We start from the raw sequence: 57,671 nt of genomic DNA, 5'->3' as shown, positions 1-57,671 counted from the left end.
GCACCCAAAATTTTAGTTCCTCAAGACCGTTTTTATATTGGTGGGCGTTACAGTGTTCGAGGCTTTGATGGCGAGCTCATGCTGTCAGGCGATAACGGTCACTATTTACAACAAGAATTGAATTGGAACTCTCCTATCCCTGCAACTCAGTTTTATGCAGCTATCGATCAAGGGTGGGTCAATGGTAGAAATAGCTATTCTGGACAACGTTATTTGATGGGAAGTGTATTTGGGACACGTAGTTATTTTAAAGGTGTGTATTTAGATACCTTTATTGGTCATGGTATCAAGGCACCTAAGCTCATTAAAAAAGATTGGGTTACAGGCTTTAGTTTAAATTTTTCATATTAATCAAAAAACATTTAGGAACTTAAGAAATGAATAAAAACCGTTATCGTATTATTTTTAGTAAAGCAAAAAATATGTTTATTGCTGTGGCTGAAAATATCAAAAGTCAGAGTAAAGCTACAGGTCAAAGTACGTATTCAACTCCAATTGCAGAGTCTGTGAATACACAGGATTCAAAATCATTTCATCAATTGTGGCAAGTGAAAAGTATTGTCGCATCGATGAGCTTATTTATGGCATTTTCACCTGTTTATGCACAGATGCAGGCAGATCCAAATGCTGCAGCTTCACAAAGAGCCAGTATAGGGGTAGGGAAAAACCAACAGGGTCAAAATGTACCTGTGGTGAATATTCAAACACCTAAAAATGGTGTGTCGCATAACGTCTATAACCAATTTGATGTATTGCAACCCGGTGTTGTATTAAACAACAGCCGTAATGGTGCAGGTTCAGTGATTGTGGGGCAAGTAGGGGCTAACCCTTATCTACAAACAGGTGAAGCAAGGGTTATTCTCAATGAGGTCAACTCTTCGGCAGCATCACAATTCCGAGGAAATCTAGAGATTGCAGGGCAGCGTGCAGATGTGATTATTGCCAACCCATCTGGAATTAATATTCAGGGTGGCGGTTTTATCAATGCCAATAAGGCAATTTTTACCACAGGTAAGCCACAGCTGAATGCTGATGGAAGTATTAAGCAGTTTGTGGTAAATCAAGGGAAAGTCAACGTTAATTCAACAGCAAATAACTTAGGATTGGGTGGGAATAACAACAATGCCGACTATGTTGATATCTATGCCAAAGCAGTAGAACTCAACGCTCAAGTACATGCCAATCAAGCCTTACAAGTGATTACGGGTTCAAACACAATAAGTGAAGACTTAACGTCAATCACACCGAATCAAGCGAATAGTACCACACCAACATTTGCACTCGATGTAAAAGCGCTCGGTGGAATGTATGCCAATAATATTTTTATCATCGGTACAGACAAAGGCTTAGGGGTGAGCAATGCTGGAACTATTCAATCTCCACAAAGCTTAGTGATTACCAGCGCAGGTAAAATCGAAAATACAGGTACGATGAAAAACACCAACCCACAGGGAAGTTTACTCAGTATCAGTACAGGTGATGGTGCTGATATTGTGAGTAGTGGAGCAATGCTTTCCAATGGTAATTTATTCTTGGAGTCTGGTCAGAACATCACTTTAGATCGTGCCCGATTAGAAAAACTTGGGACAGAAAATCCCAATATTATTTCTGTTAAAGCCAAGGAGGATGTCAATTTACTGAATAGTACTAATGTTCAGAACTTTAGTGAAAGTGAAAATTTATACATTGATGCTAGTAATATCAATCTTGGCAATGATATCAACCTTGGTGTGAATGGTTCAATCTTTCTTGAAGCAAAACAAAATCTAAAAGCCGATGCAGTGAGAAATATCTCAGCCACCCATGATGTCAATCTGACTGCTGGTGATTTATTAACACTCAAAAATACACCTGTCTGGGCAAATTCAGGAAATATAAATTTAGCGACAAGTAAAGCTGGTTCAAACCTTAGTTTGACTTCGACCCGTTTAAATGCTGAAAAAGATGTAAATATTTATGGAGCTAATTCGGTTTCTATTAACAATCTTGGTCTAGATAAAGTAGGACAAACAACAAAAACTAAAAATTTTAATGTGAATGCTCAAGGCAATTTAACTTGGCAAAATGCAGGGACTACTTTACCTACATTCACGGGCAAATTAGATTTACGCTCAAATGGTAAATTAGATATTTTAGGAAGTCAGTTCATTGCAAATGAAGGAATCAACTTATTAGGAAAAGAGTTGCTACTGAACAGTCAACTCAAAACAAATAAAGATATCAACCTGACAGCATCTGAAAACAATGTAAATTTAAACCTCGGAACAAATTTATCAGCAGGAACAGATATTAATGTCTCGGCTTTGAAAGGCAATATTAATACCAAGAATTTAAAAGCAGTTTCAGAGGCAGGGAAAGCTTCATTTATTGCATATGGGGATACCAATTTACAATCTGATTCAAATAGTGTCTCAACCCAGGTAAATGCAAAAAAAGGAATCACTATTGCATCAATAGGTACAGGGGATGTCAATATAAAGTTAGCCGAACTTAGTTCTACTGAAGGTGGCGTAAAAGTCCAAAGTGATAAAAAAATTGATATAAATAATACAAATATTAATGCAAAAGGAAATGTAGAAATATTTGCAAATCATAATTTGGTATTTAGTGGCGTAAATTCGAACTCTAATTCGCATACTGCAATCAATGGAAGTCGAATATTTTTTAATAGTTCCCCTGATGGTCTTGGTGTGTCCCCTTTATTTTTAGATAATAGTACAAGTCAATTTAAGTCAGATGGACTTTTATCCGTAACCAGTAAAGATGGGTCTATTTTTGCACAAAATTTGAAACTTACAGGTGGTGCAACACTTATTGAATCTGGCTACTTCGTTGATAAAAAATCAGTTGAACTGAATGCGATTGGAAGTCAATTGCTTAGATCAGATGCAAAATTAAATAGCCTAGATGGTGATTTATCCTTACAGATCGATAATGGACTGAGAATAGATCCCAAAAGTATTAAATTAAATGCAACCGGTGATATAGATCTCATCTCTAAAAATGGGGCCACAACATTAGTGGGATATGGTGGGGCAAATGGTCAGGGTTCTGAGGAGGTCGTGAATCTAACTACAGCGAATGGTGGAATTACTTTAGAAGGCGAGTTTGTAATTTTAGAAGGCGCAAAATTAAACGCAAAAAAAGATATAAAAATCGTTGCAAATAGAGACCAAATCACAATAAACGGGATAAAAAACAAAGTCAGTAATTATGTAAGTACTAAACACATCAATGATGCAAATGCTGAAAAAGCTTTATTACAAGAATCCTTAAGAGTTATTCAAGCTGATACTGATTATAAATCTTTAATCAGTAAGAGAGATAATGTAATACCTGGGTCAACAGTTAACAGTTCTCTCAGATCACTCAATGAAATTAAAGAAAGGTTAGAAAAAAAATATCCGATTAAAATTAATATTAATATGCAGGTGGCTTCATCAAGAACAAAAAAAATTAAAATTGAAATTAATAATGAAATAGAACAAAGAGTTTCGGATTTAGATAAATTAGTGACCTTTTTAAATGCAGGCGTCTATGGGGACGAACATGTCGCAGCAGTTCTGACTAGTGAAAGTGGAAATATCAACTTGACTTCAGCCCGAGGGGTGTCAATTAGTGGATCAGAGTTAGCATCAAAAACAGGATTGATCGATATAGAAGCTCAAGGTTTACTATATGATCCTTATAAAATAACGACTCAACAACCTAATGGTAAGCCTCAGCAAATTAACGCAAGTATTGTGATCGATGGTACTGTTGATCTATTTGAAAAAGGCAATCCAAATGATGGAAGATACACTTATGCATCTAAAGTCAATCCTACAATACTAAATGCTTCAAAAGGAGTGAATATAAGAACCACAGGTAAAGCTAATGGGAACAACTTGGTTTTACAAGGGACGGGTATCACATCACAAAATGGAGATGTTAAGATTGAGTCATTTAAGAATATATTATTCGATGCTGCACTTGAGCAAAGTTATGACAAATCAGGTTCACAGCAAATAAAAAGATCTTGGCTAGGACTTAAGAAAAAGTATATCAATACAAAAACTGTAAGTGAAAATATAGGTGCTGCATCCGTTGATATTCAGGCCAAAAATATTTCGATAGAAAGTAAAGAAATTAATAATCCTAATAATAGTATAGATATTTACTCTGGAAAACTTGATGCTACAGGAAATATTTCAATACGCTCAGGTGGAAATATAAATTTTTATACAGTGAATAGATCATCCTCCACTATTAGTGATATTACAAAAGAGTCTTCATTCGCGGGAATCAAATATAACGATTCTAAAACCAACTCTAGTCGTTCACAAATTTCGCAAATACCAGTGACATTAACCGCTGATTATATTGGGGTGAAGTCAGGCTTTGATACACGCTTAGTAGGTACAGAATTTAACTACCTCAGTGGAGCCCAAATAGAATCTGGTGGAAAGACTTTTATAGATCCAGCAATAACAAAGATTGAAGATATTGTTCAAAAACAAAAAAAATCTATAGTTTGGCAATCAATGCAAGATAAAGGATCAGTTACTGAAACTGGAACATTACCCAGCTTTAACGGACCTACTCCACCTGTTTTTAAAGCAGATGGAGGGATAACTGTACAAATACCTGTAGGTGAGCGTGATCAGAATAAGGTACAAATTAGAGATGAAATATTAAGATTAGCAAACCAACCTGGCAATCAATATCTTAAAGACTTTGTGAACCGCAAGGATGTTGATTGGAATAAAATTATTCTTGCTCAAAAGGGATGGGACTATAAGTCTCAAGGTTTAACTGGAGCAGCTGCTGCAATTATTGTGATTATTGTTGCAATTGTTACCTATGGAGCAGGAACAGCAGTCGCAGCAGGAACAGCGGCGGGTGGGACAGCAGCAGGAGGTACAACAGTAGGTTTGGGTGCCAGCATGATAGGTACAGCAGGTATCACAACCACAACAACTGCTGGAGTAACAACAATTGGTGTTTCGACATTAGGAACTATGGCAAATGCTGCTGTAGCTTCGATTGCAACACAAACGAGCATTAGCTTGATTAATAATGGTGGGGATGTCGCTGCAACATTTAAAGAGTTAGGTAGTAAGGAATATATAAAGAGTTTAGCGACTTCTGTTGTTACTGCTGGAGTAATTGATAAGCTTGGTGGTACAAACTTGATGTCTCAGTTAAAAGGTACAGGAATAACAGATCGGGTTGCTACAAATTTAATTAATTCAACAGCATCTGCATTAGTTAATTCGGGAATAAATGGGGGGAGTCTTTCAGATAATCTACAAACAGCCTTATTGACTGGTTTTGCAGATGCAATTCAAGGTTTTACAGCTGAAAATATTTCAGGTCTACAGAAGGGAACAAATTTAGATATAGATTATATTGTTCATAAAGTAGCTCATGCAGCAGCTGGTTGCGTGGCAGGAGCTATACAAAAAGACTGTGAGGCTGGAGCATTAGGAGCTTCACTTGGTGAGATTTTTGCGCAAGCAATTACAGGAGATAAGTTTACTTATACTGATCAAGAGCTGATTAAAATAAAAAATATTAGTAAAGTTTTTGCTGCATCGGTTGCAGCTGCTGGTGGATATGATGTAAATATTGCTGCAAACTCTGCAGAAAATGCATTAACTAATAATTGGCTCGGAACACAGCAAAAATTTCAAAAAGATTTAGAATATGCTAAGGCTAATAGTTTAGGTGATGTGGCTGTATATGTTAAATATGGCAGTTTAGATAGTGTGCAAGATAAATTAACTAAGGCAGGATTTGCTGCAGGGGTAGTCTATTCTGCTGGTTCTGATGCAAAAGGTGTTGTAGAAGCAATACTCAGTCCAGTTGATACATTTAATGGATTAAAATCGATAATCACTGATCCAGAAGTTAGGGCTCAGTTAAGTGACTCAGCCTTTGCTAGCTTAAATACAAAAATGCAAAGGATAGATAATAATTTAAAAACTGGCGGTTTATCACAAGCGAGTCAAGTAGGCTATGATTTAGGGACATTAACTTGGGAGGCTGCGGGATTACTTGTACTCGTCAAAGGGGCTGCAACTGCAACTGCAAAATTAGGTACTGTTGGTGTAAAAATTACACAAACTACAGCAACCGCTGCTAAAAATGCAGCGACTTATAATATGCCTGTCCTGACAGGAATGTCAGCAGTTCAATCAAAAAAAATCATTAAAGCCATTCAAGTTCCTACTCTATTTAGAAAGTTCAATGATGTTGTATTAGACCCTAAACTACCAGATCCTGTGGCTGGGTATGATTATAAACCTCCAGTTTTAACTAACGGAACATCAAAAAATCAATATTCTCAAGTAAATGGTTATAAAACAGAATTATACTTAGCAAATGATGTTGCGAATCTACCAAACCAAGTGGTTTTAAAATATGGTGCAAAAGGGCATGGTTCAGACATTATCTCTGTTGATGTTAGTAATGGTAGCGTATACCTTTGGGATGCGAAATATCGAAGTGGGAAAGTAAACTTGAAGGAGGCATCAACTACTTTTACAAGTCCATCAGCTTTTGCTAACGTTAAGAAAGAAGCATTGGACTATATCCAAAAGTCTAATTTATCATCAGATGTAAAAATATTGGCTTTAAATAACATTAATTCAGGGACTTTCACAACTTACACTGTTGCGGCTGGGAACGTTAAAAACTCAGTAATTTATAGGTGTGTAAAAGGTGTGTGTAATTAATTCGGAGATTTTAAATGTTTGATCCAAAAAGAAATAAAGTGGTCTTTTTTGAGTTTACTTTAGGTTACATGCATCATATGACGACAAGTTCTGAGCCATTTCCTCTAGGAAATTCAGCTATTTATTTACTAGATCAAGTTATATCCGGGTACTTAGTTGATATAAAAAAAGATGTTGATATTTATCTACCTACAATACATAGATGGCTTGATATAGCAATTGAAAAAAAAGAGATTTTTGGTCAAGGTGATAGTCTAACATTTTATCACTCTCAATTAATTAAGAACAAAGCATTAGCACTATGGTTGTCTAATACAGTTAATGCTGAGGAAGAGTGGGAAAAGTCTTTTCAATTTTGGTCAAAATTTGATGATCCAAATATTAATATTTATCCGAAAAGGTCCCTTAAAACAGATTTTTTAGATGATTTTATGCAATTGTGTGTGCAATGTGAGCAATATCAAGCAGGTATAGATCGTTTTGAGCAATATCATGGAAAAAAAGAAATCTCTATTAAGCGTAAATTAACACCTCGAGAGTATGGATATTTATTATGTCTAAATCATTTAGAACCGAAATATACTCCTTTAGAACTTGCTGAGTGTGGTGGCAAAATGCTCAGTCGATATATGGAGGAGCCATGGCTGCGTATGGGACTTTATAGTTATGCTGCTACTTGGCTCAAAATAGTCTATTGGGATCATAAAGTTACGACGAATGCATTTGATACAATTAAAAAAGCCTATGAATGTATGCCAAATACAGAACCACTTTAATTAAATAAGCATTCAAATTATGATTTTTTAACTAAGTAGAGTACAAAAATGAATAAAACGTTATTCGCTATATTTGCAACAACATTTCTTTTTACAGGATGTGCGTCTGTACCTGTTGCTAATCAGGAACTAACAGCATCAGCTAAACAATTTAAGCAACCTGAACAAGGTAAATCTGGATTATATATTTACCGTACTGGTGGGTTTGGTGGTGCACTTAAAAAAGATATCAAAATCAATGGTAACTGCATTGGTGAAACAGCACCAAATGTTTTCTTTCATGAGGAAGTTTCAGGCGATCAGGAGTATACCATTTCAACTGAATCAGAATTTTCACCTAATGACCTTAAACTTCAAGCCAAGAGCGGAGAGAATTATTATATTAAACAGTATATGAGACCTGGTCTGGTGGTCGCTGGAGCAGGGCTAAAATTGGTTGATAATGCAGAAGGTCAGAAAGCTATCCAGAAATTGAAACTGGCAGAAAAGGGTACTTGCAATAAATAAAATACTTCCATTTCATGATATCAAATTAATTGAAATTTTTAGATTTTTTATTTATAGACTTCTGAAAATATGGGCAGTTCATCATGATGATAAGCTGCCCCAATAATTTTTAACGAGTTCCCATCTTATTGATAATGGTAATAGGTACTGTATATCCTTGAGTCGCATTAGGTCTTGGTTCGAGGAACTCCTGAATTGGTTGATACGTAATAGGGTCCGCTCGCCATAACTCTACACCATTAACAAGTTCAGTCACAGGTTTTTTTGCTTCTAAATCATTAACCCAAAACACACAACCTTGTTGTTTATTTGGATTTAATTCATAGCCGACTTGGTAACTTTTATTTGGCTGAATATGTACTTTGACTAAATTTGTATAGTTAAATGCACCTCGACCACACCAAATTTGTAAATCATGTTCACCAGCTTGCAGAATTAAAGGCTCTTTGAGCTGATGGTAGCCATTCTCTACTTTCTTTTTATCTACTGCAAAGACAAAAGCAATCGTGTCTGCTAAATATTTACGATCATAGAGATCACCAATGATGGTTGCTGTTTGTGATGGTGCTTGAGGTGGAGAATAGTATTCAATAGCTGGTTTACTCTTGGGTGTACTAATACAACCAATGAAAATGATCGGTACACTTAGAATTGAGATTTTAAAAAATAGATGCATATTCAATCCCTTTATTTATTAATAATGACAGGCATATAAATTTGTTGAGGTTGATTTGCTACTGTATGAGCAAATTGCTTTTCTGTTATCACCTCACCCGTTGTTAAATCTTCAATCCAAAACTGAATGCCTTGTTTATGGCTGTTTTTATCCGCTTGATTGGTTTTGATTTGATATTTTTGCCCTGTTTGAGCAGTAAAATTGAGCTCACCTGAAGAAAATAATTGCTGAGCATCAGAGGTGAAGCGAACAGTTGTCTGTGTGGGTAGAATGGAATAGGTTTTATTCCAGTCTTTTGATTGGTTTAATGTGGCTTTGCCATTGATTTGATTAATATAAATACGGGCATTTACAAACTTAAATGGCGTACTTGTATTTTGAAAACCTTCAATTGTTGCGAGTTGTGCTGAATCAATATTTTGAGGTACTTGATAAAGTAATTCTTTAGGAATCTCTGCAAAGATTACGTGTGAATATAAAAGAGAAGCAAGCGATATTGTCTTAATTAATTTATTATTCATACAAAATTAAGCCTATAATGTTAGAAGCTATCTTTAGAATTTTACTAAAACTGTTCATTAGTAAGTATATAACAAATGACATTGGCTCAGCAGACTACATTTATATTCTTTTAAAGTAACTCATTCTGAATTGCTAAAACAGTACATAATTCTTTCCTAATGACATTTCTTGGAGTGCCTGAAAAAGTGATTCATTTGACGCGAGTGCATCTAAATCCACAGCCAAAACTTAACAATTGCTTTATCCTAGGCCTGTAATTTTTACTATTACAGACTTAAACCAGCTTTATTGAACAAACTTATTCTTAAAGTCTTCTTTAGCAATATAATTTTCGAATAAAGAAGCCTGCGCCAAAACTCTTTCGTACAACTAATTGGTCCTCATATAATCGTGCTTTAACAAATCGTGGAAATATGTCAATTTGGTTTGATACTAAGACTCCATACTATGCTTATTCGCAAGGAAAGCATGGACGAAATCAAACCTATTCCGATACAGCGATTCAATGCTTTTTGATGATCAAATCTCTATTCCGACTTTCTTTGCATATATTAACAGAGCTTTGCTTAAAGCCTCATTAGCTTATAAGGTTTGACTTGGACAGTCCCAAAGTTTTTCAATGTAAACTTCGCGTAAGGGGGGAATTATTACGAGTTTGAAAATTGATACGATATAGAAATAGTATCGAACTCTAATCAGCTAAGGTAAACAAGTCTTGGTTTTGAAATAGATAGATACAAAGAAATTATAATGAAGTAAAAATAGCAGTAAAAAAATTAAATATAAAATATTTTATATATTAAATATTTATACCTTAAATGTGGCTATAACCGCTTCCGCCAAATATCTTAAAGGGAATCAAATGAATAGTTTGATTCCCTTTTTCTTTGGCACAATTTTGGAACTATTCGAAATTGTAGCTGATGACTATTCAAGTCCATTGACGACGCTACGCAACATTTGGCTGCTATTGTATTGATCGCGATCTCAGCGAATAGCGACATCCAGAGCCATTCCAAAATGGACAAAATATTTTTCTATAGATTTTAGCTGCAGGCTTATTCACCTAAGAATCATATTGCTGAATAAGCCTTAGAGATAGGTTTGTGCAACAAAACCGTTTCTAAGCAAAATGCCGCTTTAAAAAGGGTATTACGCATTCTGAATATTGTTCAGGGAAATCTCGGTAAATATAAGTATGTTCTGCATCCGCGAAGATTTTAATTTCTACTTTTGTTACATGGTCGAGCCCTACTTTAAGCCGGTGGCCAAACTCGGGTGGGGTATAAATATCTTTTTCTCCATACATTAATAAGATGGGTGGTTGATATTTTACCTGTGTAGATTTTGCTAACGGATTGAGTTCCTGATTAAGCTTAGGTAGCAGTGTATTTGATACCTTGAGCATTGCATGAGCGACTGGATAATGTTTCCAAAACTCTGGTAATGTCGGAAATGCGCCTTCAAATACTGCAATTTTATATGGGTGTCCATCTTTTGCTAATGAGCATAGTCCCCAAGCTGCACCAAATGACGCACCAATTAAACCTACATTTAATTCGGGTGTTCGCTTTTGAGCATATATCCCTGCATGATATACATCATTGGGATAGTCAAATGAGAATCCTTCACTTTCTCCAAAACCATTAGCATCATAAATAAGTACGTTATAGCCATTTTTTAAAAATAGATCCGCATGTCCGTAACGGAGCCAAAATGCTTTAGCCGCTTTTCCCATTGGATGAGCAAGTACTAAAGTTGCTTTTGCCGCTGGTGCACTTTTCCAATAACCAGCGAGTGTTTGCTGGTCAGTTAAGGGAATAGTGACAGCCTCCCAGTCTTCTTTAGAAATAGCTTGAGGCCAAATCCAAGGTACTTCGAATCTTCCAAAAAATGGCTTTCGTAGAATTTGGTGAGCAATTTTTTTCATTTTGGTTATCCAATATTTTTCAAAGTTTATAATATCTAATAAAGTTCCTTTTTGGAACTTGTATTTCAAAATGTATTACTTATTGATTTTCTTTATGGAAATTGGGTATAGCTCATATTTTAATCATCTTAATGATACATCGGAAAAACATGACGAATACGTTGAAATCAAGAAATGGAATAGATCAATTATCATTTATTTTTTAATTACATATAGAGCTCAATACCCATAATTCGAGTTAATAAGCCAAATTACTGAAAAAAGATCCTGCAATAAAAAAATTGTCGTGTTTTAAAAGTCCAAGTAGTGTTTCTGGCATATTGTTGTTTTACCTTTATGCAGATTAATAAAGGCAAAATCATCATTTGCGGTGTGAACCAGTAAATTATGTTTTTGTTAGTGCTAATATCCGAGACTACAACCAGAATATACAATACGACAAGGTTGTAAATTTTCACTTAAACAAAACACTAATGCACCTTTTTTAGCCCCATCCTCTGAAAAATCAAGTAAAATTTTTGATTTTTGACCATCATTAATTGGATCAGCTATAGCAACACAGCGATTAGAATATGTTTTAGATACTTCACATTTTTGTCCGCCATCCTGTTGACACGCTTTTAATGCTTTTGTTTGTGCCTCATCTTTAGATTTAAAATTTCTTGTAAAACCAATTGGACGCCCTTTTAAGCCTTTACTTTTATCTTCTGCAATTGCACCCCATAATGTTTCAATCATAGGGTACAAAGTTGGATTTTGATTCGTATATCCACCACTTCCTCCACCTGGAATAGGTGCGCAACCTTGAGCACCTTGCCCACCTATTGGATAATAGCCTGAAGGACAATTCCCTTCAGCATGTGCATTCTCAATAGTTAAATAAATGATAAGAATAAAGAAAATGGATAAATAAAAAAACTGATTATTTGTCAATGTCATTCATTAAACTCCTTTAAAATCATGGCTTAATAATAAGGAAAGCTATGAATTATTTTAAATAAATTCTTTATTCTAAAAACTAGCATTTTTTCAAAAACAAGGGAAATGATTCTTTCGGAATACTATTATATTTTCGCAGTATTCTTTTCGCTTGATTCCAAAAATTTTCGATTCCATTAATATGATTTTTCCCATTTGCAAAGCGATTAGAACAATTAATTCTATGATGGCAGAACCCCGCATCATCTAGAGCATTGTAACTACGCCATTGATCAGTATAGACGATGCTATCAGGTGTTATTTTCTTTGCAATTACAGACATTAAGGTACTTGATTTAGTATCTCGAATAACAACGGTATAGGCCACGCCATTACGCTTTAATAATCCAAAAACTATCATTTTATTCGTGGCACCACGACAAGGCTTACCCTTAGAAGTGCAGCCAAAATAGCTTTCATCTAACTTAATCTCACCATCAAATATTTCGAGAGCTTTTATCTCTAAATAATAAGCAATAATTTTACGAATTTTAGTAATGAACAGCGTAGCCGAATTATGATGAATTTCTAATAAATCAGCAGCTGCTCTTGCAGTCAGATCGAGCACGAAAATACTCGAAATTTTAATTGAGTTTTCTTGTTTAATTTACAATTGGTTCGCTTTATTTTCATAGGTTAGCACCTTGTTAATCTAGTATAGCTTCTAATTTTTTATACCCAACGAAATTTTAATAGGGAACTAAATTGCCTAAAACTAATTGATTGTATATAAAACAAAGTTGTTGCTCTCCTTATTTAAAGAGGAAAGAAAATATAAAAATAAAAGGTGTAAATATATTTAAAAGATAAATAATTTAATATGATAGGAACGCAAAATCACCCACTATGAATCAAGGTGGCTTAGTAAAGAATTTTGAAGCATTATCAGCCCTCCTTTTTTAAAGGAGGGTGTTTTATGAATTTTTATCCAATAATTTAGCTTAATTAACTGGCAATACTCACTAGTAGATGCTTTCTTATCAGTTCAAGTTCACTACTATGGGGAGTTTAATTTCAAATCATTCAATACGCTGTATTTTACGAGGAGCTGTTTCTTTAATAAAGAAACTGATGACTACACCAATACTTGTACCGACTAAGCTCAAATAAAAAATATTTTGAATACCATAACGTTCTGCGACTATTCCCGATAGGACTGGCGCAATACCTCCACCAAATATTTCTCCAGCACCGACGACTAAGCCGATTGAAGATGCAACTAAACCCGCGGGCGCAGATTCTGCCGCAATCGGTCCAGAAAGAAGTGCAATCAATCCTAAACTGAAAAAGGACAAAATAAATAATAAACTGAATAGACCAAGTAACGAAGGTGCTGCATTTGAGAATAAAAGAATAAAGATGGTTGAGCCAATGAAACTTAAGATTGATGCTGCACGACGGCCAATCCAGTCAGAGAATGATGGGATCAAGAATTGTCCTAAAAAGCCACCAAAACCAATTGCAGATACAATGATTCCCATGTCCTGTACATTCAATTTAAGGTGATTCTCTAGGTAAAGTGGTAGCATTGCACTGATGACAAATACACAAGACATTGTGCAAAATAATCCAATCATACTGAGTAAAATATTACGGTTTTTTAATACAGCAATCCAATTCACTTTTTCTTGATTCTGAGTTTGTTTCTCTAAAATAAGTAATTGTCCACCTTGCGTTTGTTCAGGTTCACGTAAAACAAAAAAGAGAAATACTGCAAGAATAAAACCAGGAATAGCCACGACCCAGAAAACTTCACGCCATGAAGGAAGAACAAGCATTAATTGCGTCGCAATAATGGGTCCTAATCCTAAACCAAATAAAGCAAATCCACTCTGTTGTAGTCCTTGTAGCATTCCTCTACGTGATGGTTTTGCTGCTACAGCAGTTGCTGCAAAACTGGTCGGACAAAAGGCACCTTCTGAAACACCCATGAGCGCACGTATAAGAATCAAACTGGTTAGCCCCATGGCAGCACCAGAAAATCCAGATGCGAGTGAGAAAACAACCAAAGAAAGAATGAGGATTTTACGATGACCAATTTTATCTGAAAGCCGACCAGCAAAGATTGCGAAAACACCCCAGGTAACACCTAGAGCACCAAAAATTAAACCGACATCTTGATAGTTTAAAGAAAGATCTTTCATGATGGACGGAAGAAGAGGGGCAATGATCCAGCGATCTAATCCGACTAAACCAAATCCGAGTGTGAGTAAAAGTACGATCTTCCATTCGTAAGACGTGTCCCATTGTTTTTGCATTTTGTATTCCTTGTCATTCGCGAAGTGTTTAACTCGCGATTCCTGCGAGTTGACAAAAAGTATAATTTGCTTTTTTGGACTTTTTTGTTCGATTAGACCGAACAGTCTTGTCGATAAAACGTCCATTGTTATCGACTGTGGTATGACTTAATTTTTAATTGTGTCATGAGGACGATTGAGGAAATAGGATGAATACATATACAACAAAATTCGGAAGTATAGATAATTTCGAAAAAGGTTCAATTGAAATGATTCAAGGCAAACCATCACATTATGTATTTTCTAATGTGTTTGAAGTTGCGAGTCTAGCGGAGCCTTATGAAAAAACGGTTGTAGGGATTAATCAAAAATATGTGATCGAATCAATTCGTGCAGAAGGTATTTCAGAGTGGTTCTGTTGTGCACACGATGAATTTGTCATTTCAATGGATTGTGAGGTTCGTGTTGAATTTTTAAAACTGGAACAAGCAATAGATACTTCAATCGAAGGGACTCAGGCTGCAGGTGATCAACCGAAAGGTAAACCCATGGGTTATGTGGTGCTAAAAAAAGGCCATCAAGCCATTCTGCCTGTCGGCACAGCCTATCGTTTCAATAGTCAAAAGCCAGCAACGCTGATTTTACACACAATTAAAGGACCACTTTCTGTCGAGAAATGGTCAGAAATTTGTTTGAAGTAATAGGAGATTAGGGATGAACTCTGCACAAAATACATTTGCAAGTGAGCAAGTTGAAATCATTGGGAAAAATGAAACTACAGGGTATATCACATTTAAACTTGGCAATTTCCTGCTTAGTCGTGATGAGTATTTTGCCAAGATTACATGGACTGCAAAAGGGAGTGAGCACTCACACTTAATGTCTGTCGATGCATTTTTAAGAGCAGTTATGCGTGATGTTGCTTGGGGGGTCTTCTACGGTTGGGTCAACTTCGATCATGTGATTGGAACTCAAAATCACTACGGTAGCGTCGATATGTATGCCGGTACATTTAATGGTGTACTCAATGCTGCTGGTGTGGACTACGTTGAAAATTTTGAAACACCAAAAATCATGGCAACATTTAAAGCCATTTTACATGATTGGGTAAATGCAGATTTTGATCCATTTGCAGCACCGGAAGAAACTGGTAGCGCGTTCGGTCGAAAAAATGGTGAAAATATTGAAGCGATTGATCGTTATCGTATTGCAACCAAGCGCATGCCAGGTATGACAGGAGATTCGCCATTACGTGATGATTTACCAGTCAATCGCCAGTTTGCAGATGTAGATCAAGACGAGCCTTTAGTGCATTGTGAGCCTGGATTTGAAGGTGAACTCAGCGCATTTAATTTGTTTAAATATATGTCTCGTTCAGATGTGACGTGGAATCCGTCAGTGACTTCAGTTTGTAAGGCGAGCTTATTCTGTCCAACCACAGAAGAATATATTTTACCTATTTTCCATGGCAATGACCGTGTGGAATGGTTTATGCAAATTTCTGATGAAATTACATGGGATATTGCTGATAAAAATGATGGAAAACCTTTTGCACGTATTCTCATGAAAGCAGGTGATATCTGTGCAATGCCTGCCAATATTCGTCATCAAGGCTATTCAACAAAACGTTCGATGCTTTTAGTTTGGGAAAATGCAACACCTGATTTACCAGAAAAATATGCATCTGGTGAGTTACCACCTTATCCAGTGTCATTCTAAGCACATGTTCTCGGGCTAAGTTGAACTGTGAAGTAGATTTAGCCCTATTCAAAAGGTTTTTAAATATGAATAAGCAATTACGTGTTGATGGGACAGTTGTACCTGAACAAAAGGTATTGGATCTGATGAAAGTAAATACACAACTTTTTATCAATGGTGAATTTGTTCCTGCCAAAAATGGTGGAACGATTGATGTACTCAATCCAGCAACAGGTGAAGTAATTACCAAAATTGCTGCAGCAGAAGCAGAAGATGTGGATGTTGCAGTGCAAGCCGCACAAAAAGCTTTTCCTGCATGGGCGGAAACACCAGCAGCAGAACGCGGTCGTTTATTATTGAGATTGGCTGATTTGATTGAAGAAAATTCAGAAGAATTGGCTCAGCTTGAATCTTTGGATACTGGGCATCCAATCAAGGATTCACGCCGTTTAGATGTACCGCGTACAGCAGCATGTTTCCGTTATTTTGGTGGTATTGCTGACAAGATTGAAGGCAATGTGATTCCCGTTGAACAAGGTTTTTTAAACTATACCACACGTGAGCCGATTGGCGTGGTTGGTCAAATTGTGCCATGGAACTTCCCACTGATGTTTACCAGTTGGAAACTTGGTCCAGCACTTGCAGCAGGTAATGTTGTGGTGATGAAGCCTTCAGAAATTACACCATTATCCACCCTTAAAATCGCTGAATTGATTAAAAAAGCCGGCTTTCCTGATGGGGTGGTGAATATTGTTCCTGGTTATGGTCATACCGCAGGTCAACGCTTAGCTGATCATCCTGATATTGGAAAAATCTCTTTTACAGGTTCAACACAAACAGGGCGCAGTATTGTCAATGCCTCTTCAGGCAACTTGAAACGTGTACAGCTTGAACTGGGTGGTAAAGGGGCAAATATTGTTTTTGAAGATGCCAATCTTGATGCCGCTGTAAATGGTGCGGCTTGGGCAATTTTCCATAATCAGGGACAAGCATGTATTGCGGGTTCGCGTTTGGTATTACATGAAGAAATTGCAGATCAATTTTTAGAGAAGTTCGTTGCTTTAGCACAATCTATTCGTTTAGGTGATCCTTTAGATCCGAATACAGAAATGGGGCCTTTAACATCAGAATTACATCGTGACAAAGTTTTGGCATACGCCAAAATTGCAGTGGAGCAAGGTGGGAAAATTTTGCTCGGTGGTACTGCGCCGCAAGATGCTCGTTTGAAAAATGGATATTTCGTCATGCCAACTATCGTTGAAGCAAAAGTAGATGATCGTGTTGCGCAAGAAGAAGTTTTCGGTCCTTTTGTTACTGCTATTCGTTTTAAGGATGATGCCGAAGCATTACAAATCGCCAATGGGACTGAATACGGCTTGGGAAGTGGTTTATGGACAAACAATCTACAACGTGCACATTTATTTGCTAAGAAAATCAAAGCTGGCATGTGCTGGATCAATAGCTATAAACGTGTCAATCCAGGTAGCCCATTTGGTGGTGTAGGCAAGTCAGGTTATGGGCGTGAAATGGGCTTTGAGGCGATCCATGACTATACCGAAGTTAAATCGGTATGGGTCAATGTTGATGCCATAATACCGCCGCACTTTCAACGAGGGGAATGAAATGCAAAATTTTCATTATAAAGCACTCCCAATCAATGTTTATTTTGGAAATGCAGAATCGCAAAAGACCAAAAGTATTTTAGTCGACAATGGCTTTTCTTCAGTTCTGGTGATTACAACACCAGAACAAGAAGAAACAGGCTTAATGATGGCAAAGCAGTTGGGTGAATTGGCTGTGGGTGTTTACCCACATGCAGTGATGCATGTTCCAACCGGTGTTGCTGATGAAGCGATTCAGTTTGCAACCAAAAAGAATATTGACTGTTGTTTGGCTTTGGGTGGTGGTTCGACGATTGGACTTGCTAAGGCGATCGCATTAAAAACTGGAATTCCAATTGTCGCTATTCCAACGACTTATGCAGGTAGTGAGATGACCACAGTCTATGGTTTGACTGAAAATAATCTCAAAAAAACAGGCAAAGATATCAAAGTACTTCCTAAAGTCGTGATTTATGACCCTGAATTAAGTCTGACTTTACCTGCTGGTATTTCCGCAAGTTCAGGAATGAATGCAATGGCACATGCGGTTGAGGCACTGTATGCACAGGATAAAAATCCGATTATTAGCATGATGGCAATTGAGTCGATTAAGTCACTTAGTCAGGCTTTGCCAAAAATTGTGAAAAACTCACAAGATATCGAAGCGCGTAAGCAAGCCACTTATGGTGCTTGGCTTGCTGGGATTTGTTTGGGTTCAGTTGGCATGGCAATTCATCACAAACTTTGTCATACCTTGGGTGGAACTTATAATCTACCCCATGCACAGGCACATGCTATTACTTTGGCATATTCAGCACATTATAACCGCAATGCAGATATCCAAGCCATGGATCAACTTGCTCAGGCACTCGGTGGGCAAAGTCATGAACAAGTTGGACAACTGATTTATAAACTTAATCAACAACTGGGTATTCCATTGGCTTTAAAAGATATTGGGTTACCAGAAGACGGTCCAAGCGAAGTGGCTCGCATTACCTGTGAAAGTCCATATTACAATCCGAGAAGTTATGAAAGAGATGAATTGGAAACACTTCTTCAACGGGCTTATCTCGGTTTAGAGCCGAGATAATTTGCTTGATCAAAATGGAGTTTTGATATGCATGACGTCACGATGAGTGCAATAAATAGTTTTGAACAGATTCAAAATCCACGTTCTAAAATGTTAATCCAAAAATTAGTTAAAGCGATTCATCAATATATCAATGAGGTGGAATTAACCCAATCAGAGTGGGAAGTGGCAATAGATTTCTTGACGCGAACAGGGCAACTTTGTCATGACCAGCGTCAAGAATATATTTTACTTTCAGATGTACTTGGCGTATCTATGTTGGTGGATGAAATTAACCATAGCAAAAATCTAGCACAAACACCGAGTACTGTTTTTGGTCCATTTTTTATTGCCAATATGCCGATCCGCAACTATGCAGAAAGTATTAGTGAGGAAAATATTGGTGATGAAATTCCCCTGCTGGTTAAAGGGAAAATTTTAAATCAGCAGGGTGAAGCAATCGTGGGTGCCAAAATAGAAGTATGGCAAACAGCAGAAAATGGCATGTATTCGGGGCAAGATCCTCTGCAAGCAATCTCCAACTTACGTGGTGCATTTATCAGTCAGATGCAGGGTGAATATGCATTTAAATCTATTTTACCAGTCAGTTATCAGATTCCTTCTGATGGAACAGTAGGTGAACTTTTAAATTATTCCAAACGTCATTTTTGGCGGCCTGCACATATTCATTTCATGATCACAGCTGAAGGGTATCAACCTTTGGTCACTCACTTATTTATTCAGGATGATGAATATTTGAATGCTGATGCCGTATTTGGCGTCAAAGATCGGTTAATTGTTGGTTTTCAGCAACAGTGTTCCAGCGTGGAAGATCAGACTCAATTTACCTTCAATCAAAACTATAACTTAATCGAATATGACTTTGTTCTCAGTCAAGGGGAATGATGATGTCGACACGAATCAAGCTTTGTGAGGTCGATGATTTTTCAGATCAACAGGTCTTAAAAGTCAATCATCCGTTAAAAATAGACAAAAGCATTGTGATTATTCGCAAAGATGGGAAGTTTTACAGTTATGAAAATGTTTGCCCTCATTTTTTAGTACAGCTTGATTATCGTTCAGGGCAATTTTCAATTTACCAAAATCAAGTGATCATGTGCGCACACCATTCAGCACTTTTTGATATAGAAACAGGTTTATGTATCGATGGACCATGTAAAGGTCAAAGTTTAATTAAAGTTGAAAATGAACAAATTAATCAAGATATCTATTTTAAATAATTGTTCTGAATTCGTGAACACTGAAGTTGATCAAAGATGATTTTTTAAGCGATGGAACTAGATTAATTTAGACATGTTTAGGATGACATTTAATTTAACTAAATTAAGGAAAATTCAATGGTTATGAAGAAACTTATACTCGCATTATTTATACCGACAATACTTGTTTCGTCTTTGGCGTTTGCAGCTGACATTAAAAAGCCCAATGTTTTGGTGATTGTGGCTGACGATCTTGGGTTTTCTGATACAGAACCTTTTGGTGGTGAGATTTCTACCCCGAATATTAAAAAATTGGCTAAAGAAGGTGCTATTTTAACTAATTTTCATACGGGTCCTACTTGCTCAGTGACACGTTCAATGTTGTTGACAGGTAACGATAGTCACCAAGCTGGCTTTGGTACGATGGCAGAATATTTACAACCAGAACAGAAAGGTAAATCAGGTTATGAAGGTCGTTTGAATAATCGTGTTATTACCCTAGCTGAAATTTTAAAAACGCAGGGATATGTATCATTCGTTACAGGTAAATGGCATTTGGGTGCAACGGAAGATAGCCATGCAAAAGCGCGTGGCTTCGATCGCTCATTTACACTCATGCCAGGAGGTGCTGCACATATGGATGCTAGCCAAATGTTCCCTGGAAATTATAAAGCACGATATTTTGAAGATGGTCAGGAGGCAACTTTACCAAAAGAATTTTATTCAAGTGACTTCTTTACCAGTAAAATGATTTCCTATATGGAAAATGACCGTAAAAAAGGTCAACCATTCTTTGGATATTTGGCTTTTACTGCACCACACTGGCCTTTACAAGCACCAGATCAATATTTAAAGAAATATGATGGATACTACAAAGATGGCTATGAAAAAATTCGTCAAACACGCTTAGAGCGTATGATCAAATTAGGCATTATGCCAAAAGGAACCAAGGTTAATAACCCGTTGGCAGATGCATTCCCAGCTTGGGATAAGTTAACCGAGGTACAGAAAAAAGATCAAGTGAAGACCATGCAAATTTATGCAGCGATGATTGATAACATGGATCACAATATTGGTCGTGTGATTGATTATCTCAAACGTAGTGGTGAACTTGATAATACTTTGATTTTATTTATGTCTGATAATGGTGCAGAGTCTGCCACACCAGAATCATTAGGCACCACTGAAGACAAAAATGGTATTCGTGAATGGGTAGATACCACATTTGATAACAGCCCAGAAAATATGGGTAAAAAAGGTTCTTATGTAACACTTGGGCCTCAATGGGCGCAGGTTGCATCAACGCCACTGCCTTATTTCAAAAGTATTTTGTCAAATGGTGGAATTCATGTTCCAGCCATTATTCGCTATCCAAGCGAAATTAAATCTGGACAGATTCAACCTGAAACGATTCATGTGATCGACTTTGTCCCAACAATACTTGAGCTGACAGGTGCTCAAAGACCTGAAAGTTATAAAGGTAACCCATTATTAAAAATGGAAGGTCGTTCATTCTTATCTGCATTTAAGGGAAGAGCATTACCAGAACGTGCATTAGGGTGGGAATTTAATACACGCAGAGCTTTGTATAAGGGCGATTGGGCTGTTCAATATCAAGCACCACCTTATGGCACTGGTGAATGGGAACTTTATAATCGAAAAATTGATCCATCATTCTTGAAGAATTTGTCATCTCAAAATCCAACAAAATTGCAAGAGTTAGCAAAAGATTGGGCGGATTACGCACAGCGTGTTGGTGTGGTGGAGGCTCCTGTTCGTTATAAATATGGTCAAATGAACTGCTTCTACGATAAGTGTATTCAACCTGAGTTCTTAAAAAAATTATCTAAGCAATAACCCATATAGAAACCAAAAGTAGTTTTTTATTGAATCAAGGTACGAGCTTATCAATGTTGATTGATCATCTACTGGTGATGGGCTCATCTTGTATTCACTAGAAAATATCATTTTGCTGGTTGTCTAAGAGATGTTGGCATGAAGAGTTTTCATAGTGTAGTGCTGTTGGGGAGTATTTTTCTAGCAGCCTGTGGTGCTCCTCCAAAGCAGGAACACGTAAAAACTTCACCGAAGTTAGGAAGTTTAGCTCAATGTAAACAATATTTGGGACTTCCTCATGATTGGCGAAAAGACCCTCAGGCAGGTATGGTCAAAATTCATGGTGGAACGTTCAATATTGGGAACAATAAAAGCTACCCAGAAGAGCAAGCACTTTATAAAAGTGAGCGTACAGTCAGTGACTTCTGGATCGATGCGACAGAAGTTACTAATGCACAGTTTCAAAGTTTTGTAAACGAAACAGGTTATGTGACTGAAGCGGAAAAGCAGGGTGAAGCAGCTGTATTTTATCAACCGACACAGCCAGTATCAGAATTGGCATGGTGGAGTTTAGTCAAAGGAGCAAACTGGAAGCAGCCTTGGGGAGAAAATGTCGAACGGAAAACTCAGGCAAATGAACCTGTCCGGATGATTACACTGAAAGATGCGTTAGCTTATGCAAACTGGTTAGGTCGAGATTTACCAACTGAAGAGCAATGGGAATATGCAGCTAAAGGTTTTAGTAAAATAAATGAAACTCATGCCGATAGCGAACATGTTGATGCGAATATTTGGCAAGGAGAGTTTCCATATCAAAATGAAAATAAAGACGGTTTTACCGATGTTGCACCTGTAGGATGTTTCAAAGCCAATGGTTTTGGTTTATTCGACATGATTGGAAATGTTTGGGAATACACAAATAGTCCATTTAAAGGGACGCATGATGATCACATGGGCATGCAACAACTTAATACGAATCAAGCCCAAACATTTAATCGTTACACCATCAAAGGAGGATCATTCCTTTGTGCAGTGAACTATTGTCAGCGATATCGAGCTTCAGCCAGACACCCGCAAGAAATTGATTTAGGTATAAGTCATGTGGGATTTAGAACGGTAAAAAACATACTATAAATTAATGGATTAATGATGAAAAAAACACTTTATATTGTGCCATTGGCTTGTGCCATGGCTGCAACGGGTAACTATGTCTTTGCAAAAGATGTCAATATTGATGTAACCCTGAAAAACTTATACGCAAATCGTGATCCTGATGAACAGACTAAACCAATTACTGGAAGCTGGAGTCAAAGTGTTATTGCACGTGGTAATACTCAATATGCATTATCAGATGACACAAAGTTGCTTTTTACTGGATCGGTACAATATGCGAGACGTTTGAGCGAAGATAAGCATTTAAATGACATGATTTTACCTTTTGATGTAAATACACAAAAACAGGCTTCAAGCTATAATAAAGTAGCTGGGTCAATGGGTGTACAGCATAAAAATCACAAAGTCACTTGGGGAGAACAATGGGTAGATACGCCACTGGCGACTACAGATTATAGTCGGCAACTGATCACTATTTATCAAGGTCTATTATATTCTGGTCAATTGAATAAACAGTTAAATGTGGATATTGGCTATTTAGATAAATATTCACCACGAAATGAAGAAGATTTTAGAAAAATTTCTGTCAACAAAAAAGAATCTGATGGATTGGCTTATATTGATTTAAAGCACAAAGCTTTCGATAATAAATTACAGACTCAGATTTTTGTGAGTGAATTAGAAGATTTATATAATCAATACTCTATAGGACTGAACTATAAAAATAGTATTGAACAATTTAGATTCAATACTAAATTTAGATATTATTATACAGAAGAAACAGGTGTTGAACTGCTTGGTGATATTGATAACCAATATATTGGGCTACTTCACGAGATTAGTTACGGGCCAAATACTATTGGTTTGGGCATACAAAAAATTGAAGGAGATAGTAATTTTCCAATGTTAGATGGTGCCGTTCCTGTCCTCAGTTATATTAACTGGACACAAGGTACATTCAATAAGGCAAATGAACTTTCATATCATGTTACCTTTAATCATGATGCAAGTTGGGCATTACCAGGTTTAAATCTTTTACTCCGTTATGTAGATGGCCAAAACTATATGATCAATGGTCAAAAAGGATTTGATGAAAGTGAATTTGATATCATTATGAATTATCGTATGAATGAAGGACGATTTAAAGGACTTGGTTTTCAGTGGCTAAACTTAAATTATAAAAATGATCTTAAAGGTGATTACATTGAGAATAGATTCTTTACCACTTATACGATGAATTTTTAAAGGTTTTAGAATCAAGAGGGGATTTTCCCCCCTTTGATTTATTTTATAGGCGTCGGTTGATAAGCAAAAAGAACAACACTATCTTTGGTTTTTTTCCATATCGACAGTGTGCGATTTTTTAATTTAACAGGTTTACCTTGTAAAAGCAGTTCAGCTTCAAATATTGCAAAAGTTAAAAGGTTATCTGAAAACTCGACAATATTTTCAATATTATAATCAATTGTTTTATAAATATAATACTGACTTTCTAATTTTTGCATATAGCTAGAAAGATGATCTATTTTAGCACTACTATGCACATAGATCAGTTCTGGATCACATAAGCTTTCAAATTTTTTATAATCTTTTTGTGTTAAGGCTTGAAAGCGTTCTTTCTCAGCCATTTTTACAAGGTGAATATAATCCATAAAATAAAATCCGAGGTTTAAATCATTTATTCTATTTCAAATTGGAGGAGGAATTTGTTTCTAAAATGGAAACAATCAGTTTGTATAATTAAAAGAATAGACAATTTCTTTATTCAATATAATAAATATAAGCCTATAAATGATAAGTAAGTCCTATGATAGATAAAAGTGCGGCATCCTTAGCCGAGATGCTCTCTCAAATCCAAGATAGATCGACCATTATGATTGGTGGCTTTGGAACAGCAGGACAGCCCGCAGAGCTGATCGATGGGCTGATTGAACTTGGCGTTAAAGATCTGGTGATTGTCAATAACAATGCAGGCAATGGCGATTACGGTCTGGCTAAACTGCTTAAATCGGGTGCAGTCCGTAAAATCATTTGTTCTTTCCCACGTCAGTCTGATTCTTGGGTATTTGATGAACTCTATCATGCTGGCAAGATCGAACTGGAACTGGTTCCTCAAGGTAATCTCGCGTGTCGTATTCAAGCTGCTGGGATGGGTTTAGGTGCAGTGTTTACCCCAACAGGTTTTGGCACCTTATTGGCAGATGGTAAAGAAACCCGTCATATCGATGGCAAAGACTACGTGCTTGAATATCCAATTAAAGCAGACTTCGCACTGATTAAAGCACATCAAGGCGACCGTTGGGGCAACTTGGTTTATAACAAATCAGCACGTAACTTTGGTCCAATCATGGCGATGGCTGCAGATGTCACCATTGCACAGGTTTCAGAGGTGGTTGAATTAGGTCAACTCGATCCTGAACACATTATTACCCCAGGAATTTTTGTTCAGCATGTGGTTGCAGTTGATACAGCCAATGGTAATGGAGAATAACAATGAGCTACCAAAAACTAAGCCGTGACCAAATTGCTGAACGTGTTGCCCAAGATATTCCCGATGGTGCTTATGTCAATTTAGGCATTGGTTTACCGACCAAGATTTCAAAATATCTGCCAACAGACAAAGATGTATTTTTGCATTCTGAAAATGGTTTATTGGCTTTTGGTCCTCCACCTGCCAAAGGTGAAGAAGATCCTGAGCTGATTAATGCAGGCAAGGAATATGTCACCATGCTAACGGGTGGCTCGTTTTTCCATCATGGTGATTCTTTTGCCATGATGCGTGGCGGACATCTGGATATTGCTGTATTGGGTGCATTCCAAGTGGCAGCCAATGGCGATCTTGCCAACTGGCATACTGGTGCGCCAGATGCGATTCCTGCCGTGGGTGGTGCAATGGATTTAGCTGTAGGGGCCAAGAAAGTCTTTATCACCACAGATCATGTAACAAAACAAGGTGAACCTAAGATTGTTGAAGAACTAAGCTATCCCGTGACAGGTAAGCATTGTGTTGATCGTATTTATACTGACTTATGCGTAATTGATGTGACCGCAGAGGGTTTAAAAGTGCTTGAAAAAGTTGCAGGTCTGAGCTTTGAAGAGTTACAGGCTTTGACGGGTGCTCATTTGATTGATGCGACACAGGGATAATAAATCCCTCCCTACCTCCCTTTAAGAAAGGGAGGAGTTCTTCTCTTTCATAAAGATAAGAGAGAAAGTCTCTCTTTAAAAAGGTGAGAAGCACTGCTTCGCAAGGGGGGATTCAATATAAAAGGAAAGACACATGAAAAACGCTTACATCATAGATGCCATCCGTACCCCATTTGGTCGTTATGCCGGTGGTCTTGCGCCAGTACGCGCAGATGACCTCGGTGCAATTCCAATTCAAGCATTGATACAACGTAATCCAACGGTAGATTGGCAGCAAGTCGATGATGTGATTTATGGCTGTGCCAATCAGGCCGGTGAAGACAATCGTAATGTTGGGCGTATGTCAGCATTATTGGCAGGTGTGCCCTACCAAGTGCCAGCAACCACTGTGAACCGTCTATGTGGATCATCACTGGATGCGATTGCCATGGCAGCTCGCGCCATTAAAGCCAATGAAGCAGATTTAATCATTGCCGGTGGTGTAGAAAGCATGAGCCGTGCGCCCTATGTGATGGGCAAGTCGGACAGTGCTTTTGGACGCAGTCAAAAGATTGAAGACACCACCATGGGCTGGCGCTTTATCAATCCAAAACTCAAAGAATTGTATGGTGTGGACAGCATGCCACAAACCGCTGAAAACGTGGCAGAACAATTCAATATTAACCGTGCGGATCAAGATCAGTTTGCGCTAAACAGCCAACAACGTACCGCGGTAGCACAAGCTCAAGGCTTTTTCAAAAATGAGATTGTGCCCATCACTATTCCACAGCGTAAAGGTGATGCTGTGCTTGTGGATACCGATGAACATCCACGTGCATCAACCACTTTAGCTGCACTGACAAAACTTAAAGGAGTGGTCAAAGCTGATGGTACGGTCACGGCGGGAAATGCGTCTGGGATTAATGATGGTGCAGCAGCGTTATTGATCGCCTCAGATGAAGCTGTAGAAAAATACCAATTAAAACCACGTGGCAAAATTATTGCAGCAACCACGGTAGGTGTTGAGCCACGAATTATGGGCTTTGCACCAGCGCCTGCAATCAAGAAACTGCTTAAACAAGCTGATCTTAGTTTAGCGCAAATGGATGTGATTGAACTGAATGAAGCTTTTGCTGCCCAAGCTTTGGCGGTAACCCGTGATTTAGGTTTGGCAGATGATGATGCACGCGTCAATCCCAATGGTGGGGCGATTGCTTTAGGTCATCCTTTGGGTGCATCAGGTGCCAGACTGGTGACCACTGCCTTAAATCAACTTGAACAGATCAAAGGTAAATATGCCCTATGTTCAATGTGTATTGGGGTAGGGCAAGGTATTGCCTTGATTATTCAAATAACTTAACTTTATCAGATAAGTGATTATGTTGTATTAATTCAATATCCCAATCAGGAATTGTATCTAGACGAGCAATTAAAAAGTCTAAAAGTTTACGAATTTTTGAAAGATTTTTTGAATTCGCAGGAAAGACGGCTCGTAAGCTATAATTTAATAATGGAAAGTCAGATAGGATGGCGGTAAGTTGGTTGTTCATTAAGTATTTATGGGCAACTAACGTAGGTAGACATACTATCCCCCCTTCACTTAACGCAAAATCACGCAATAAATGAACTGATGAAGATACGATCTGTATATTTATTTCCATCTCTTTAAATTCATTATCATTTAAATATTGAATTCTATTTCGAGTAGGGTAGCCAGAGTAATATCCAATTTGAATTTCTTTTAACTGTTCAGGAACTAGAATATGTTTAATATTCTGGAGATACTTAGGCGAGCAACATAAGACACGATTGACATTAAATAGTTTACGTTCAATTAAGCTTTCACCTGTTGGAGGAAACATTTGAAAAACAATGTCAAAACCTTCTGCAATAGGATCAATAATTCGATCATTGACGACAATATCGATATCTAGATCAGGGTACTCTTTTAAAAAAGTAGCTAAAAAATGACCAAAATAATCTATGGCAAAACCAGGTGCCATATGGATTCTCAGACGACCTTGCATTTTTGAAGTAGCATGTGCCATTTCATCAGCTAGTATTTCAAAACTTTTTATAAGCGATGCGCACTCCCTATAATATTTTTCACCAATATCTGAAAGCCTTACGGAGCGGGTGCTACGGTGAAAAAGTGGCGCTTTAATAAAATTTTCTAGTTGTTGAATTCGATTGCTAATTACTGATCGAGTTACTCCTAATTGTTCTGCAGCTTTAATAAAGCTGCCACTCTCAGCTACTCTTACAAATGCTTCCATGCATTGTAATTTATCCATTTCAGCGTTCCTCTAATAATTTCTTAATTTTGCTGGTAAAATTAAAATTTCTTAATTCCATAATAGCATTTGTTAGACTAAAATTTAGTTTGGAGTTTATTTACAAGTATAGGCGAAATCAGCAATATAATTTTAAGATGAACAAGTCTGTACCAAAAAAGCTATCTCACAATTAATTAATCTTCTTACAACCACGCTTTTGATCAATCGCAGACATCTCTCGAACTGGTTGGACTCAAACAACCTATGATATACCGGATCAAAAGATAAACACACAAAATCAAAACTACTTAGACAAAGATTAATATTTAAAGTTTTATCAATTTTTTGAGACGATGGTAAAGCCTCATACCCCGATATAAATCTCACTTGCAATGGGAGCTTTAGAAAATATGCTGAAAGTTGTTTATATATAGCCGAAATTGATAAAATGAATTTGGTTGAGCGCTTAAATTATTTTGTGTAAGTTACCTTTTTATAAAGGATTAGTGGACGTGATAGCTATTTAAAATTATCTAAATTAGGCTCAAGATTACCTTTCAATTGAGTCTTAATCTTGTAATTTCATACAGTTTCCTCTGTAGCATAATTTTTAAGTTAGAAATGACAATAACCATAATTGTATGTTTTCAATAATTTTAAGTTGTTATATGAGCATTTTGGTGAAAATTTGTTTAAATCAAAGCAACTATTAGTAGACTAAAATAATATAAGTATCTGATTAGTATTGAATAATAAATATGGCATTGAGTTTGCAGAAAGCAGATCATTTTCTAGGAAATGCATATGAATATACTCACACCATCTATCTTGAAATCTTCAATATTTGTTCTGAGTGCTCTAACTAGTGCCATCGCAATTGCAAATGAAACACCACAAAAAAGTAATGAGGATATTGATGCTGTTACTTTAGCGTCAGTGGTCGTAACGGGAAGTCGCCGAGCTGTTAAAAGCCCGTTGGATACACCAGCACCTGTCGATATTTTGTCTGAAGAACAGTTGAAAAATACTGGAACGTCTGATTTATCTAAAGCACTAACAATTTTAGCACCGTCATTTACATTCCCTTTAGAACCAGCGGGTGCATTTGCTGCGCAAATACCAGCAGGAGCATCATTACGCGGTTTAGCCTCTGATCAGGTTTTAGTCTTGATTAATGGTAAGCGTCGCCATACAGGTGCAATATTTACTCGACAAAATTTAGCGAATGGTCGTGGTGCGGCATCTGTAGATTTAAGTTTAATTCCATTAAATGCAATTAAACGAGTTGAAATTTTGAGAGATGGTGCTGCTGCGCAGTATGGTTCAGATGCAATAGCAGGTGTGATTAATATCATACTCAAAGATGATGATGACCATGGTGCAGCCTCTTATCGTTTTGGGCAGTTTTCATCAGGTGAAGGCGAACAACATAAGTTATCATTATGGAAAGGATTTTCTTTGCCGAATGATGGAAGCTTAACCTTCGCCATTGAATATGGCAGTCAAGATTATGCGAATAATACCAACCCAGATAACCGTAGATTCTATCCACAAAGTTATCCTAATGCGGAATATTTAGAAGCAAACTCACCATATCGTAATTGGCGTTTTGGTTCACCAAAGGTAAATGACCAAGTCAATTCAGTGTTAAATGGCGAATTACCACTTACCGATACGATTAAATTGTATGGTTTTGCAACTTATGGTTATAAAGAAAGCGTTGGGCAAAACTTTTATCAGCCACCTTCAACCAATACAACTTTAAATCAAAACCCATATTATTTAGCACGTTATCCACATGGAAGAATCACGACATCAGTATATTCATTGTATGACCATGCAATTACAGCAGGGTTGAAAGACAATGATTTTCTGGATGGAAAATTAGATTTCTCAGTGAATTATGGTCGTAATAAAGCAGCTCAACTTTACACTAATGGGATAAATCCAAGTTACGGTTATGACTCTCCATCTGAGTATAAAGTTGGCGAAAATATTAATGAACAAAGTAATGTGAACTTGGATTATCAAAAACAAATTGCTTTAGCATTTTTAAATGAGCCAATCACTTTTGCAACAGGTATAGCCTACCGTAAAGAACAATACCAACAAATTGCAGGTGACCGAATTTCCTATACACGTGGTCCATACTTTAATCCTAGTCCAGTCATTGGCGTGGGTGTACCAGAGATTTATTCAGGTATTACTGACCAAGATGAACGTAAGATATCAAGAAATGTATTTGGTGGATATGTTGATGTAGAAGCAAAAATCCTTCCTAAATTAGTTGCTGGGGCAGCTTTTAGAGCTGAAAATTATTCAGATTTTGGTAGTACTGCCAATGGGAAGTTGTCTTTAAAATATGATATTGACCCTAAAATTGCTGTGCGTAGTACTTATAGTACAGGTTATCGTGCACCCTCAATTACTCAGTTGGGTTTTTCTGCGTATAGTCGTCAAACTGTTTTACAAGCAAATGGTGAATATCAAGACGTTTCACAACGAACATTATTGCCTGGAAGTGAAGCCGCTTTACTTTTAGGTGGTAAGGCTTTAGACCCAGAAAAGTCAAAAAATGCGTCTATTGGATTTGTGTTTAAACCCACACAAAATTTATCTGCGACTTTAGATCTATATCAAATTGATATAAAAGACAGGATTTTATTATCAGATAATATTACTGGAAATGTAATTAAAAATGCCTTTGCAGGTACCCCTTATGTCGAGATTAATAATGTCGCATTTTTTAATAACTTATTGGATACCCGAACTCGTGGTTTAGAAATTACTTCAAATTATCTGATGGATTTGGAGAAATATGGCAAGTTAAAGCTGAATTTAGGCTTTAGTACAAATCAAAACAAAATTACCAAGACACGTAATGCAATTACAGCCAAAGGTGAAATAATTCCATTTGAATCAATTGCGGGGCGTAGTACGCAAGGAATTATTGAATCAGCATCACCTAAAAATAAGCTCACTTTAGGCGCAGATTGGCGTATTCACAATTGGGATGTGACAGCACAACTTCGTCGTTATGGCGAATGGAGCACAGTTGATAGCACACGTCCAGCATTTGACCAAAATTTCTCAGAGCAATGGGTTGCAGATTTAAATATTGGTTTTAAACCAGATATTTTAAAAGGTTTACGTTTAGATATTGGTGCTTATAACTTATTCAACTCATTTCCAGATCATGCAAAAAATACCAGTGTTGGTGGGGTAGTGAAATATAGTTTTAATGCACCTGAAGGGGGAAATGGAACATTCTTGTATAGCAAATTAACCTATGATTTCTAAGGAGATGTTCAATGAAAATGCGTATTTTAAATGCTGTTTTAGCATTGAGTTTACTTGTTTCACCTTTAACACAGGCAAAAACGTACCCAGAGAACTTGGTTGGGGATAGTTATTTATCCGATTTTTATGAGTGGGATCAAGAAATTCCTAAAGTATCAGGTACTTTACTTAAAATAGAGGATTTAACCCCCTCTTATATTGGTCAATCAAAAGCATCAGCTCAATATCGAATTTTATATTCATCGACTAGTGGTATAGATTCGAGTAAAGCATCTATTGTTTCGGGGGCATTATTCATTCCTCAAGGGACGCCACCCAAAGGTGGATGGCCACTTTTAGTTTGGGGCCATGGAACTGTTGGTTTAGCTGATACATGTGCACCTTCTTGGGCAGGTCGTTTATATATCGGTGTTGAACATTTAGACAAATGGCTTGACGAAGGGTTTGCAGTGGTTGCAACAGATTATGAAGGCTTAGGAACGCAAGGCGCACATTGGCTAATTAACAATCCAATGTTAGCCTATAACATGCTCGATAGTGCTACGGCAGTAATTCAAGCAAACTTAAAAATTGCGAATAAAGTGATTTTGTCAGGAGAATCACAAGGTGGGGCAGGTGCATTTGCTGCAGCTGCATATGCACCACAATATGCGCCAAAGCTCAATATTAAAGGTACGGTTGCAACGGGGGTTATTTATCGAGATCGAAATGCAAATAAACAAGAGATCATTCGTTCTAATCCACATGAAGTTGTTACAGCAATTGCTTTACCGATGTATAGCTTCATCGCAGCACAAAGTTATAATCCAAAGTTGAAAACAGAGGATGTCTTTACTGAAAAAGCGTTGCCTTTCGTGGAGCGAGCAAGAAATACATGTATTATCACTTTACAACGTGATGTGACGAGTGCAGGTCTGACTTTTGCCAATGTATTAAAGGAAAAACCAAACGAGACTTATACTAAAACTATTGAAGAAATGCAGGAAAAATTTGGCTATTTTCCAACATTAAAAATTAACCATCCTGTATTTATTGCAACAGGTGCAAATGACAAAACACCCGATGTGAGGGGGCAGCTTAAATTAATGAAAGACAGTTGTCAGGCTGGTACAATTATTGAAGGGCATATTTATGCAGGCTATGGGCATAGTGATGCTGTGCCTATCTCCATGAAAGATGCTGTTCCTTTTGCAAAAAAAGTTTTAGCAGATCAGAAGATTAAGCCGATTTGTCAGCCTATTCTGGAGTAATTTTTGAATCAATATATGCTTTTTTAAAAAGCGTGACTTGTTCATAAAGGAAATAGTATTTAGCTCTTAAATGCTATTTTTTTGTTGATTTATTGTATTTAATTTTCATCTAACTAGTAATTAATGTTTTGATTAAAATGTATAATAATAGTACATTTAGAGAAAATGAACTAAAGAAAAACACTAGCTGGACCTACTCTTAGTTGTTTGATGGAAGCACCAAAATTAGATCTAAAAATAAATAAATTTATTGCTTTAATAATTTGTTTTTTAATAATAATTTGGTGTTTGTTGTATGGATATTATTTATAATGTTTTTATTGTTAATTATTGAGCGAGAGAATTTAACTAAAGAAGCAAAGTTTATGCTGTTTTTTGATATATCTGCTGGTGTTCGTTTACTTTTATATAAATCTAAGAGAAAAAATATACTTAGCTAAACTGTATTGAATTTAATCTGATGTATACTGAAATTTTTTAAAAGAAAATTTAGCTTTTAGAAAGTATAAGATTTAGAAATGAGAAACTTAAAACGTATTTATCCAAAAAGTATGATTTTTTAATTGCTAAGGATGTAATTAAAATGACTAAGACTCTAAAGCTTTCTATGAAGACTACTTAGGAGTTTATATTGAGTTTAATTACGAGAATAATTATTTTAGCCAGATATAAAAGGTGTGAGGTCTAATCTTGTGAATAAAATAATGTCTAGCCCTAAGAAAGATGCATTGTCTAAAAGTTGTTTAAGAGATTTTTCAGTACATTTTAGACGGCCTTATGAAATTGGAAGACCAGTAGATGAATATAATGGTGAATTTGGTTTTGATTGGGTTCGAGATGAATATATATACCCTATTTTGACAATAAAAGAAATAAAAGACCCTGTTATTTATGCATATAGTCATGATTTTACATTTTCATTATTGAAAGATAACTATGTTCGAAGTGTAAATAAAGAAATTAGTTATCCTAACTATTTTCCCTCTTGGTTATCAATTTTTGCTTCTGGTTGTAAAGGTGTTTTGGGTAGTGAAGAAATAAATGCTCAAGGTGCAGTTCTTGATTTAGAAATACATCAAGATGTAATTGATGCATATTACCAAGATAAACTTACAGTCAATGGTACAGTTCTGATCTTTGAAGCATCTAATACCTCAATAAAAATTTCAACATTTAATAATAATCAACAGACAGATTATATTGAAGAACCTTTAAGTCGATTTATTGACTCAGAGCGTGTTAAGGTGAATTTAGGTACCAAAACTAGATATGCTTATAAAAAGAAAAAGGCAATAACAGTTCATTGTTTAGGAGATGTTTTAAAGCAAAATGAAAGTATTACTGTTATAGCAAAATGTGGCGAAAACAAAAAGGAAGTTGGCATAATTTATCTTTCCAGAAATGATCAAGTAATCACAAAAGGATTAGTGATTGTTGATGTAAAAGTAAATGGGGAAATACTTAAAAGACCTGAAAATTACGAAAAAGCTTTAAAGTATAATATTTTTAATCAGTGCCTTATGGTTGTTCAAGTCCTTAAGACTGATATTTTTGATCTAGATAGATTGTCGAAAACAGATGCTGAGGTAGGTGCTTTTGTAAAAAAATGGTGGACCAAAGAAATATCAGAAGCCTATGGTAAAAAATTTCTTGAGGTTTGTTCAAATACTCTAGAGCAAGAAAGTCAAAATAGCATAAGAAATAAAACGATTAACGTGGAAGAAGATTTGTCTCAAGAATTTCAACGCGAGTTAATTGATCTATATGATAGGAAGAGAAAAGTAGAAGACAAGTTACTATCAATATATTCAGAAGTTGAGCAAAAGAATTATATTTTCTTTGCACCGATTTGTGTAAGTGAAACTCCAAAAACTGAAAATGTATATGATCCAATTTCAAAGAAAGAAATTAGCCAACCAGTGTGGATGAATGTTTTAGGTAGTGCTAGTTATAAACCTAAATCAAAATTTTTGACTCCGAGAGTTAAAAAGATAGATATGAACTCTAAAGAAGCATTTAATGAGCTTAAATGGGCGAATACAGTTGCTGTATTTAAGGATGCAATGGCGACCAAAGAAGGATTCCTAAAAACATTTTCTCATGAACTTTGCCATACATTTGGCTTGTTACATACATTTAATGTTCATGGGAACAAATTCAGATACCAGCAAGGCTATACAGATAATATTATGGACTACAGCTATACTGATGATGGTGAAACTTCAAAATTTAATAAAAGACAACTTGTGTTTAGAAAAGATCAAGTTGATGAAATGTATACAATAAATAGCAAGGAAAAAATACTTGGTGATCATAATCATTAATGAAATTTTACGTTCGAATCTTTGAGATATATCCTTGTGGTTAACGTAGAGCAGGACGGATTAAAGAGCTTACCAGATCTGCACAGTTTGCACTTTTATATGATGTGGAGGGAATCAAACATCAGTTGGGTATTTCTGTACGGGTATGTGATGAAACATGTATCAAATAAAACAGCTCGGTCAACGTAAAGTGTCTCAACAAGAAGCCGCTACTTATTTCGATGCAATGCTTAATAACAGCAGTTTCTGTATTAAAGAACAAGATGAACATTTTATTATTCAATTCTATCGACAAGTAGCTAGTACAGCTGATGCCAAAAAAACTGAACTGAATGGAAAAGAAGCTGTAATTGGAGGTAAAGTTTAGCAATGTTATAAAGGTCATAGTATGTTGACCACTATAGATTTACCTGTCATATCGTATGTTGGATAAGCATCTTCACAAAAGCTATTTTTAGCTATTTTGCAGGTAATGAATGAGGTTATTGCAAACATGCTTATAAAAGAGTTACCTACTTTTTCTGATGATACCCATGAATCCTTTACAGTTATGTTGATAGATATACCACCCAATATAATTCTGGCTGACTAAAATATCATTTTCATGTCACTTTAAAGTTTGGCAAATTATTTTATTGTAAAAGTCAACAAACTTAATCTGAGAGAAACTCATGAAAAATGTACTTAGTCGAAGTGTAACAGCTTTAATCTGTATGGGTGCTTTAATGACCACAGTTCAAACATGGGCACATGAGGATGAAGATAAAGTATTGACTAGAACAGTCGATGAACAGCCAAAAGACAAAAAACAAAAGAAATGTGAAAAAAATTGTAAACCAAACAATGATCCTAAAACTCAAACAAATAACTCAACGCAACATCAGCATGGAAACGCTTCAGAAATGTCACAAATGGATCATTCAAAAATGACCAATATGCCTTCTTCGATGAAGGATATGGATCATTCAAATATGGAGATGCCAAACAAAACAAATAAGTAATTCTTTGAGAAAAATCATGAGTCTTTTAGACTCAACACATTTCATTGTGATCTCCAAAAGCTCATCAAAAGATGAGCTTTTTAAAACTTAAAATTTGCGTATGAACTATGCTTATTTTAAAAATGTCATCGCTTAGACATGATATTTGAGTATATTAGAAGAAATTTTCACAAAATAAATGTGTATGCCTGTTCAAGAAACGACTTCTCCACGTATTCCCAAATATATTGCCATTCGAGATGCTATTGCCCATGAGATTGAGTCTGGGCAATGGAGTGCCAATACCAAACTGGCTTCAGAGCGTGTGTTGATGGAACAATTTGCTACCACACGTGTCGCAGTTCGAGAAGCATTATTGGCTTTGGAAATGGACGGTCTTATTTATCGTTTAGATCGCCGTGGTTGGTTTGTTCGTGCACCACGAATTATTTACCGTCCGCAATCGACCAAAAGTTTTAACCAATATGTGACTGAGCAAGGGGGTGTACCAAGTACGGAATTGATTTCTGCGGAATTGGTGCAAGCGACCTCTTGGGATGCAGCACATTTAAAAATTTCGGTGGGTGATGATATTTATTCGATGTGGCGACGTCGTAGTATCAATGGTCGTCCTGCGGTAGTTGAACATTTACGTATCAATGCAAGTTTATTTCCTCAATTCTTAGAACAACAATTAGAAGGTTCTATTACGACTCTGATGGCAGAGCATTATCAACGGCAATTGACCCGAGCGCATATTAATCTTTATCCAACGGTATTGTCAGAACAACAAGCCAAAGCTTTGCATGTCAATGTTGGTAGTATGGGGTTATATATTTGCCGTACCAACTGCGATCAAAATGGAGTGATTACCGATGTTGACCAAGAATATTGGTTACATGATGTACTCGATTTACATTTTGAAGCGTCATGATAAAGAATTAAAATAATTAATCTGGTTTAAACCAGATTAATTAAATTGTCATAAACTTTTGTTGAAATACAGGCTATCAAGAAGCAGCATTCGTTAGGAATGTCATAATGAGCCCGTATCTGAAACAGCAGCAAAAAAAGCTCCTCGCCATGGGCACAAGTATTCTCTTTGCTTGTGTCAGCACAGCATGCACCACGTCTTCAACCTCGAATGATGTTGAGCAAATCACAGTCTATACCGCGGTTGAAGCGGATCAATTAAAGCGTTATCAATGGGAATTACGCAAAGCACATCCTGAATTAAAAGTAAAATGGGTGCGTGATTCGACAGGTGTGATCACCGCAAAATTATTAGCAGAACAAAAGAATCCACAAGCAGATGTGGTGATGGGACTTGCTTTGACCAGTTTATTGGTCATGGAAAAAAAAGACTTATTGCAACCGTATCGTCCGAAGCATATCGAACAACTTAAAACTGATTTTTATAGCCAAAACGACATTCCAACATGGACAGGCATGACTGCTTGGGAGTCAGCTGTTTGTGTCAATACTGTTGAATTGGAAAAGAAAAAACTACCGATTCCGCAAACATGGCAAGACCTGACTAAACCAATTTATAAAGGGTTAATCGTGATGCCAAATCCGGCATCGAGTGGCACAGGCTATTTGGATGTGACTGCATGGATGCAAATTTTTGGTGAAAAGCAAGCTTGGCAATATATGCAGGCACTCGATAAAAACATTTCTCAATATGTGCATTCAGGCTCGAAGCCTTGCAAGATGGCGGCTCAAGGTGAAACGGTCATCGGAATTTCGTTTGGTTATCCGGGCTTTAAGCTGAAATCACGTGGTGCACCTTTAGAAATTGTCTATCCGAAAGAGGGGCTAGGTTGGGAAATGGAAGCCTCAGCCATTGTCAAAGGTACGAAAAAACTCAGCAGTGCAGAGAAGTTTATTGATTGGAGTGTTAGCCAAGCTGCCAATGAAGCTTATGCACAAAACTTTTCAATGGTGGCACATCAAAATGTTCACAGCAAAAATCAAGACTTCCCAAAAAATCTTGCGCAGCAATTGGTGAAGAATGATTTTTATTGGGCAGCTGAACAGCGTGAATCAATTCTAAAACAATGGTCAGCAAAATTTGAAAAGTAATTGAATCATGTACACAACAAGCTATTCAGAATCAGTTATTCAAAATTAACGATAAAAAACTAGGTGCAGTATGCAAATTCCATCGCATTTACAAAAAAGTAGGACAGGGCAAGCCATGCCAAATTCGGCAGGGCATCTGCTCTCAACTTTAAGAACGTTTAAAATGGCAGAATCAAAAACAGTGCTTGAAGTGATGGATATTCAAAAATCTTTTGGTTCAAGCCGTGTCTTGGAACACATTAACCTTGACCTGAAAGCAGGTGAATTTGTTAGCTTTTTAGGTCCATCAGGTTGTGGTAAAACAACATTGCTACGCATCATTGCTGGGCTTGAACAGCCTGATTATGGCAAAGTGATTAAACAACAAATTGATATTACCCATTTTAATACTGCAAAACGTAAATGTGGCATTGTTTTCCAAAACTATGCACTCTTTCCAAACTTAACTGTGGCGGAAAATATTGCATTTGGTTTGCATAAAAAACACTGGTCAGCGCAAGAGATTCAATTTCGTATCAATGAATTATTAAACTTAATTGAATTGCCCAATATCTCAGAAAAATATCCCAATCAATTGTCAGGCGGTCAGCAACAGCGTGTGGCTTTAGCCCGTGCGATTGCGCCCAATCCTGATGTTTTGTTGTTGGATGAACCGTTGTCAGCTTTGGATGCGTTGGTACGTTTAAACCTCCGCCAAAAAATTCGTACCATTCAATGCCAATTAAATTTGCCTGCGATCATGGTTACGCATGATCAGGAAGAGGCGTTAAGTATTTCTGACCGTGTGGCAGTGATGAATAAAGGTGTGATTGAACAACTCGATACGCCACATAATATTTATTACAAACCGCAAACTCGTTTTGTAGCACAGTTTATTGGTTCGATGAATTTTATACAGACAGTAGCGGTCGATACGCATCGTTTAAAAATGAATGAGCAATCTTTTATTGAATTTCCACACTTAAGCTTTACCCAAGATGAACATTATGAAATCGCTTTTCGACCTGAAAATATCAAATTAGTTGCTGAAAATGAACTCTCTACTGAATATTTAAATTTAGCTGTACATATTGTCAATACTGAGTTTTTAGGCGCAAAACGTCGTTTATTCTGCGTGGTGCAAAACCAAGATCAGGCAGATGACAATATGTTGCAAGTTGATGTGGATCATCAACATATGGCGGTGGTGCAAGATGGAATGTATCTGCAAGTGCCGATTCGTGACTTACATGTGTTTGATTCACGAGGGCATGCGAGATGTTAAATCAGTCTGCTGCAAATGCTTTATTAAGTAGTCAAACAGCACATCGTTTTCGTTATTCATTGCGTTCAAGTGCGGTGTTGTTTGTCGCAGCAATTCTATTCACCATGAGTTTGATTGCACCCTTAATCGTATTGATGCAAAGCGCATTTTTAAATGAACAGCATCAATTTGTCGGGTTGGATAACTTTACTGCTTATTTTTCCAATCCGGCCTTAATCTCATCGATTTTTAATTCGATGTGGATCGCCATTACAGCCATGTTGATTACGGTGAGTTTGGCAAGTGTTTATGCTTTTGCATTGATCAACTGCAATATTCGAGGCAAAGCTTTCTTTAAAACCGTGGCATTTTTACCGATTCTTGCACCTTCACTTTTACCTTCATTGGCTTTGGTGTATTTGTTTGGTCAGCAAGGTGTTTTTAAGGGCATGATGGGAGAGGTGGAAATTTATGGTCCACTAGGCATTTTGATCAGTTATTGCTTTTGGCTATTTCCTGCCATGGTCATGTTGATGATGGGTGCATTTCGCCATATTGATCAACATTTGATTGAGGCTTCTCATGCTTTAGGAAAAAATACACTACAAACCCATTGGGCTGTGACTTTTCCTGCGATTCGTTATGGTTTAGTCAGTGCCTGTCTGGTGGCATTTACTTATGTCATTACCGATTTCGGGATTCCTAAAGTGATTGGCGGCTCATTCAATATGATGGCGTTGGATGTGTATAAGCAGATCATTGGTCAACAAAATATGAACATGGGTGCCGTCATTTCGATTTTGTTGCTCTGTCCTGCGGTGTTGGCATTCATTTTCGATCGATACCAAAGTCGCCATCAGGAACGCTATCAAAATTTCCAAATTCAGCCTTATCGTTTGCGTGCCAATCCTCGAATTGAAAAAGCATTAACTGTATTTTGTGGGGTGATTTCAGGCGGTATTTTACTGATTATTGTGACTGCGATTCTCGCATCATTCATTCGCTATTGGCCCTATGATTTGTCTATGACCTTAAATCATTATCGTTTTGACTATGTTGATGGTGGTGGTTGGGCAAGTTATTTTAACTCAATCAAATTGGCATTGTTTAGTACAGTTTTCGGTACGATGATAATTTTCATCATTGCCTTATTTAGTACCCGTTTTAAAGCACATCCTTTGCTAAAAAACTATGTAAAAGTCTTGGTTTTATTACCTTTGGCTGTGCCTGGCTTGGTGTTGGGTATTGCTTATATCTTGTTCTTTAATGCACCGCAAAATCCTGTATCTTTCGTTTACGGTACGATGACGCTGTTGGTGATTTCAACCATTATTCATTATTACACTGTGCCACATTTGACCTTAACGCATGCGATTCAACAGATCCCGAATCAACTTGATCATACTGCACAAAGTTTAGGATCTTCACATTGGACAATGTTCCGCAAAGTATATTTGCCTTTAACCTTTCCTGCGCTGTGTGATGTGTTGGTGTATTTATTTGTCAATGCCATGACTACTGTTTCAGCTGCGATTTTCCTTTATTCACCTGATACCAATTTGGCATCGGTGGCGGTGCTGAATATGGATGATGCAGGTGATACCGTGGCAGCTGTGGCGATGAGTATTTTGATTTTACTCACCTCATGTGCAGTCAAGTTGCTGCATTGGTTATTCACTCGGAAAATGATGGTGTCAACACAACGTTGGCGTGAGCAAACACATTCATAACAAATTGATCTTTCAGTCAATTTTTTTAATTAACTAAACCATTTGAATTGAACGCTTTCTTTTTGGCGCTTGGGATTTCGCGTGCTAAAAAAAGTAGATAAGGTGGAAAAGACAATGAATACAGCACAATTCGACTTAATTATTGTCGGTGCAGGCATTTTAGGATTATCGGCTGCGATCCAAGCGGCAGAGCAAGGTTTAAAGGTACAAGTTTTTGAAAAATATGTACAACCTATAGGCGCGACTCGCCGTAACTTTGGCATGGTTGGGACTTCGACGCTAAGCCGTCCTGATGCGAAATGGCGTGAATATGCTTTGGCAACCCGTGAATTTTATCAACGGATTCAGGCACAAACCGATATTTCATTTCAACAGCGAAATGGCTTGTATCTTGCGAATACTGAACTTGAATGGCAAGTATTAAACGAGTTTGCTCAAGCCGCAGCTGATTATCAGATTCCTGTAAGTCTATTGTCTAAGCAGCAACTGTTTGATCAATATGCTTATTTAAACCCAGAAACTGCGCTACGTGGCGGTATGGTATTTCATGAAGATTATTCAGTTGAGCCACATTTGGTGGGACTGCGTTTGTTGCAATATGCCGAAAAACTTGGTGTACACATTCATTGCAATGCCTCTGTGGTACTGACGCAATTTAACCAAGGTATGGCGCATATTCGCTTGGCATCAGGTCAAACATTTACCGCAAATAAAGTCATGATTTGTCATGGTGAAGAGACACAATTGTTGTATCCCGAGCTCTTACAACAAAAAGGTTTATTGCGTTGTACTTTACAAATGGCATTAACCAAACCGCTAAAAGTCAATCTCAAAGCTTCGATTTATTCAGGATTGTCGATCTCTCGTTATCCCGCTTTTGAGATTTGCCCAAGTCATCAAGATTTACGCAATGAATCACAAATCGGTTTAGTTGAAAAATACGGTATTCATATCCTGATTAAACAAAATGAATTCGGACAAATTATTTTGGGCGATAGCCATGAATATTATCCGATTGAAGACATACCACAATTTAATCAACGTGAAGAAATTAACCAATTCATTTTGCAATATTGCAAAGAAAATATTGGCTTAGAACTACCTGAAATTGAATCTCGTTGGAATGGTTACTATCTGACTCATCCTACGGAATTGGCATGTGTGATGGAAGCTGAAACCAATATTTTCCTTGTCAGTGCGATTGCAGGCAAAGGCATGACCACAGGCGCAGGATTTATGAAAGAAATTTTAGAAAATTATATTTTGTAATCTGGTTTAAACCAGATTTGTTTATACTGTATGAAATTGAACAAAGGTTAGGCGAAATGAACGCACAAATTGAACTTGCAAACACAATTGAAAACGATGTTGAAAATAAATACTTATTGTTGACACCGGGACCATTGTCTACCTCGAAAAGTGTGCGTCGTGTGATGCAACGTGATTGGTGTACTTGGGACAAAGAATATAACGCATTGGTTCAGGAGATCCGCAGTCGTTTGGTGGCGTTGGCAACTGCAAAACCTGAACAATATAGTGCTGTGTTGATGCAAGGCAGTGGGAGTTTCTCTGTAGAAGCAGTGTTAGGTTCAGCGATTCCAAAGGATGGTAAAATTTTAATTATCAATAACGGGGCATATGGTGCACGCATGGTGCAAATGGCTCGATGTTTAAAAATTGACGTGGTGGAATTACGCTACCCTGAAATGCAAATCCCTCAACTGGCTCATATCGAAAAAGCACTTGAAGATGACAGCATCACTCATGTGTCATGTGTGTATTGCGAAACCACCACAGGTTTATTAAATCCAATTCAAGCGATTGGACGCATTGTCAAAGCCAAAAACAAAGTGTGGATTGTCGATGCGATGAGTTCTTTTGGTGGTGTGCCAATGGACATTGCAGAGCTCGAAATTGATTTCTTGATTTCAAGTGCCAATAAATGCATCCAAGGCGTACCTGGCTTTGGTTTTATTTTGGCAAAACGTGAGCAATTACAAGCATGCAAAGGTTTGGCTTGTTCAGTCAGTTTAGACCTATATGACCAATGGAACACCATGGAACAGCATAATGGTAAATGGCGTTTTACTTCACCCACTCATGTGGTGCGTGCTTTTTATCAAGCACTTTTAGAATTAGAACAAGAAGGTGGAGTAACCGCTCGTTATCAGCGTTATTTCAATAATCAACAACGTTTAGCCGCAGGTATGCAAGCGCTTGGTTTTGAAATGGTCTTAGATCAAGACGCACCACAATCTCCAATTATCACTACATTTTTATATCCAAATGAAGTCGATTTTAGCTTTCAAGCCTTGTATGAAAATCTGAAACAAGCAGGGTTTGTGATCTATCCCGGCAAAGTCACCGACTTAAATTGCTTCCGTATCGGCAATATTGGAGAGATTTATTTGGATGATATTGAACGACTTTTAACAGCGATTGAGCACTATCGAATTTGATTGGAATTCACAGCTCCTTTTCTTGCGCCATTTATGGCTCAGGGCGGAGGTTAGGATGGGGAGATTATAAATCCTCTCCCTAGCTCTCTCCTTTGAAAGGAGCGGGCGCTGCCATTAGAAATTAAATATTAAGCAAAACTCAACTTACGCAAGATAGCTATTTTTAACTTTGAGAAATGAATAGGACAAACTTATGAACACTTCAACTTCAGCATTACAAGCCGTGGTTTTTGACTGGGCTGGTACAACAGTAGATTTTGGTTCACGCGCACCAATTTTGGCATTTATGGCTTTATTTGCAGATAATAAAGTTGAAATTTCAATTGAAGAAGCACGTGCGCCAATGGGTTTGGAAAAACGCGATCACATTGCGGCAGTTTTGAAAATGCCACGTGTTGCAGCTGCGTGGAAGCAGGCACATGGTGCTGAAGTGACTGTGGTGGATATTGACCGTTTATATCAGGACTTTATTCCATACCAATTGAAAAGTATCCCAAGCTGCTCAAAATTGATTCCGGGGGCATTAGAGGCTTTTGCTGATATTCGTGCCCGCGGTGCAAAAATTGGCAGTAATACTGGTTATGCTTCGATGATGATTGGTCAATTGGTGCAAGATGCAGCTGATCAAGGTTATGTGCCTGACTGTACTATTACAGCCAGTGATGTGAAACATGGCCGTCCTTATCCTGAAATGTTGTGGAAAAACCTAATTGAACTTGATGTGTTAGATATTAAAACTGTGGTGAAAGTGGATGACACAGTGGTCGGCATCGAAGAAGGTTTAAACGCTGGTTGTTGGACTGTGGGCTTGGCCGTCAGTGGGAATGAAGTGGGGCTAAGCATCGAAGAGTGGTCTGCACTTTCAGCGTCTGAACAACTAGGTTTAAAAGAAAAAGCATACGCAAAAATGAATGCTTCAGGAGCACATTATGTAATTGATAGTATTGCTGATTTACCTGCAGTATTGGATGCGATTGAACAGCGTTTAGCAAATGGTGAAAAGCCTTAACAGATGATGAATACCAGTCTTTATGACTGGTATCTTTTAGAGCAGAAATATAATTTTTTTTGTTAATTTCCTCATGCTGCATGAAAATGATGAATCCATGAGAAATTGTTTAATTAACTTGAGTGTTTGCTTGGTTGTTTGTGGTAGACCAAGCTATGAGTTAAATCGATTTTATAAGGAAGCGAGTACGGTTTTCCAAAATTATTCTTATAAAACTTATGTTGCCTAATAGCTTCCATTCAATGTTTTGCAATTTAAGTTACCCCCCTTTCATGAGGGACGAAGGGAGGTTTTATACAGTTACATCAATCAACTTCGCACCCAGTGATTGACTGCAATTCGTCAAAGCTTAAACCGTCTACATTTTCAATGACTTTCACACCTTCCTCAGCCCCACCAATAAATAATAATGACTATTCGCATGTATCTCTTTAGGTGGTATTTAGCCAGCGGTACGATTTTCTTGGCTTCACACAGCATCTCTAAAGTCGTATCTCAGCTTTTTCAGCAAAATGAACTGATCAGTTACTTTTTGTTCGGCTCATATCCTAAACAACAAAGCCGCCAACAGCTGCTTAATAAAATTCAGAAATATTTTAAATATTATCAATGGGCTTCTTTAAATTTAAAACAACTACAAAACCTCTTTCTTTTGGGTGAAGAGGCTAGCGATCTAATTAGACAAGTAAGCGACTTACAATACTTACACAGTCAAGCGAATAAACGTGATAGATCATGAAAATCTTTCAGCTACTGAGCAAGCTCAAAACTGGAAAAATAATTCAATACACTTTTAGAAAGACCGAAAAGAAGAAATTCAGCAACAGTCAAAACTAAAAGATATGAGGACACTGCGTGATTTAGTCAAACAAATGCAGTCACTTCATTTATGCAATCAACCAGAATAAATATGCCTGTAGAACTTTGTATATGTCTATGACTAAGGAGGATAAATAGGATTGAGTAAATAAGGCTTTTAGATGACAGCTTTATTTATGAGGAGTACTATGCAAAAAAACAAAAAATGCATGGTTATAGAGGATTTATAACGTGAATGATGCTGATTTCTAAAGAAAAGAAATCAACATAGCAGGGAAATATATGAAACAGACTTTACTCACCGCTAGTATTGTGGCTTTGGCCACATTGGCTATGCCAGTTTTTGCTTCTGGTTTACAGAGCGTTAGCAGCAACTATGTGGCTTCTGATTATGTAAAAACCAAATATCCAGTTGTATTTAACCATGGGATGTTTGGTTTTACTCGACTCGGTCCGACAGCTTTTGGGATGGACTATTTTTATCAGGTTCTTCCTGATTTGGCACGGAATGGTGCGACGGTTTATGCGACACAGGTTTCTCCACTAGAATCCACCGAAGTTCGTGGCGAGCAGTTGCTACAACAAGTAGATGAAGTTTTGGCACTCTCAGGAAAGTCAAAAGTTAATCTAATTGGTCATAGTCATGGTGGACCGACCATTCGTTATATTGAAGCAATTGCACCTGAGAAAGTCGCTTCACTCACTGCTGTTGCTGGAACGTTTAAAGGGTCCAAAGTGGGAGATGATATGTTGGATAATCCTGCTGAGAAATTTTTATTTACCGTCTTAGGACAATATATCGTTGCTCCAGTGGAGTTACTTCTACAAGGTAATCCTGATTTGCCGATTAGTCTGGATCGCTCATTGAAATCATTAAGTGAAAAGGGTTCTGCAGAATTCAATGCAAGGTTCCCAACTGCAGCAATCCCATCTGATTGTGGGAATGGTCAGAAGATTACCAGTAATGGGGTTTATCATTACTCGTGGACAGGTAAAGCTCAAGCAACCAATCTACTTGATGTCATTGACGTTGCCATTTCCACCATGGCACCAAGATCTTATAAAAATAATGACAATGATGGTTTAGTTAACCGTTGCAATGCACATTTCGGACAGGTGATTCGAGACGACTATAATCAAACTCACCTAGATGAAATTAATCAGATTTTGGGCTTGAAAGCATGGTTTGGACCTGATCCTGTGTCACTTTATCGTCAACAGGTTAATCGGCTAAAACTTGAAGGCTTATAAGGGTATATTATAAGAAATAGACTCTAAGCGCATCATAAGGGAGTCTGAATATTCAGGCTTCTTTTGTTTTGTTTAGAACACAATGATTGGCTTTAGGTTTAATCTTTACTAAAAATTTAGATTCTTTCATCTATGAATAGAAAGCTGATAGAGATCCATAACAGATCCTTACTAGCGGGGAAGATGATATCCATGTCGATCACTACACTTGTCTTTAAGACCAGCTTTATTCTGATATCCTTATACAGATCATAACGAGATCATACTGGTATCGATTTATAGAAAATCCACCTTTCCTGTTTTTACATCATAAATACCACCTGCAATGCCAATTTCACCTTCTTCGACCATCTTTTTCAGTACTGGGCTATTTCTTAAGATATAGGCAATATTATTTTGTACATTTGCGATGGTCACCGCCTGAATGAAATTACTGGTGAGTTGGTAATCGGTCATTTCTTTATGCACATTTTCTGCCGCCTGCATAATCGGTTTAAGAAAATATTGTACATGTGGGGTTTCGCTGAGTTGAGTAATATCCTTTTTTTGTTCATACATCTGACAAGCTGCTGTCACTGCACCACAATCTGTATGACCCAATACTAAAATTAATTTGGAACCCTTACTCTTACAGGCGAATTCTAGAGAGCCTAATACTTTTTCGCCCGCTATATTTCCAGCGATCCGTAAACTAAATAAGTCACCAATACCGACATCAAAAATCCGTTCTGTTGGTGCACGTGAATCCATACAGCCTAGAACGGCGGCAAATGGATGCTGTCCAGATTGTGCAGTGACTTGAATTTGACGAGCAATATTATGATAAATCCGTTCATGGTTAACGAACCGCTGATTGCCTTCTTTGAGTAGCTGAAACACTTGTGCAGGCGTAAGTTGTCGTTGAATTTCCTGAGTACTGACATCAATATCCAGTTCTTCTTCTTTAATTTCAGGATAATGTATTTTAAAGCCAATTAGTTTTACATCGATGCCATTTTCTGCAGCTGTTTCATCCCTAAAATCTTTAATCACTTGATATACATCCGGATCAATATAATAGGTATTCGACGCATCGATCACTACAGTATCGCCACTGACTATTTTCTCTAAGGCAGAAACTAATGCGGAACGATTTAAAAAGCTAATATTGGGTGCCAGTTCAATACGGGTAATATTTCCATGCAAATGTGCTTCATGGATGATACGAACACCACGGAATAAATTATTTTTTAATACAATGATAAAACTAATCAACAGCCCTAACAAAATACCGATAAGTAGATCCGTCGCGATAATTGCAACAACCGTTACAATGAAGGGTAGAAATTGCTTCCATCCTTGACCATAGATCCGTTTAAAAAGTGAAGGGCTGGCTAATTTTACGCCAGTTAAAATTAAAATGGCGGCAAGGGAAGATAATGGAACAACATTGATTAATGGTGTCAGAAATAAAACCGCAATAATCAATAAAATACCGTGAAAAATTGCAGAGAATTTGGTCTTTGCACCACTTGCTGCATTGACTGAACTTCGGACAATCACTGAGGTAATCGGCATACCTCCAATTAAACCAGACATGGTATTTCCGATACCTTGAGCCACCAACTCTTTGTTTGGCGGAGAGGCACGCTTTTGCGGATCCATTTTGTCCGCAGCTTCTAGATTTAATAGTGTTTCAAGCGAGGCGACGATCGCCAGCGTAATGGCACCTGTATAAATTATAGGATTATTCCATTGAGTGAAGTCAGGGAAACTGATAATTGATTCAACACCTGAAAAAATATTGGGAAGATTGACTAGATGTTCAGTGCCGACTGCGAGGCTGGAATTGGTACTGATAAAAAAATAGTTTAAGAGTCCCGCAAAAATGACCGCAATAAGTGCAGAGGGTACAACCATTTTTTTTAAAGGTGTTTTATCCCACAATAAAATAATGAATATACTTGAGATACCAATGATTGCCGCACCATAATCAAGATGCTGTAATAGGCCTGTCCCTTCGGACCAACGTTGTTGAAGAATTTCGGTTTTAATCCCAAAGAGCAGAGGAAGTTGATTGATAATCAAGATTAATCCGATGGCAACAAGAAGCCCCATAATCACATTGGTTGGGATAAAATTTGAATAGGTCCCCAACCGAAATAACCCGAAAAATAATTGGATGAGGCCGGCTAAAACTAAACAAAATAAAAAAGCTTGGTAGTTGCCTTCAAGCTTATCTAGCTGTGTTAAAACAATAGCGGTAAGCCCAGCAGCGGGACCTGACACACTGATATGAGAACCACTCAAATAACCGATAACGATTCCACCAATGACACCCGCAATAATACCGGAAATCAAGGGTGCACCTGAGGCACTGGCTATACCTAAACAGAGCGGTAGAGCAACTAAAAAAACAACTAAACCTGAGAGCAAATCATTTGTATAAAACTTTCTTCTGGGAACCAATTCCTGTTGCATAAATATTCTCGGCAAATTTATAAGTTTGATATGCATTTGGATACAGCCTATTTCATGCTGTACACAAACTTGCCTAAGTTAGATGAGAATGCGTCCGTAAACTTTAATAAAGACCAAATGACAACAGATTATGAAAGAAACTCTATATCAGCTTTACAAATGATAAATTTTTCTGAATATTAAAGAAATTCTTAAATATTTGTTCGAACAATTTGGTTAAATTATAAGTATTTTAATACGTTAATTTTAATTTGATTTTTAGGTTTTTGGCTAAAAAGTGCTGATGAAGTCTGTATAACTTATGGCTTGAGCAATAAGGAATGGTGATGTATTTGTTTTTTAATAGGTAAGTTTTACTTTCGAGCCGTGAGATCCTTTTCCAAAAAATTATTCAGATGTAAAACTTTTATTGTTTTTATATTGGGTTTTGTAGGGTTTATGAAATATTTTAGAAAATATGTTTTTTCACGTGAATTTGGTTGTTTATTTGAGTGGGTAAAATGAGTATTGCGGTGTTTTAACTACACAATGCTTGCGGAGATATTTACTATATCTACTCATCTGTTGGTGCTATATCATGTGAAAAAACATGTTATATTTCATTTGTATCTGAAATGGATTTTCAACTAAAACGGTCTGTTGAGTACAACTCGTTTAGTAGGAGGCAGGAGCTGATACAATTTCATTAAAAAATACTTTTTATCTTCACGACTATTTTTAATATTATTCGCAACATTGATTTTGAAAACTTTTGCGCTATAAATGTCAAAAAATATAAATGGATGGATTACTAGATGGATAATTATTTAAGGGACTAAATTGAAGACGACATTCGTTTTTTAAAAGCTAATCAAGCATATTAACAAGTCAGATATTTATAAATTATAAGTATTTTTAATAGCTTAGTGTTTATTGATGTGATTCTGAAATTGTGTATAAAACAATGCGGATACTTGATCAATAAATATTTGTAATGGGGGTATTTATGGTCGTTTTATCCTATTTAAAAAACCAAAATAAACATTTCAACGCCATAAAAAACCAACAAATAACGATTGCAGCTAAAGCAAACATTGTTATCTGTATCGCATTTTGCCTATTTTGGACAATATATTTTAGCTTTGCTGAGATGTGGTTCATTGTTTGTATTGATATTTTTTTTACAGCAATGTCTATCTTCAGTTTATTTTTGATTTATATACAGCGGATTTCAGCGGGCATATTGGTTTCACAAATTGTCCTCTTTGTTTTTCCTGTGGTTTTTTGCTTAATATTTGATGTGGCTACAATAGATCACCCCAGAGTTGCGCATTTATTTCTTCCAGCAGGAGCTATATTGGGATATTTGAATTATCGAAGAGATCCCAATGCGTTACAACTGATTTTAATTATCTTATCCATTGCCGCTTTTATCTTTTTTAGCGGGAGTGCGTTTACTTTAGATGGAGCAATACCTTTAGCTGAAAGCATTCGAGCTTATGGTGGTTGGATTGCAATATCCGTTGCCACTTTAATGATTTGTATCTCAATTTTTGTGATGCAATTGGAGTTGCAAATTGAAAACAAGTTGGTGCAGGATCTACGTTTAGCGCTTTCAAAACAACAGTTTGAGCTCTTTTATCAACCTCAAGTAAATTCTTCTGAAAAAATTATAGGCGCTGAAATTTTGTTACGTTGGTGTCACCCGACACTTGGCTATATCCCTGCGAAAGATTTTATTCCTGTAGCGGAAACTTTGGAGTTAATGCCTAAAATTGGAGATTGGATACTGATTCAGGCAAGTAAAGTATTACAAGACTGGCGTAAAAATGAATCTACAAAAGATCTTACACTTTCAGTCAATATAAGTGCTGATCATTTCATGCAAGAGAATTTTGAGCAAATCGTTACTTCCATGGTGCAGAAAAATGCAGTGTTTCCATCCCAACTTATATTAGAAATAACTGAAAGGGTTGCGTTAAATAATATTGAAAGTGTTATAGAAAAAATGGGTTTTCTACATAAAAATGGCATTCAGCTTTCTTTAGATGATTTTGGTACTGGCTATTCATCATTAAGCTATTTGCAGAAAATGCCGATTAGCCAAATCAAAATTGATCAGAGTTTTGTGCAAGCGGCTTTAGAAGATGAGCGGTGTAATAAATTGGTATATGGGATTGTTAAAATTGGCCTTGATTTAAACCTGCGTGTTTTAGCAGAGGGGATTGAGACCATTGAGCACTTTAATCGCTTTCAAGAAAATGGTTGTACTGAATTTCAAGGCTACCTATGGGGATGTCCTATGCCTTTAACTGATTTTATGAAAAAAGTAGCTGAGGAAAACCATTAAAGTTTAGATAAAAAATCCACTCAAGATAAACTATAAAAATTATTCAAATCCCTAAAATAACTCAAAACAGTGCCTTACTAAACTAGCTTACAATTTTAACCACAAGCGTGTCGTAAAATGCTAAGTCAGTGTCGTCTTATGTAAAGTGAGCTGCATCTGCTGTGTTGTAGTTTTAATCATGATTTTTAAATATTGATAAAAATACGGCATGGATAGGGAAATGGCATTGAATAAAGCAATACGGTTTTATGAAACAGGAACACCAGATGTTCTGCAATATGAAGACATCGATGTTGGTGAACCAGCAGCAGGGCAAGTGCGTCTGCGTCATGTGGCAGTTGGATTAAATTATGCTGACACTTATTTTCGTGACGGCACATATAAGATTCCACTGCCAAACGGGATGGGCGTAGAAGCGTCTGGTGTAGTCGAAGCCGTAGGTGAGGGTGTAGCTCACATTCAATTGGGTGATCGAGTCACTTATACCGGTTTTTTAAATACGTTAGGTGCTTATAGCACTGCACGTTTAATCTCAGCTGATGTATTAATCAAACTACCTGAAGAAATTTCTTGTGAAACAGCCGCAGCAATGACCATGCGGGGTTTAACCTCTGCTTATTTAATGCGTCGTATTTATGACTTTAAAAAAGGGGACACCATTTTATTACATGCTGCCGCTGGTGGTGTGGGCTTGATTGTTTCTCAATGGGCAAAGTTACTCGGTTTAACTGTGATTGGTACAACCTCTTCAGAAGAAAAAGCACAAATTGCCCGTGCACATGGCTGTGACCACGTCATTAATTATAGTTATGAAAATGTTGCAGAACGAGTACGAGAATTAACCGATGGGGTCGGTGTGAATGTGGTCTTTGATAGTGTCGGTAAAGATACTTTTATGGCATCGCTTGATTCATTAAAACGCCGTGGTTTATTGGTTTGTGTGGGGACTGCTTCTGGTGCAATTCCAGAATTTAACCCCGTCTTGTTGGCAATGAAAGGCTCTCTATATATGACTCGTCCAGCACTGGCAGATTTCATTGCTGATCCTATAGAAAAACAAGAACTTGCCAATGAACTATTTGACCACGTCCGACATGGATGCATCAAAATTGAAATCAATCAACGCTATGAACTCAAGGATGCAGTTCAAGCTCACCGTGATCTAGAAGCACGTAAAACCACAGGATCATCAATTTTTGTCATTTGAAGGGATATCTTATGCAAGTTGAACAATTAAGTTGCAATATCGGTGCAGAATTGTTGGGGGTCAATCTGGCAGATGCCATTGACGATGATGGGCTATTTACTGAAATTCGTCAGAATTTATTAAAGCATCGGGTTTTATTTTTAAGAGATCAAAACCTAAGCCGAGCAGAACATGTGGCATTTGCTGAGCGCTTTGGACAACTAGAAAGTCATCCTGCTGTCGGAAGTCATCCAGAGCATCCTGGACTGGTACAAATTTATAAAAGCCCAGAGAGTCCAATTGATCGTTATGAAAATGCTTGGCATAGCGATGCAAGCTGGCGCAAAGTTCCGCCAATGGGTTGTGTACTACGTTGTATTGAATGTCCGACAGTGGGTGGAGATACCATGTGGACCAATATGGTGATGGCCTATGAAAATTTACCCATAGAAATCAAAACAAAAATTGCAAATTTACGCGCCTATCACAGTATTGAAGCCAGTTTTGGCGCAATGATGCCGATTGAAAAGCGTTTGGCATTAAAAGAACAGTTCCCCGATGCAGAACATCCTGTGGTACGTACGCATCCTGAAACGGGTGAGAAGATTCTTTATGTCAACGCATTTACCACTCATTTTAGTAATTACCATACCAAAGAACACGTCCGTTTTGGACAAGATGCCAACCCTGGTGCAACCGATTTACTGCGTTATTTAATTACCCAAGCCTATATTCCTGAGTACCAAGTTCGTTGGAGTTGGAAGCCGAATAGTATCGCAATTTGGGACAACCGCAGTACACAACATTATGCCGTAATGGACTATCCACCATGTCATCGAAAAATGGAACGGGCAGGCATTATTGGTGATGCAACTTACTAAGCTGAGCAGTTAACGATTTTATCCAAACCCTAATTTTAAAATACATATGGAGATGTTTATGCAATTCTTTGATGACTCATTGCACCCTGAAAACATGGACAAAGTGGTGATTACGGTAGCGCCTTATGGGCCTGAATGGATGCCTGAGGATTTTCCTGAAGATATTCCGGTGACCATGCAAGAACAAATTCAAAAAGCGGTAGAGTGCTATGAAGCAGGTGCTTCAGTCCTCCATTTGCACGTTCGAGAGCTGGATGGGAAAGGTTCGAAACGTCTGTCTAAGTTTAATGAACTCATTGCAGGTGTGCGTGAAGCGGTGCCTGATATGATCATTCAAGTGGGTGGATCAATTTCTTTTGCCCCAGAAAGTGAAGGTGAAGCTGCAATTTGGTTAAGCGATGATACGCGTCATATGTTGGCCGAATTAATGCCAAAACCAGACCAAGTAACCGTGGCGATCAATACCACTCAAATGAATATTATGGAGTTGCTCTATCCTGAATATTTAGAAGGCACTTCTTTGGCACATCCAGCAATTCAGGCAGCATATGCAGAAATGACAGTACCCGCAGGTCCAGCTTGGGTTGCAGAGCATTTAAAGCGTTTAACTGAAAATGGCATTCAACCGCATTTCCAATTAACTGGGATGCATGGTTTAGAAACGCTGGAACGTATGGTGCGTAAAGGGCTGTATAAAGGTCCGTTGAATCTAACCTGGATTGGAATTGGTGGTGGATTTGATGGGCCAAATCCTTTTAACTTCTTTAACTTTATTCATCGCGTACCTGATGGTTGTACTTTAACTTCAGAGTCTTTACTTAAAAATGTTTTGCCGTTTAACACCATGTCAATGGCGATGGGCTTACATGCACGCGTCGGAAATGAAGACACCATTATTGATCATCAAGGTCAGCGTTTTTCTTCAGTACAGCAGATTCAACAGACCGTGCGTATTGCCCATGAATTAGGTCGTGAAGTTGCATCAGGTAAAGAAGCACGTGAAATTTATCGTATTGGCGTGCAATACGACACGATTGAAGAAACTTTGTTGGAAAATGGTATGGCGCCCAATCGTAAAGCAGGTCAAAAGGGTGTTCCACAGCGTAAATAATGATTTGAGCCAAAAGGATTTTTGATTCAAACAGTGAGAAAAAGATGATTACGTTACTGTGAAGTCGCGTAGTCATCAAAAATGAATGAGAAATTATAAAAACACAAGGAGAACGTATGGATGCGCATCAATATTCAAGTCCTGCGGACGGTGTAGATACTTCGGTTGGCATTCCACGTAAATATGCATGGTTGGTTTTTGCACTGACATTTGGTTTGTTGATTTCTGACTATATGTCACGGCAAGTCTTAAATGCAGTATTCCCACTGATCAAAAGTGAATGGGCTTTGACAGACAGCCAACTTGGATTATTAAGTGGAATTGTGGCCTTGATGGTGGGTTTATTAACCTTACCTTTGTCGATCTTGGCAGATCGTTTTGGCAAAGTAAAAAGCTTAACTTTGATGGCCGTGTTATGGAGTATGGCAACCTTAGGCTGTGCAATTGCTGAAAGTTATCAACATATGTTTATTGCCCGATTTATGGTGGGTGTTGGCGAAGCTGCCTATGGCAGTGTCGGGATTGCTGTTGTTGTATCGGTTTTTCCTCGTGATATGCGTGCAACTTTAGCAAGTGCTTTTATGGCAGGTGGTGTGTTTGGCTCATTCTTAGGCATGGCTTTAGGCGGTGTAATGGCTGAACATTTTGGCTGGCGTTGGGCATTTGGTGGAATGGCAGTCTTTGGGCTGATTCTGGCATTTTTATATCCTATTGTGGTTAAAGAAAACAAGATAGGAACCGTTCAAGGCAAAATTAAGACCCAACAGAAACAGGAGAAGTCGAGAAGTCCTTTACGATCAATTTATTCAAGTCGGTCTGTGATCGCCACTTATATTGGCAGTGGCTTGCAATTGTTTGTGGGTGGCACGGTCATCGTTTGGCTTCCCAGTTATCTCAATCGATATTACGGATTGGGGACAGATAAAGCGGGGCTGGTCGCGGCAATGGTTGTACTCAGTAGTGCAGTTGGCACGATTTTATGTGGGATGTTATGTGATCGTTTAGGACGAGATCGACCAGACCGAAAAGTCAGTTTAGCGATTGCATTTTGTTTGATCGGTTGTGTGTTGTTATCCATTGCTTTTGCCATGTCTGTCGGAAATGCTCAATTGATCATGATTTGTATTGGGATGTTTATCGCATTGGGTACCAATGGACCATCCAGCGCAATGGTTGCCAACCTAACACATCATTCTGTACATAGCACAGCATTTGCAACATTAACTTTGGCAAATAATTTTCTCGGCTTGGCTTTAGGACCTTTAGTAATTGGAAAGCTATCTGACGTGATTGGTTTACACCATGCTTTTCAATTGATGCCTCTGATGAGCATTGTGGCTGCTGCCGTATTCTTCTATGCAAAACGCCATTATGGCCATGATATTAAAAAATTTAATGCACAAGCAGCACGACAAGGTCAAACAGTACAAGCACAGTCATGCAATATGGGTAATCAGTAATGACGCGTAAAATGAATATTGAAGTTTTTTTTGATTTTATCTGTCCTTGGTGTTTGATTGGAAAACGTCATTTACAGACTGCGATTCAAAAATTAAAACAAAGTGATCCAGATGTTGTGGTCAATATCCAGTGGCGTGGTGTACAGCTTTTACCCCATATTCCACTGGTGGGTGTTCCTTTTGATGCCTTTTATTTACAACGACTAGGCAGTTCAACAGCCGTTCGAATGCGTCAAACTCAAGTTCGTCAAGCCGCGAAAGCGGTCAATGTCGATATTGATTTTGATCGGATTCGTCGTATGCCAAACACAGCTATGGCACATCATTTTTTTGCAAATATTTCAAAAGTATATCATTCAGATCAAAGTGAGCGATTTTTAGATGCGCTATTCACAGCCTATTTTCATCATTCGGAAAATATAGGCGAGTTAGCAACATTGCAGAAAATAGCCATGTATTGCGGTTTTGCGGATGAGGTGGTTGAAGGTATTTTAGCAAAACCATTCGTTCCTTTTATCTCAGCAGATACAGGGGGTAAAGGGGTACCATATTTTGTTTTTGATGGAAGTTTTGCAATGGCAGGAGCGCAACCTGCAAGTGCACTTTATCAAGCAATGCTGGAAACGCTTCAAACACAAGGACAAATGGTATGAGCTTGCGTTTTCAAGTTCCTCAAGAAAAAATCCCAACTTTAGGCAATCGATCCTTTTTGATGATCGGTGACCGATCTCTAATTTTATTTAATATTGCTGAACAATTTTATGCGATTAATGACAGTTGCCCGCATCAGGGTGCCTCATTACTCAATGGGAAATTAGAAGGCAAGGTAATTCAATGTTGTGCACATGGTTTACGTTTTGACTTGTCAAATGGTTATTTACTCAATTCAACACAGCTACAAGTTCAATCATACCCAGTAGAAGTGATTGGAGAAAATGTTTTTATTGGTTTGGATTGTGGAGTAGCACTAGATGAGTAAATTAGATTCTATGGCTTGGCAGCCACGGCTAAGTGCGCTTATGCCCGGATTTATTGTTAGTACTGTGGTTGCCGCTGCGGCCTGCTTTTTATCTGAGCATTATGGTGCACCAGTAATGTTATTCGCTTTATTGCTCGGGATGGGTGTGAACTTTCTTGCAACAGAAGGAAAGTGTAAAGCGGGTATCGAATTTACTGCGCGAGAAGTACTGCGTTTTGGGATCGCCTTACTCGGAATGCGCATTACCCTTGAGCAAATGACTGCGCTAGGTTGGCAGCCCATTGTTTTGGTCATTTCATTGGTCGTCATTACCATTCTTGCTTCAGTCATCGCAGCAAAAGTGCTCGGGTTTAATAAATTTTTCGGTATGCTGACTGGTGGCGCGACAGCGATCTGTGGAGCTTCCGCAGCATTGGCCTTGTCTGCAGCTTTACCCAGTCATCCACAAAAAGAAAAAGCAACCTTATTCACCGTCATTGGAGTATCGGCACTTTCAACTTTAGCAATGATTGTTTATCCCATGATTGCGCA

45 protein-coding genes and 2 pseudogenes (2 of these 47 running past the window's edge) are annotated in these 57,671 nt (G+C 37.4%); 38 read left to right on the top strand and 9 right to left on the bottom strand.

What is annotated here, in order from left to right:
* The 4 genes in view from F981_RS19840 to F981_RS19825 are tightly spaced (at most 48 nt apart) and all read left to right on the top strand, a layout consistent with a single transcriptional unit that may run on beyond the window.
* On the top strand, positions 1–351 hold the end of the coding sequence (locus tag F981_RS19840) for a ShlB/FhaC/HecB family hemolysin secretion/activation protein (RefSeq protein ID WP_051068456.1). Its footprint begins 1,443 nt before the window's first position; the window shows 351 of its 1,794 coding nt (coding positions 1,444–1,794); its start codon lies beyond the left edge, outside the window; the stop codon is at positions 349–351.
* Positions 352–377: 26 nt separating this feature from the next.
* Positions 378–6,719: a two-partner secretion domain-containing protein gene (locus tag F981_RS19835; protein ID WP_004724875.1), complete on the top strand. Its 6,342-nt coding sequence runs from the start codon at positions 378–380 to the stop codon at positions 6,717–6,719.
* Positions 6,720–6,733: 14 nt separating this feature from the next.
* Positions 6,734–7,495 (top strand): hypothetical protein, encoded by a 762-nt coding sequence (locus F981_RS19830; RefSeq protein ID WP_004724874.1) that lies wholly within the window; start codon positions 6,734–6,736, stop codon positions 7,493–7,495.
* A 48-nt stretch (positions 7,496–7,543) separates the two neighbouring features.
* A complete protein-coding gene (locus tag F981_RS19825) occupies positions 7,544–8,002 on the top strand; it encodes a DUF2846 domain-containing protein (RefSeq protein ID WP_004724873.1) in 459 nt (152 codons plus the stop codon).
* A gap of 109 nt (positions 8,003–8,111) precedes the next feature.
* Here F981_RS19825 and F981_RS19820 read toward each other — a convergent pair whose 3' ends face one another.
* Both F981_RS19820 and F981_RS19815 read right to left on the bottom strand, forming a co-directional pair.
* On the bottom strand, positions 8,112–8,678 hold the full coding sequence (locus F981_RS19820) for a hypothetical protein (RefSeq protein ID WP_004724868.1): 567 nt from the start codon (positions 8,676–8,678) through the stop codon (positions 8,112–8,114).
* Positions 8,679–8,689: 11 nt separating this feature from the next.
* Positions 8,690–9,199, bottom strand: a complete 510-nt coding sequence (locus F981_RS19815) for a hypothetical protein (RefSeq protein WP_004724866.1) — start codon at positions 9,197–9,199, stop codon at positions 8,690–8,692.
* A gap of 336 nt (positions 9,200–9,535) precedes the next feature.
* On the opposite strand from F981_RS19815, the pseudogene F981_RS23470 reads away from it, so the two are divergent.
* Positions 9,536–9,757 (top strand): annotated as a pseudogene (locus tag F981_RS23470) (transposase); the annotation flags it as partial.
* 566 nt (positions 9,758–10,323) lie between these two features.
* Here the strand turns inward: F981_RS23470 and F981_RS19810 are convergent.
* From F981_RS19810 to F981_RS19795, 4 genes and pseudogenes are all read right to left on the bottom strand, one after another.
* Positions 10,324–11,130: an alpha/beta hydrolase gene (locus tag F981_RS19810; RefSeq protein WP_004724865.1), complete on the bottom strand. Its 807-nt coding sequence runs from the start codon at positions 11,128–11,130 to the stop codon at positions 10,324–10,326.
* A gap of 402 nt (positions 11,131–11,532) precedes the next feature.
* Complete coding sequence (locus tag F981_RS19805; protein WP_004724864.1) at positions 11,533–12,069, bottom strand: DUF4189 domain-containing protein; 537 nt, start codon at positions 12,067–12,069, stop codon at positions 11,533–11,535.
* An 82-nt stretch (positions 12,070–12,151) separates the two neighbouring features.
* Positions 12,152–12,741 (bottom strand): annotated as a pseudogene (locus F981_RS19800) (IS1595 family transposase); the annotation flags it as partial.
* 386 nt (positions 12,742–13,127) lie between these two features.
* Positions 13,128–14,366, bottom strand: coding sequence for an MFS transporter (locus F981_RS19795; RefSeq protein ID WP_004724861.1), 1,239 nt, complete (start codon positions 14,364–14,366; stop codon positions 13,128–13,130).
* 188 nt (positions 14,367–14,554) lie between these two features.
* On the opposite strand from F981_RS19795, the gene F981_RS19790 reads away from it, so the two are divergent.
* From F981_RS19790 to F981_RS19750, 9 genes are all read left to right on the top strand, one after another.
* The gene (locus F981_RS19790) at positions 14,555–15,046 is read left to right on the top strand and encodes a cupin domain-containing protein (RefSeq protein WP_004724858.1); all 492 of its coding nucleotides are present in this window, start codon (positions 14,555–14,557) and stop codon (positions 15,044–15,046) included.
* 13 nt (positions 15,047–15,059) lie between these two features.
* Positions 15,060–16,064, top strand: coding sequence for a hypothetical protein (locus tag F981_RS19785; protein ID WP_004724856.1), 1,005 nt, complete (start codon positions 15,060–15,062; stop codon positions 16,062–16,064).
* A 65-nt stretch (positions 16,065–16,129) separates the two neighbouring features.
* Positions 16,130–17,665: an aldehyde dehydrogenase family protein gene (locus F981_RS19780; RefSeq protein WP_004724855.1), complete on the top strand. Its 1,536-nt coding sequence runs from the start codon at positions 16,130–16,132 to the stop codon at positions 17,663–17,665.
* A gap of 1 nt (position 17,666) precedes the next feature.
* Complete coding sequence (locus tag F981_RS19775) at positions 17,667–18,734, top strand: maleylacetate reductase (RefSeq protein ID WP_004724853.1); 1,068 nt, start codon at positions 17,667–17,669, stop codon at positions 18,732–18,734.
* A gap of 27 nt (positions 18,735–18,761) precedes the next feature.
* Positions 18,762–19,619, top strand: coding sequence for a dioxygenase family protein (locus F981_RS19770; RefSeq protein WP_004724852.1), 858 nt, complete (start codon positions 18,762–18,764; stop codon positions 19,617–19,619).
* A 2-nt stretch (positions 19,620–19,621) separates the two neighbouring features.
* Entirely contained in the window at positions 19,622–19,954 is a 333-nt protein-coding gene (locus F981_RS19765; RefSeq protein WP_016539591.1) for a Rieske (2Fe-2S) protein, read from the top strand.
* 117 nt (positions 19,955–20,071) lie between these two features.
* Complete coding sequence (locus tag F981_RS19760; protein ID WP_004724850.1) at positions 20,072–21,790, top strand: arylsulfatase; 1,719 nt, start codon at positions 20,072–20,074, stop codon at positions 21,788–21,790.
* A gap of 138 nt (positions 21,791–21,928) precedes the next feature.
* Positions 21,929–22,903, top strand: a complete 975-nt coding sequence (locus F981_RS19755) for a formylglycine-generating enzyme family protein (RefSeq protein WP_004724849.1) — start codon at positions 21,929–21,931, stop codon at positions 22,901–22,903.
* Positions 22,904–22,918: 15 nt separating this feature from the next.
* Positions 22,919–24,127, top strand: coding sequence for an OprD family outer membrane porin (locus tag F981_RS19750; RefSeq protein WP_004724847.1), 1,209 nt, complete (start codon positions 22,919–22,921; stop codon positions 24,125–24,127).
* Between the two features lie 38 nt (positions 24,128–24,165).
* Here F981_RS19750 and F981_RS19745 read toward each other — a convergent pair whose 3' ends face one another.
* Positions 24,166–24,534, bottom strand: coding sequence for a nuclear transport factor 2 family protein (locus F981_RS19745; protein ID WP_004724845.1), 369 nt, complete (start codon positions 24,532–24,534; stop codon positions 24,166–24,168).
* Between the two features lie 155 nt (positions 24,535–24,689).
* On the opposite strand from F981_RS19745, the gene F981_RS19740 reads away from it, so the two are divergent.
* From F981_RS19740 to pcaF, 3 genes are all read left to right on the top strand, one after another.
* Positions 24,690–25,373, top strand: coding sequence for a 3-oxoacid CoA-transferase subunit A (locus F981_RS19740; protein WP_004724843.1), 684 nt, complete (start codon positions 24,690–24,692; stop codon positions 25,371–25,373).
* 2 nt (positions 25,374–25,375) lie between these two features.
* Positions 25,376–26,029, top strand: coding sequence for a 3-oxoacid CoA-transferase subunit B (locus F981_RS19735; RefSeq protein WP_004724842.1), 654 nt, complete (start codon positions 25,376–25,378; stop codon positions 26,027–26,029).
* Positions 26,030–26,162: 133 nt separating this feature from the next.
* Positions 26,163–27,368 carry a 3-oxoadipyl-CoA thiolase gene (gene pcaF, locus F981_RS19730; protein ID WP_004724834.1) on the top strand — a complete coding sequence of 402 codons (1,206 nt, stop codon included), beginning with the start codon at positions 26,163–26,165 and terminating at the stop codon, positions 27,366–27,368.
* Here the strand turns inward: pcaF and F981_RS19725 are convergent.
* Positions 27,352–28,302: a LysR family transcriptional regulator gene (locus tag F981_RS19725; RefSeq protein ID WP_004724832.1), complete on the bottom strand. Its 951-nt coding sequence runs from the start codon at positions 28,300–28,302 to the stop codon at positions 27,352–27,354. The genes pcaF and F981_RS19725 overlap by 17 nt on opposite strands.
* A gap of 786 nt (positions 28,303–29,088) precedes the next feature.
* On the opposite strand from F981_RS19725, the gene F981_RS19720 reads away from it, so the two are divergent.
* The 13 genes from F981_RS19720 (at position 29,089) to F981_RS19655 (ending at position 46,734) form a co-directional block, all read left to right on the top strand.
* On the top strand, positions 29,089–31,584 hold the full coding sequence (locus F981_RS19720; protein WP_004724830.1) for a TonB-dependent receptor plug domain-containing protein: 2,496 nt from the start codon (positions 29,089–29,091) through the stop codon (positions 31,582–31,584).
* An 11-nt stretch (positions 31,585–31,595) separates the two neighbouring features.
* Positions 31,596–32,834 (top strand): lipase family protein, encoded by a 1,239-nt coding sequence (locus F981_RS19715; protein WP_004724829.1) that lies wholly within the window; start codon positions 31,596–31,598, stop codon positions 32,832–32,834.
* Between the two features lie 704 nt (positions 32,835–33,538).
* Positions 33,539–35,158, top strand: a complete 1,620-nt coding sequence (locus F981_RS19710) for a hypothetical protein (RefSeq protein ID WP_016539701.1) — start codon at positions 33,539–33,541, stop codon at positions 35,156–35,158.
* A 157-nt stretch (positions 35,159–35,315) separates the two neighbouring features.
* Positions 35,316–35,525, top strand: a complete 210-nt coding sequence (locus F981_RS19705; RefSeq protein ID WP_004724822.1) for a hypothetical protein — start codon at positions 35,316–35,318, stop codon at positions 35,523–35,525.
* Between the two features lie 304 nt (positions 35,526–35,829).
* A complete protein-coding gene (locus tag F981_RS19700; RefSeq protein ID WP_004724819.1) occupies positions 35,830–36,159 on the top strand; it encodes a hypothetical protein in 330 nt (109 codons plus the stop codon).
* A gap of 178 nt (positions 36,160–36,337) precedes the next feature.
* On the top strand, positions 36,338–37,072 hold the full coding sequence (locus tag F981_RS19695) for a UTRA domain-containing protein (RefSeq protein WP_004724818.1): 735 nt from the start codon (positions 36,338–36,340) through the stop codon (positions 37,070–37,072).
* Between the two features lie 149 nt (positions 37,073–37,221).
* Entirely contained in the window at positions 37,222–38,223 is a 1,002-nt protein-coding gene (locus tag F981_RS19690) for a putative 2-aminoethylphosphonate ABC transporter substrate-binding protein (protein ID WP_409360510.1), read from the top strand.
* A 70-nt stretch (positions 38,224–38,293) separates the two neighbouring features.
* Positions 38,294–39,487, top strand: a complete 1,194-nt coding sequence (locus F981_RS19685) for an ABC transporter ATP-binding protein (protein ID WP_004724813.1) — start codon at positions 38,294–38,296, stop codon at positions 39,485–39,487.
* Positions 39,481–41,196 carry a putative 2-aminoethylphosphonate ABC transporter permease subunit gene (locus F981_RS19680; protein ID WP_004724812.1) on the top strand — a complete coding sequence of 572 codons (1,716 nt, stop codon included), beginning with the start codon at positions 39,481–39,483 and terminating at the stop codon, positions 41,194–41,196. Before F981_RS19685 ends, F981_RS19680 begins: the two co-directional genes overlap by 7 nt.
* Positions 41,197–41,310: 114 nt before the next feature.
* Positions 41,311–42,465: a TIGR03364 family FAD-dependent oxidoreductase gene (locus tag F981_RS19675; RefSeq protein WP_004724809.1), complete on the top strand. Its 1,155-nt coding sequence runs from the start codon at positions 41,311–41,313 to the stop codon at positions 42,463–42,465.
* A gap of 56 nt (positions 42,466–42,521) precedes the next feature.
* The gene (phnW, locus tag F981_RS19670) at positions 42,522–43,655 is read left to right on the top strand and encodes a 2-aminoethylphosphonate--pyruvate transaminase (RefSeq protein WP_004724808.1); all 1,134 of its coding nucleotides are present in this window, start codon (positions 42,522–42,524) and stop codon (positions 43,653–43,655) included.
* 193 nt (positions 43,656–43,848) lie between these two features.
* Complete coding sequence (gene phnX, locus F981_RS19665; RefSeq protein ID WP_004724806.1) at positions 43,849–44,664, top strand: phosphonoacetaldehyde hydrolase; 816 nt, start codon at positions 43,849–43,851, stop codon at positions 44,662–44,664.
* A gap of 1,101 nt (positions 44,665–45,765) precedes the next feature.
* Complete coding sequence (locus tag F981_RS19655; RefSeq protein ID WP_004724802.1) at positions 45,766–46,734, top strand: esterase/lipase family protein; 969 nt, start codon at positions 45,766–45,768, stop codon at positions 46,732–46,734.
* A 276-nt stretch (positions 46,735–47,010) separates the two neighbouring features.
* On the opposite strand, the gene F981_RS19650 is transcribed toward F981_RS19655, so the two are convergent.
* Positions 47,011–49,194, bottom strand: a complete 2,184-nt coding sequence (locus F981_RS19650) for a solute carrier family 23 protein (protein WP_004724799.1) — start codon at positions 49,192–49,194, stop codon at positions 47,011–47,013.
* Positions 49,195–50,179: 985 nt separating this feature from the next.
* On the opposite strand from F981_RS19650, the gene F981_RS19645 reads away from it, so the two are divergent.
* The 8 genes from F981_RS19645 to F981_RS19610 form a co-directional block, all read left to right on the top strand.
* Complete coding sequence (locus F981_RS19645; RefSeq protein ID WP_004724797.1) at positions 50,180–51,523, top strand: putative bifunctional diguanylate cyclase/phosphodiesterase; 1,344 nt, start codon at positions 50,180–50,182, stop codon at positions 51,521–51,523.
* A 220-nt stretch (positions 51,524–51,743) separates the two neighbouring features.
* The gene (locus tag F981_RS19640; protein WP_004724794.1) at positions 51,744–52,730 is read left to right on the top strand and encodes a quinone oxidoreductase family protein; all 987 of its coding nucleotides are present in this window, start codon (positions 51,744–51,746) and stop codon (positions 52,728–52,730) included.
* Between the two features lie 11 nt (positions 52,731–52,741).
* On the top strand, positions 52,742–53,590 hold the full coding sequence (locus tag F981_RS19635; protein WP_004724792.1) for a TauD/TfdA dioxygenase family protein: 849 nt from the start codon (positions 52,742–52,744) through the stop codon (positions 53,588–53,590).
* 58 nt (positions 53,591–53,648) lie between these two features.
* On the top strand, positions 53,649–54,701 hold the full coding sequence (locus F981_RS19630; RefSeq protein ID WP_004724790.1) for a beta-keto acid cleavage family enzyme: 1,053 nt from the start codon (positions 53,649–53,651) through the stop codon (positions 54,699–54,701).
* Between the two features lie 116 nt (positions 54,702–54,817).
* Complete coding sequence (locus F981_RS19625; RefSeq protein ID WP_004724788.1) at positions 54,818–56,161, top strand: MFS transporter; 1,344 nt, start codon at positions 54,818–54,820, stop codon at positions 56,159–56,161.
* On the top strand, positions 56,161–56,814 hold the full coding sequence (locus F981_RS19620) for a DsbA family oxidoreductase (protein ID WP_004724786.1): 654 nt from the start codon (positions 56,161–56,163) through the stop codon (positions 56,812–56,814). The genes F981_RS19625 and F981_RS19620 overlap by 1 nt, the downstream gene beginning before the upstream one ends.
* Positions 56,811–57,140 carry a Rieske (2Fe-2S) protein gene (locus F981_RS19615; protein ID WP_004724784.1) on the top strand — a complete coding sequence of 110 codons (330 nt, stop codon included), beginning with the start codon at positions 56,811–56,813 and terminating at the stop codon, positions 57,138–57,140. The genes F981_RS19620 and F981_RS19615 overlap by 4 nt, the downstream gene beginning before the upstream one ends.
* Positions 57,133–57,671 carry the 5' portion of a YeiH family protein gene (locus F981_RS19610; protein ID WP_004724782.1) on the top strand. It continues 472 nt past the right edge of the window, so only the first 539 of its 1,011 coding nucleotides appear in the window; its start codon is at positions 57,133–57,135; its stop codon lies off the right edge, out of view. Before F981_RS19615 ends, F981_RS19610 begins: the two co-directional genes overlap by 8 nt.

Origin of the sequence: Acinetobacter guillouiae CIP 63.46 (assembly GCF_000368145.1) — a bacterium.
Classification (GTDB): domain Bacteria; phylum Pseudomonadota; class Gammaproteobacteria; order Pseudomonadales; family Moraxellaceae; genus Acinetobacter; species Acinetobacter guillouiae.
This window is presented reverse-complemented; position numbering and strand designations above follow the sequence as displayed.

What these genes read in the sequence shown, in the direction of transcription:
- F981_RS19835 (WP_004724875.1), top strand. Translation starts at nt 378, where the DNA reads ATGAATAAAAACCGTTATCGTATTATTTTTAGTAAAGCAAAAAATATG.
- F981_RS19830 (WP_004724874.1), top strand. Translation starts at nt 6,734, where the DNA reads ATGTTTGATCCAAAAAGAAATAAAGTGGTCTTTTTTGAGTTTACTTTA.
- F981_RS19825 (WP_004724873.1), top strand. Translation starts at nt 7,544, where the DNA reads ATGAATAAAACGTTATTCGCTATATTTGCAACAACATTTCTTTTTACA.
- F981_RS19820 (WP_004724868.1), bottom strand. Translation starts at nt 8,678, where the DNA reads ATGCATCTATTTTTTAAAATCTCAATTCTAAGTGTACCGATCATTTTC.
- F981_RS19815 (WP_004724866.1), bottom strand. Translation starts at nt 9,199, where the DNA reads ATGAATAATAAATTAATTAAGACAATATCGCTTGCTTCTCTTTTATAT.
- F981_RS19810 (WP_004724865.1), bottom strand. Translation starts at nt 11,130, where the DNA reads ATGAAAAAAATTGCTCACCAAATTCTACGAAAGCCATTTTTTGGAAGA.
- F981_RS19805 (WP_004724864.1), bottom strand. Translation starts at nt 12,069, where the DNA reads ATGACATTGACAAATAATCAGTTTTTTTATTTATCCATTTTCTTTATT.
- F981_RS19795 (WP_004724861.1), bottom strand. Translation starts at nt 14,366, where the DNA reads ATGCAAAAACAATGGGACACGTCTTACGAATGGAAGATCGTACTTTTA.
- F981_RS19790 (WP_004724858.1), top strand. Translation starts at nt 14,555, where the DNA reads ATGAATACATATACAACAAAATTCGGAAGTATAGATAATTTCGAAAAA.
- F981_RS19785 (WP_004724856.1), top strand. Translation starts at nt 15,060, where the DNA reads ATGAACTCTGCACAAAATACATTTGCAAGTGAGCAAGTTGAAATCATT.
- F981_RS19780 (WP_004724855.1), top strand. Translation starts at nt 16,130, where the DNA reads ATGAATAAGCAATTACGTGTTGATGGGACAGTTGTACCTGAACAAAAG.
- F981_RS19775 (WP_004724853.1), top strand. Translation starts at nt 17,667, where the DNA reads ATGCAAAATTTTCATTATAAAGCACTCCCAATCAATGTTTATTTTGGA.
- F981_RS19770 (WP_004724852.1), top strand. Translation starts at nt 18,762, where the DNA reads ATGCATGACGTCACGATGAGTGCAATAAATAGTTTTGAACAGATTCAA.
- F981_RS19765 (WP_016539591.1), top strand. Translation starts at nt 19,622, where the DNA reads ATGTCGACACGAATCAAGCTTTGTGAGGTCGATGATTTTTCAGATCAA.
- F981_RS19760 (WP_004724850.1), top strand. Translation starts at nt 20,072, where the DNA reads ATGGTTATGAAGAAACTTATACTCGCATTATTTATACCGACAATACTT.
- F981_RS19755 (WP_004724849.1), top strand. Translation starts at nt 21,929, where the DNA reads ATGAAGAGTTTTCATAGTGTAGTGCTGTTGGGGAGTATTTTTCTAGCA.
- F981_RS19750 (WP_004724847.1), top strand. Translation starts at nt 22,919, where the DNA reads ATGAAAAAAACACTTTATATTGTGCCATTGGCTTGTGCCATGGCTGCA.
- F981_RS19745 (WP_004724845.1), bottom strand. Translation starts at nt 24,534, where the DNA reads ATGGATTATATTCACCTTGTAAAAATGGCTGAGAAAGAACGCTTTCAA.
- F981_RS19740 (WP_004724843.1), top strand. Translation starts at nt 24,690, where the DNA reads ATGATAGATAAAAGTGCGGCATCCTTAGCCGAGATGCTCTCTCAAATC.
- F981_RS19735 (WP_004724842.1), top strand. Translation starts at nt 25,376, where the DNA reads ATGAGCTACCAAAAACTAAGCCGTGACCAAATTGCTGAACGTGTTGCC.
- pcaF (WP_004724834.1), top strand. Translation starts at nt 26,163, where the DNA reads ATGAAAAACGCTTACATCATAGATGCCATCCGTACCCCATTTGGTCGT.
- F981_RS19725 (WP_004724832.1), bottom strand. Translation starts at nt 28,302, where the DNA reads ATGGATAAATTACAATGCATGGAAGCATTTGTAAGAGTAGCTGAGAGT.
- F981_RS19720 (WP_004724830.1), top strand. Translation starts at nt 29,089, where the DNA reads ATGAATATACTCACACCATCTATCTTGAAATCTTCAATATTTGTTCTG.
- F981_RS19715 (WP_004724829.1), top strand. Translation starts at nt 31,596, where the DNA reads ATGAAAATGCGTATTTTAAATGCTGTTTTAGCATTGAGTTTACTTGTT.
- F981_RS19710 (WP_016539701.1), top strand. Translation starts at nt 33,539, where the DNA reads ATGTCTAGCCCTAAGAAAGATGCATTGTCTAAAAGTTGTTTAAGAGAT.
- F981_RS19705 (WP_004724822.1), top strand. Translation starts at nt 35,316, where the DNA reads ATGTATCAAATAAAACAGCTCGGTCAACGTAAAGTGTCTCAACAAGAA.
- F981_RS19700 (WP_004724819.1), top strand. Translation starts at nt 35,830, where the DNA reads ATGAAAAATGTACTTAGTCGAAGTGTAACAGCTTTAATCTGTATGGGT.
- F981_RS19695 (WP_004724818.1), top strand. Translation starts at nt 36,338, where the DNA reads ATGTGTATGCCTGTTCAAGAAACGACTTCTCCACGTATTCCCAAATAT.
- F981_RS19690 (WP_409360510.1), top strand. Translation starts at nt 37,222, where the DNA reads ATGGGCACAAGTATTCTCTTTGCTTGTGTCAGCACAGCATGCACCACG.
- F981_RS19685 (WP_004724813.1), top strand. Translation starts at nt 38,294, where the DNA reads ATGCAAATTCCATCGCATTTACAAAAAAGTAGGACAGGGCAAGCCATG.
- F981_RS19680 (WP_004724812.1), top strand. Translation starts at nt 39,481, where the DNA reads ATGTTAAATCAGTCTGCTGCAAATGCTTTATTAAGTAGTCAAACAGCA.
- F981_RS19675 (WP_004724809.1), top strand. Translation starts at nt 41,311, where the DNA reads ATGAATACAGCACAATTCGACTTAATTATTGTCGGTGCAGGCATTTTA.
- phnW (WP_004724808.1), top strand. Translation starts at nt 42,522, where the DNA reads ATGAACGCACAAATTGAACTTGCAAACACAATTGAAAACGATGTTGAA.
- phnX (WP_004724806.1), top strand. Translation starts at nt 43,849, where the DNA reads ATGAACACTTCAACTTCAGCATTACAAGCCGTGGTTTTTGACTGGGCT.
- F981_RS19655 (WP_004724802.1), top strand. Translation starts at nt 45,766, where the DNA reads ATGAAACAGACTTTACTCACCGCTAGTATTGTGGCTTTGGCCACATTG.
- F981_RS19650 (WP_004724799.1), bottom strand. Translation starts at nt 49,194, where the DNA reads ATGCAACAGGAATTGGTTCCCAGAAGAAAGTTTTATACAAATGATTTG.
- F981_RS19645 (WP_004724797.1), top strand. Translation starts at nt 50,180, where the DNA reads ATGGTCGTTTTATCCTATTTAAAAAACCAAAATAAACATTTCAACGCC.
- F981_RS19640 (WP_004724794.1), top strand. Translation starts at nt 51,744, where the DNA reads ATGGCATTGAATAAAGCAATACGGTTTTATGAAACAGGAACACCAGAT.
- F981_RS19635 (WP_004724792.1), top strand. Translation starts at nt 52,742, where the DNA reads ATGCAAGTTGAACAATTAAGTTGCAATATCGGTGCAGAATTGTTGGGG.
- F981_RS19630 (WP_004724790.1), top strand. Translation starts at nt 53,649, where the DNA reads ATGCAATTCTTTGATGACTCATTGCACCCTGAAAACATGGACAAAGTG.
- F981_RS19625 (WP_004724788.1), top strand. Translation starts at nt 54,818, where the DNA reads ATGGATGCGCATCAATATTCAAGTCCTGCGGACGGTGTAGATACTTCG.
- F981_RS19620 (WP_004724786.1), top strand. Translation starts at nt 56,161, where the DNA reads ATGACGCGTAAAATGAATATTGAAGTTTTTTTTGATTTTATCTGTCCT.
- F981_RS19615 (WP_004724784.1), top strand. Translation starts at nt 56,811, where the DNA reads ATGAGCTTGCGTTTTCAAGTTCCTCAAGAAAAAATCCCAACTTTAGGC.